The sequence below is a fragment of the Chitinophaga ginsengisoli genome (genome assembly GCF_003014595.1).
In the GTDB taxonomy this organism is placed as follows: Bacteria; Bacteroidota; Bacteroidia; order Chitinophagales; family Chitinophagaceae; genus Chitinophaga; species Chitinophaga ginsengisoli.
In genome coordinates, this window is the sequence record NZ_PYGK01000016.1 from 1 (window position 1) to 57,671 (window position 57,671).

The 57,671-nt window shown below is 45.7% G+C and carries 36 protein-coding genes (1 of these 36 running past the window's edge); 33 read left to right on the forward strand and 3 right to left on the reverse strand.

Annotated elements, in window-relative coordinates:
- The 3 genes from CLV42_RS27255 to CLV42_RS27265 form a co-directional block, all read left to right on the forward strand.
- A partial coding sequence (locus CLV42_RS27255; RefSeq protein WP_317048017.1) for an RHS repeat-associated core domain-containing protein occupies window positions 1–983 on the forward strand: 983 nt, incomplete at its 5' end.
- Window positions 958–1,326 carry a hypothetical protein gene (locus tag CLV42_RS27260; protein WP_106605110.1) on the forward strand — a complete coding sequence of 123 codons (369 nt, stop codon included), beginning with the start codon at window positions 958–960 and terminating at the stop codon, window positions 1,324–1,326. The genes CLV42_RS27255 and CLV42_RS27260, both read left to right, overlap by 26 nt.
- A 413-nt stretch (window positions 1,327–1,739) precedes the next feature.
- A complete protein-coding gene (locus tag CLV42_RS27265; RefSeq protein WP_106605111.1) occupies window positions 1,740–2,618 on the forward strand; it encodes a DMT family transporter in 879 nt (292 codons plus the stop codon).
- A 69-nt stretch (window positions 2,619–2,687) separates the two neighbouring features.
- On the opposite strand, the gene CLV42_RS27270 is transcribed toward CLV42_RS27265, so the two are convergent.
- Window positions 2,688–3,611, reverse strand: coding sequence for an alpha/beta fold hydrolase (locus CLV42_RS27270; protein ID WP_106605112.1), 924 nt, complete (start codon window positions 3,609–3,611; stop codon window positions 2,688–2,690).
- A 684-nt stretch (window positions 3,612–4,295) separates the two neighbouring features.
- On the opposite strand from CLV42_RS27270, the gene CLV42_RS27275 reads away from it, so the two are divergent.
- From CLV42_RS27275 to CLV42_RS27340, 15 genes are all read left to right on the forward strand, one after another.
- On the forward strand, window positions 4,296–7,412 hold the full coding sequence (locus CLV42_RS27275) for a SusC/RagA family TonB-linked outer membrane protein (protein ID WP_106605113.1): 3,117 nt from the start codon (window positions 4,296–4,298) through the stop codon (window positions 7,410–7,412).
- Between the two features lie 27 nt (window positions 7,413–7,439).
- A complete protein-coding gene (locus tag CLV42_RS27280; protein WP_106605114.1) occupies window positions 7,440–8,900 on the forward strand; it encodes a RagB/SusD family nutrient uptake outer membrane protein in 1,461 nt (486 codons plus the stop codon).
- Between the two features lie 30 nt (window positions 8,901–8,930).
- On the forward strand, window positions 8,931–10,769 hold the full coding sequence (locus CLV42_RS27285) for a sulfatase-like hydrolase/transferase (protein ID WP_106605115.1): 1,839 nt from the start codon (window positions 8,931–8,933) through the stop codon (window positions 10,767–10,769).
- Window positions 10,770–10,911: 142 nt separating this feature from the next.
- On the forward strand, window positions 10,912–11,073 hold the full coding sequence (locus tag CLV42_RS34025) for a hypothetical protein (RefSeq protein WP_170117676.1): 162 nt from the start codon (window positions 10,912–10,914) through the stop codon (window positions 11,071–11,073).
- A gap of 48 nt (window positions 11,074–11,121) precedes the next feature.
- Window positions 11,122–12,021, forward strand: coding sequence for a sterol desaturase family protein (locus CLV42_RS27290; protein WP_106605116.1), 900 nt, complete (start codon window positions 11,122–11,124; stop codon window positions 12,019–12,021).
- A gap of 125 nt (window positions 12,022–12,146) precedes the next feature.
- Window positions 12,147–16,082 (forward strand): hybrid sensor histidine kinase/response regulator transcription factor, encoded by a 3,936-nt coding sequence (locus tag CLV42_RS27295; protein WP_245901746.1) that lies wholly within the window; start codon window positions 12,147–12,149, stop codon window positions 16,080–16,082.
- Window positions 16,083–16,215: 133 nt separating this feature from the next.
- Window positions 16,216–19,320 (forward strand): SusC/RagA family TonB-linked outer membrane protein, encoded by a 3,105-nt coding sequence (locus tag CLV42_RS27300; protein ID WP_106605239.1) that lies wholly within the window; start codon window positions 16,216–16,218, stop codon window positions 19,318–19,320.
- A gap of 18 nt (window positions 19,321–19,338) precedes the next feature.
- Window positions 19,339–21,012 (forward strand): RagB/SusD family nutrient uptake outer membrane protein, encoded by a 1,674-nt coding sequence (locus CLV42_RS27305; protein WP_106605118.1) that lies wholly within the window; start codon window positions 19,339–19,341, stop codon window positions 21,010–21,012.
- A gap of 1 nt (window position 21,013) precedes the next feature.
- Window positions 21,014–22,492, forward strand: coding sequence for a glycoside hydrolase family 30 protein (locus tag CLV42_RS27310; protein ID WP_106605119.1), 1,479 nt, complete (start codon window positions 21,014–21,016; stop codon window positions 22,490–22,492).
- A 13-nt stretch (window positions 22,493–22,505) separates the two neighbouring features.
- Window positions 22,506–24,332, forward strand: coding sequence for a glycoside hydrolase family 35 protein (locus tag CLV42_RS27315; RefSeq protein ID WP_106605120.1), 1,827 nt, complete (start codon window positions 22,506–22,508; stop codon window positions 24,330–24,332).
- Between the two features lie 266 nt (window positions 24,333–24,598).
- Window positions 24,599–25,186 (forward strand): RNA polymerase sigma factor, encoded by a 588-nt coding sequence (locus CLV42_RS27320; RefSeq protein WP_146154493.1) that lies wholly within the window; start codon window positions 24,599–24,601, stop codon window positions 25,184–25,186.
- Window positions 25,187–25,260: 74 nt separating this feature from the next.
- Window positions 25,261–26,469 (forward strand): FecR family protein, encoded by a 1,209-nt coding sequence (locus CLV42_RS27325; RefSeq protein ID WP_106605122.1) that lies wholly within the window; start codon window positions 25,261–25,263, stop codon window positions 26,467–26,469.
- 312 nt (window positions 26,470–26,781) lie between these two features.
- Window positions 26,782–30,213: a TonB-dependent receptor gene (locus CLV42_RS27330; RefSeq protein ID WP_211303544.1), complete on the forward strand. Its 3,432-nt coding sequence runs from the start codon at window positions 26,782–26,784 to the stop codon at window positions 30,211–30,213.
- Window positions 30,214–30,245: 32 nt separating this feature from the next.
- Window positions 30,246–31,922 carry a RagB/SusD family nutrient uptake outer membrane protein gene (locus CLV42_RS27335; protein WP_106605123.1) on the forward strand — a complete coding sequence of 559 codons (1,677 nt, stop codon included), beginning with the start codon at window positions 30,246–30,248 and terminating at the stop codon, window positions 31,920–31,922.
- Between the two features lie 203 nt (window positions 31,923–32,125).
- A complete protein-coding gene (locus CLV42_RS27340; protein WP_106605241.1) occupies window positions 32,126–34,234 on the forward strand; it encodes a discoidin domain-containing protein in 2,109 nt (702 codons plus the stop codon).
- Window positions 34,235–34,369: 135 nt separating this feature from the next.
- On the opposite strand, the gene CLV42_RS27345 is transcribed toward CLV42_RS27340, so the two are convergent.
- Window positions 34,370–34,918, reverse strand: coding sequence for a hypothetical protein (locus CLV42_RS27345; RefSeq protein WP_106605124.1), 549 nt, complete (start codon window positions 34,916–34,918; stop codon window positions 34,370–34,372).
- A gap of 537 nt (window positions 34,919–35,455) precedes the next feature.
- Between CLV42_RS27345 and CLV42_RS27350 the strand changes: the two genes are divergently transcribed.
- The 10 genes from CLV42_RS27350 (at window position 35,456) to CLV42_RS27395 (ending at window position 49,472) form a co-directional block, all read left to right on the forward strand.
- Entirely contained in the window at window positions 35,456–38,521 is a 3,066-nt protein-coding gene (locus tag CLV42_RS27350; protein ID WP_146154494.1) for a HEAT repeat domain-containing protein, read from the forward strand.
- A gap of 22 nt (window positions 38,522–38,543) precedes the next feature.
- Entirely contained in the window at window positions 38,544–38,987 is a 444-nt protein-coding gene (locus tag CLV42_RS27355) for a hypothetical protein (RefSeq protein WP_106605126.1), read from the forward strand.
- Between the two features lie 213 nt (window positions 38,988–39,200).
- Window positions 39,201–39,599 (forward strand): HYC_CC_PP family protein, encoded by a 399-nt coding sequence (locus CLV42_RS27360; protein WP_146154495.1) that lies wholly within the window; start codon window positions 39,201–39,203, stop codon window positions 39,597–39,599.
- 144 nt (window positions 39,600–39,743) lie between these two features.
- A complete protein-coding gene (locus CLV42_RS34465; RefSeq protein WP_106605128.1) occupies window positions 39,744–41,033 on the forward strand; it encodes an efflux RND transporter permease subunit in 1,290 nt (429 codons plus the stop codon).
- Between the two features lies 1 nt (window position 41,034).
- Window positions 41,035–42,969, forward strand: a complete 1,935-nt coding sequence (locus CLV42_RS34470; RefSeq protein WP_106605129.1) for an efflux RND transporter permease subunit — start codon at window positions 41,035–41,037, stop codon at window positions 42,967–42,969.
- A complete protein-coding gene (locus CLV42_RS27375) occupies window positions 42,953–44,206 on the forward strand; it encodes a TolC family protein (RefSeq protein ID WP_106605130.1) in 1,254 nt (417 codons plus the stop codon). The genes CLV42_RS34470 and CLV42_RS27375 overlap by 17 nt, the downstream gene beginning before the upstream one ends.
- On the forward strand, window positions 44,184–45,500 hold the full coding sequence (locus CLV42_RS27380; RefSeq protein WP_106605131.1) for an efflux RND transporter periplasmic adaptor subunit: 1,317 nt from the start codon (window positions 44,184–44,186) through the stop codon (window positions 45,498–45,500). Before CLV42_RS27375 ends, CLV42_RS27380 begins: the two co-directional genes overlap by 23 nt.
- A 6-nt stretch (window positions 45,501–45,506) precedes the next feature.
- On the forward strand, window positions 45,507–46,715 hold the full coding sequence (locus CLV42_RS27385; protein WP_106605132.1) for an efflux RND transporter periplasmic adaptor subunit: 1,209 nt from the start codon (window positions 45,507–45,509) through the stop codon (window positions 46,713–46,715).
- 50 nt (window positions 46,716–46,765) lie between these two features.
- Complete coding sequence (locus CLV42_RS27390; RefSeq protein ID WP_106605133.1) at window positions 46,766–47,332, forward strand: DUF3347 domain-containing protein; 567 nt, start codon at window positions 46,766–46,768, stop codon at window positions 47,330–47,332.
- Window positions 47,333–47,378: 46 nt separating this feature from the next.
- On the forward strand, window positions 47,379–49,472 hold the full coding sequence (locus tag CLV42_RS27395) for a copper-translocating P-type ATPase (protein WP_106605134.1): 2,094 nt from the start codon (window positions 47,379–47,381) through the stop codon (window positions 49,470–49,472).
- A 224-nt stretch (window positions 49,473–49,696) separates the two neighbouring features.
- Here CLV42_RS27395 and CLV42_RS27400 read toward each other — a convergent pair whose 3' ends face one another.
- Window positions 49,697–50,347, reverse strand: coding sequence for a LuxR C-terminal-related transcriptional regulator (locus CLV42_RS27400; protein ID WP_106605135.1), 651 nt, complete (start codon window positions 50,345–50,347; stop codon window positions 49,697–49,699).
- Between the two features lie 646 nt (window positions 50,348–50,993).
- Between CLV42_RS27400 and CLV42_RS27405 the strand changes: the two genes are divergently transcribed.
- From CLV42_RS27405 to CLV42_RS27425, 5 genes are all read left to right on the forward strand, one after another.
- Window positions 50,994–51,890 (forward strand): prohibitin family protein, encoded by an 897-nt coding sequence (locus CLV42_RS27405; RefSeq protein WP_106605136.1) that lies wholly within the window; start codon window positions 50,994–50,996, stop codon window positions 51,888–51,890.
- Window positions 51,891–51,922: 32 nt separating this feature from the next.
- Window positions 51,923–52,477 carry a YcjF family protein gene (locus CLV42_RS27410; protein WP_106605137.1) on the forward strand — a complete coding sequence of 185 codons (555 nt, stop codon included), beginning with the start codon at window positions 51,923–51,925 and terminating at the stop codon, window positions 52,475–52,477.
- Between the two features lie 220 nt (window positions 52,478–52,697).
- A complete protein-coding gene (locus tag CLV42_RS27415) occupies window positions 52,698–53,444 on the forward strand; it encodes a thioesterase II family protein (protein WP_106605138.1) in 747 nt (248 codons plus the stop codon).
- A 26-nt stretch (window positions 53,445–53,470) separates the two neighbouring features.
- Entirely contained in the window at window positions 53,471–56,683 is a 3,213-nt protein-coding gene (locus CLV42_RS27420; protein WP_106605139.1) for a type I polyketide synthase, read from the forward strand.
- Between the two features lie 6 nt (window positions 56,684–56,689).
- Window positions 56,690–57,671, forward strand: partial view of an aminotransferase class III-fold pyridoxal phosphate-dependent enzyme gene (locus tag CLV42_RS27425; protein WP_106605140.1) — the 5' end (the start) only. It continues 3,899 nt past the right edge of the window; the window shows 982 of its 4,881 coding nt (coding positions 1–982); it begins with the start codon at window positions 56,690–56,692; its stop codon lies off the right edge, out of view.

A 57,671-nucleotide genomic window follows, 5' to 3' on the forward strand; every position in this document is an offset into this window, starting at 1 on the left:
ATGATAATGAGGTGAAGGGAGAGGGGAACCAGCAGGATTATGGGATGCGGGTGTATGATCCAAGGTTAGGGAAGTTTTTGAGTGTGGATCCGTTGACAAAATCATATCCGGAGTTGACGCCTTATCAGTTCGCGAGTAATAATCCTATATTCAACATTGATTTGGATGGTGCGGAAGGTACAGGAGGCGCCGCTAAGGTCATTGAAACAGGTGGAAAAACTGCACTCAGAGTTGCAGCTAAAAACGGAGTAATTCAAGGGGCAAAGATTGTTTCAATGCAAGCGGTGGAAAAGGCAGTTGAAAGCCCTGGATTTTGGAAAAGTTTAGGTTTCGGGTTAGGAAGAATTGGTAGTGCCGTTGGAGGGGCGATAATATGGACGTTTACTCCAGTTCCTAATGGTCCTGGTGCGAATCCAGAAGCTAGTACTTGGTGGCAGGAATATCGAAGGCTTCAAGATATGCCTAATACTGCTCCCGTAAGTGGAAAAAGCTTTATGGAGGAGGATGAGAGTGATTATATAACGCTTCATAGAGGAGTGAGTGCAGATGCGAAATATCCGGTAATGTTTGCTTTAGCAGAAATGGGTATAGCTGTTCCTATGTCGCTTATTTCTCCGATTTATAGAGGTGGGGGTTTGGACAATATGATTCCAGGGCATACAGTTCCAGAAGATCATTCAATGAGCGATAATTATTCTATCTGGACCTCTTGGACAAGTAGTGAAAGTACTGCCGCAACTTTTGCCAGGGGAACGATGGGTACATCAAATGGAGTGATTCTAACTAAGACTTTTAAGAGAAGCTTATTGACTGTTTCGTCTACAGCACATGAATATGGAGAGAGTGAATATTTGGTCCCAGGTATTGTTACGGGAGCAAAAATAGATAAGATTAAGGGGGATCCAACAACAACAACTGCCACTACTACTACTACTACTAATAATAATAATTCTAACAATGAATCCAGCAGAATCAAGAAGTGAGAGTTTAATAATCGGTTTATTAGGGTTAATTATTGAGGAGTTGAAAGGGGATAAAAAAATCCTTGAAGCTTTCAAAACATCTTTAAAATATAAGGTAATTGAGATCGACAGAGATAGAGCTTACAATGTTTATAAAATTAGGCGTGATTTAAGAGCCAGAAGCATAACGCATCTTAGAGAATTTGATTCTGTATTAGAAGCGTTATCTCATCATGAGGATGAAAAGGTACTTATTCATTCGTTCCATATGGAAGAAGGTCTTCTTTTATTTTTTTCCACAGTTGATTGCAAGAAACTGTTTGGTTATATTTCTTATAAGGATGGGGATGAAGGATTTGTTTAGTAAATAATTGATTTTTAGTTGTTATAGATTTAGTTGTTTTGTAATTTGTTGTATTGATTATCGTGAATGATAAGATAAATGAAAAATCCCCGGTTCAGATTGACCGGGGATTTTTATTTAAGTATAGCTTGCAGTTTAGATTTAGTGAGGAAAGTGTCCAGTAGCGAATAGAAACATTCTTTCTCCTTGTCAGTTAACTTTATCAACTAATAACCCACTTTTCCCTATCTTTGCCTCAACCACTTCAAAACTATGAACAGAAAGAGTTGCCTCCCCCCTCCGGGACTTTAATATTTCTTCCATAAAAAATAATCACCGATGGTATTCCCCTCGGCAGTCTGTTTATTCTTCCAATTTCAATTAACTATTAATATTAACTTGCTTGTCCTGCGAAGACAGGTAGCCGATTCTTTATGAAAAAATCATATTTATTATTACACCTGGCGGTAGTGCTTGCTGGGTTCACCGGCGTATTTGGTAAGCTCATTTCTCTCAACGAAGGGCTTTTAGTCTGGTATAGGGTATTCTTCTCTTTTATCTGGCTGTTCTTCATCTTAAAGCTGATGAAGGTAAGCACTGCTATCCCGGTCCGTGAAAAGTTCGACATTGCAAAGATTGGTATGCTGATCACCATTCACTGGGTGTTCTTTTATGGCAGTATTAAGTATTCCAACATTTCCATTGGAGTTGTTTGCTACAGCCTGACCAGTTTCTTTACAGCGATCTTTGAGCCACTGTTGAATAAAAAGAAATTCGTTCTTTCGGAGCTTTTATTAAGCCTTCTTACTTTATTGGGCATTGCCCTCATCTTCCATTTTGACGCATCTTATCAGTTGGGTATTATGCTGGGCGTAATTTCTTCGGCCTTTGCCGCATTGTATACAATTTATAACGAACGCCTGGTGAGAAATTATGATAGTAAGTTGATTAACTACTATCAAATGCTTGGGGGGACGATCGGCCTGGGGATTTTATTGCCTTTATATCTTCACTATTTTCCGGTAGAAAGTCTTATTCCCGGTTTAAAAGATACGGTGTATCTTTTACTGCTATCGTTAATCTGTACGGTGGCGCTGTATGTAATGTTTGCAGAGTCCTTAAAAAGGATACCTGCCTTCACAGTAAACCTCAGTTTCAACCTGGAGCCGATCTACGCAATCATCATGGCCTTCCTGTTTTTTGCAGAGGGGAAGCAGGTGAATGCGTCTTTTTATGTCGGACTGTTGTTCGTGGGCGCTTCAGTTGTCCTGCAAACGGTGATCTCTGTGAGAAATAAGCGTAAAATGGCTTAACCCTTCGCAGGGTATATATAAAGACAGCATAGATCACCCGGTCTATGCTGTCTTTGCTTAAAGAGAAAATTACTTCCCCAGAAATTCACTTACCTCCTGTACAAACTGGTCTGGATATTGGAAGAATGCCGCATGGCCGGCGTCCGGATAAAGTACCAGGCGATCGTTAGGAATGTGCTGTGACATATTGATAGCGTTGACCGCAGGAACAGGCATATCCTTCTGGCCCTGTATGTGCAGGACTGGTTGTGTAATAGCTTCCAGTTCTTTCAATGCATCCGGATACGGCTGCGCCCAGGCCAGCACAGCTGTCAGCTGTGCAGCACCGCTTTCATCGCTTACAGGTGCATCACGATTAACCGTACGTTTGAGCCTTCTTTCATAAGATAGCTTGCCTGCACTCTTACTCTCAGCAGATGCGGTAAACCCGAAATAAAGGAAGGCATCCAGTGGACTCAGATTAGCGGCTGAAGCCAGGATATTCGGCAGATTTGAGAGACCTTCACTGCCCTTAGGCCCTGTTCCGGTAAGCACGATCTTATTCAGCAACCCTGGTTCGGTGAGCGCGACCTGCTGGGTGATAAATCCTCCCATAGAAAATCCCATCAGATTGACCTTATTGTATCCCAGCGCTTTTATAAACGTTACAGCGCCTTTTGCCATATCTGCAATGGTAGCTGGTGTTTTGCCGGTAGAAGATCCTACACCCTGGTTGTCAAATATGACCACTTTGTATTTTTGCGCCAGCCCATTGGTGATAGCCGGGTCCCAGTCATCCATTGTGCTGCCTAAAGGAGACAGCATCACCAGTGGAATGCCTTCCTTGTCACCCAATACCCGGTAAGCATATTTCGTGTCACCTGCTGTAACGAACTGCGTAGTGGCTGTCTGGTGGTAATCAATAGTGGTTTCCGGTCCGTTACCTGGTGTATCATCTTTCTTACAGGATACAATGCTCAGTGCCAGTGCGGCGAATAAAATAAGATGTTTCATAGCAATACTTGTTTTGTAGTTTCCGGTTTAAGTTTTAAATCTGTCAGTGATTGACGGGAGCAAAACTATATACTCAGCTTCCGGAGGGCAATAAACAAGTACCTTAAGTGGACCGATTCTGTCGCGAACAGGTCATATGTAACCTCGAACGGGAAACGCTATACATTACATGAGAAAGGCTTACTCATATTAGCAATGCAGCGGCACTGTTAAATTTATTAGTACATTAATTTGGTGGACTAATAATTACTTTCTATTTTTGGATCGACAAATAGCGTACTTCCCTGTAATATATTGCCAAATGACACAGAAGGGATCAACCAAATATCAAACAATGAATAGCCGCAACAGTACGACTGATTGCTGCTGTTGTTGTTGCTGAAGTACAACAAAACGCTAATCCTGGCCATATTTTCGCCCGAACTTCCACCCAACACTCAGATCAGTGATTATATTCCTGCATAGGGGGAGTGACGTATTTATAAACTAAAAAAACATGCTGTCGAACAATGTTATGTATGATAAATAATCGGGGTGCACCTTGTTGTATGCCTGTAATTGTATAAAAAAGTTGGCCGATACTGCGGGAACAGTACCGGCCTGACTAAACAAATCTCTGGATGTACTACTCTGCGAATGATCGCGGGGCGGTATCGTATTGTCTAATCACTAATCGCAAATTTAATGAAAAAAGTTCTCTTGCTTATTTCCTGGTTGTCAGGAATAGCACCTGTAACGTTATATGCTCAATCTTCCTCCGATCCTGTAATTAATTCTACGCTCACCGGTACTGTAGTTGACAGTAAAACATCCAGCCCCGTTATTGGGGCGCTGGTCAGAATTAAAGGTACTACCAACCAGGTATTAACTGATGCGAAAGGAAATTTCCAGTTCAAAACAGGCCAGAAACTGCCATACATTATTGAAGCCGTTTTCATAGGGTACAAAAAACAGGAGATCCGTGCGGACGGCTCTCCATTGAAGATTGTTCTGCAGGAGAATGAAAGTCAGCTGAACGAAATCGTGGTGGTGGGCTATGGTACACAACGAAAAAGTGATATTACCGGTTCCGTTGCCAGTGTTTCTAAAGTATTGCTGGCGCAGCCTGCTGCAGCATTTGATAATCTCTTACAAGGTAGTGTGCCAGGTGTAGCGGTAACACAGAGCTCCGGACAGCCGGGAAGCACGGCTACTATACGTGTACGCGGCGGAAACTCCATCAGCTTTGGGAATGCGCCCTTATACGTGATAGACGGATTTATCATCTATAATAACAACGATTACGCAAATACAGGCGCCTCCAACGGTACAGGAGTAAACGCGCTATCAACTATCAACCCAAGCGATATCGCTTCCATAGAGGTGCTGAAAGATGCTTCTGCCACCGCCATCTACGGTTCCCGTGGGGCCAATGGTGTGATCATTATCACCACTAAAAGAGGTCGCCGGGGACATGACGAAGTGAGCTACAATACATATGTTGGTACCCAGCAGGTAAGAAAAAAACTAGATCTGCTGAATGCGAGGCAATGGGGAGAACTGGTAAATGATATCAATGTAAGCACAGGAAGCCCTAAAACATACGGCGATGCAGATCTTGCTGCACTGGGTGAAGGTTCTGACTGGCAAGGCGCTGCTCTCCGGAAAAAAGCGCTACAGAACCATGAATTGTCTATTTCAGGAGGCGATGAGAAGTCCAGGTACCTTATTTCCGCCAATTACTTCGACCAGGGCGGTATTATTATTAATACCGGATTTAAGCGTTATTCCGGCCGCGTGAACTATGAACGTACAGTAACGGACAGACTAAAGATCGCTACCAATATTTTCGGTAGTCAGTCGATAGAAGATAAGTTATTCGGCAACAACTATAATAGCCTTAATTTCCAGAGCACAGCCTTTGCCAACCTGCTCCAGGTGTCGCCGGTGGCGAAGATCAGGAATGAGGATGGCAGCTATAATACGAGCAGTCCTTATTCCGCTAATCCTACCAACCCAATACAGGATTTTCAGTCGACGATTAATAAAACCTACCTGAGAAGGATATTGGCCAATACTTCACTGGAATATAAACTGCTTAAAGAGCTCACCCTGAAAGTGACGGGTGGTGCAGACCTCATCAATACAAAGCAGAACTATTATTCGCCCAGCTATGCCGGCTCACCGGGAGGTAGCGCTACTGGTTATGCCACGGGAGGATATGCATCTGTGGGTAATCTGAATGCTACCACGTGGATCAATGAGAACACGCTGACCTACGATCATGCCTTTGGAGAAGCGCATTTTCTGAATGTTCTGGCAGGTTATACCATGCAGCATCAGAAGGATGAATCTGCTGTGGCCAGTGCACAGAAGTTTCCCAATGATCTGACTTCCTTCAATAACCTGAACTATGCCAGTACAGCGGTATTGTCTGTTTCCGACGGACATGAGTCTTCTCTGAATTCCTACCTGGCCAGGGTGAATTATTCTTATGAACATAAATACAATTTTACGTTGTCATTACGTGCGGATGGATCTTCCAGGCTGGGGAAAAATAATCGCTGGGGCTATTTCCCCTCTGTTGGTTTTTCCTGGAATGCAGGAAAGGAGACTTTTGCTGAGCGGTGGAATAGTACTGTCAGTGACCTGAAACTCAGATTGTCGGCCGGTAGAACGGGTAATTCTGAAGTACCGCCATATAGCTCACTTGCTGCATTGGCACCATCAAACTACTATTTCAACGGGGCATTGGTAACGGGTATTGCGCCAGTGCAGATCGCCAACCCGGATCTGAAGTGGGAAACGACCACACAGTATAATGCCGGTGTCGACTTCGGCTTGATTAGCAAACGGGTGAATGTGTCACTTGACGCCTACTACAAGAAGACGACAGACCTGCTGCTGAATGTACCATTCCCGCTGTATACAGGTTACTCCAGCGTGTTGCAGAATGTGGGCAGTGTACTGAATAAAGGACTGGAACTGAGCATCACTTCAGACAACATTAAAGGAAAGGATTTTAACTGGAAATCGACCCTGGTGCTGGCCGCCAACAGGAATAAGATCCTGAGCCTGGGTGATGGTACGGACTATTATTTCCCACTGGCGCCTACAGGATACGTTTCACCTGTGATCGTAAAAGTAGGATCGCCGGTAGGTACCTTCTGGGGATATAATACCAACGGACTGATCACAAAAGAAGATGTTCAGAAAGGTATTCCTGTATTGACAGGGGTGTCGCAACAGGTAGGAGATACGAAGTATGTTGATACTAATGGAGATGGGGTGATCACGACCGCCGATAAGCATAGTCTGGGCAATGCGCAGCCTAAACTGACCTTTGGGTTTACCAATACCCTGAACTATAAGGCCTTCGATCTGTCCTTTGTTTTCCAGGGCAGTTACGGTAATAAGATATTCAACTTCCTTCAGCAGAAACTGGAAATACCTACACTGTCGCTGAATGCTTCTGCTGTATTGCTCGATAGGTACAGTGACACTAATCCCAACGGCAAGGTAGCCCGGGCAACCAACGCACCGGTAGCACAGGTGACGGACCGCTATGTAGAAAACGGCTCTTTTGTAAAGCTGAAGAATCTATCACTGGGCTATAGTCTCCCGGTAGGAGTACTGGAGAGGATCCATGCAAAGCAGTTGCGGATCTATGTAACGGCGCAGAATATCCTGACATGGACAAAGTATTCCGGTCTGGACCCCGAAGTGAACTTTTACGATAACGACAACACGAAACAGGGGATCGACTACGGTGCTTATCCGAGCTCAAAAAGTTTCCTCGCCGGCTTAAGTGTTACTTTCTGATACATCTCGCTTTTAATATTTAATACAATGACAAGATTATATTCGATACTATTGATTGCCGGAGTGCTTGTAACGTCCTGCAATAAATTAGATGAATCGCCTTCCTCTCTTATCACCGCTTCACAATTTTACAAAACACAGGCAGACGCCGTTGCGGGAGTATCTGCAGTGTATAGTGCATTGAATACAGATGCCGCAGGAGACTTTCCTATGTATGGCAGGAACCTGAACCTGTTAACAGGGAATGCCAGCGACGACCAGGTGTTTAGTCCGTCGAATACCAACACAGACGTCCGGGCATTAGGTACTGCCACTTATGTGGCCGCCAATGACAGGGTGAAGAAGAACTGGCAGCAGCATTATTTCGCTATCAGCCGGGCGAACATTGCGATCGATAATATCCCGGCTGTAAATTTTGATACTGCTACCAGGGCACGTCTTGTAAGAGAAGCTAAGTTCCTGCGGGGATTGCTGTATTTCAATATCGTGCGTTTCTGGGGCGGCGCGCCGCTGATCCTGCATGATCCCTCATCTATTGATGTAAATGCACAAAAGGTAAAACGGGCGCCAAAAGACAGTGTGTATGCACAGGTCATTGCAGATCTGACGGATGCCACACTATTACCCAAAACATATACAGGTGGAAATATCGGGCGTGCTACCAGCGGTGCTGCCCACGCACTGCTGGCGAAGGTATATGTAACGCGCAGAGAATGGAACAAAGCCCTGGCACAGATCAATGAAGTGATCAATGGTGGATATGGATATGCCCTGTTTGATAAATTCCTGGATGTTTTTCAGCAGGCAACAAAGAATGGGAAGGAGCATATATTCTCCGTACAGTTCGGGACGAATCTCGGCGCCAAGAACAGTACCCAGTCACTGAGCAGTGGTAATTTCTCTTCTTTTAACACTGCTGTTTATCCGGGAGATATTCCGGCCGACAGCACATTATTCCAGCTATTTGCCGCAACAGATACCCGCAGGGACGTTACATTCCTGACCCGCATCTACAATGCAGCGACAGGGAACTATGTCACCTTCAGTCCTGCCCGTTTTGCCAAGTTCATAGACTATTCGCTGACACCACTGACCAACCAGGCGCAGAGTGGTATTAACTTTCCCGTGATCAGGTATGCGGACATACTGTTACTGAAAGCAGAGGTACTGAATGAGCTCAATAGCGGTCCCACTGCAGATGCCTATGCCGCTATCAACGCCGTGAGGAGTCGTGCTGGTGTTGCAGAGCTGACGACAGGATTAAACCAGGCAGATTTCCGGGATTCCGTCTTCCTGGAAAGAAGAAAGGAGTTTATACAGGAGGGAATGCGCTGGTTTGATCTCTCAAGAAGAGGAGGCAGTTATCTCTATGATGCGTTGAAGAAGCTGCCGGCAAAAACAGGTGCAGCAGTAAAAGATACCCTGTTCCCTATTCCTCAGTCAGAGATTGATATTAATGGAGAGCTGACAAATAATCCAGGCTGGTAATCACATCATCATAAAACTTAATTACACAACATGAAATTTCTTGTTCTAAGTGCATTTACATTAATGACAGGCTTCGCGTTACGGGCGCAGCAACCTTACCAGGGTACAGTAGGCCGTACGCTGGCAGAATCGAAAGAGTGGTGGCCTGCATCCGTGAAACCTCCGGCAGGTTCTCCTAACGTTATATGGATATTGCTGGATGATGTGGGCTTTGGTGCCACCAGTACTTTCGGTGGTGTGATCAGCACACCTACATTTGACAGCCTGGCTAACAATGGCCTGCGCTACACTAACTTTCATACTGCTGCCATCTGCGCGCCTACGAGAGCTGCATTGATGACAGGACGGAATCATCATGCCGTACATATGGGCGGATTTGCGCATTACTTTTCCTCTGCCGGTTTCCCCGGATATGATGGTCGTATACCTTCCAGCTCAGGAACTATTGCTGAGATCCTGAAAGAGAACGGATACAACACCTTTGCAGTAGGTAAATACGGGCTCACACCGGATGAAGATACTTCTGATGCAGGTCCTTTCAACCGCTGGCCTTCCGGTAAAGGCTTTGAGCATTTCTTCGGTTTCCTGGGCTCTGCTACTGACCAGTACAAACCGGCACTGGTGGAAGATAATGTGAACATCAAACCTGATGGCAGACACCTCAGTGAGCAGATCACAGATAAGGCGATCAGCTACATAGCCCGGCAGAAAGCTGCCGCACCTGATAAGCCATTCTTCCTGTATTACGCGCCGGCAGCCACACATGCTCCCCACCAGGTGGCTACAGAATGGAGCGACCGATATAAGGGGCAGTTTGATGATGGCTGGGATGCATTCAGGGAAAAAGTTTTCGCCAATCAGAAGAAGCAGGGCATCATTCCTGCCAATGCGAAGTTGCCGGAAAGAAACCCGTATATACAGGCCTGGAATGAGTTAAAACCAGACCAGAAAAAGCTGTACGCACGCTTTATGGAAGTCTATGCCGGTTACCTCACTTATACCGATTACCAGGTAAGCCGTGTGATCAATTACCTGAGATCCATTCAGCAGCTGGATAATACGCTGATCTTCGTCGTAATTGGCGACAATGGGGCCAGTAAAGAAGGCACGCTGGAAGGTGTAGTAACAAATGGACATTCCCCCAGAAGAAATAAAACCTTGCCACGCGATTCTGCCCGTTTATTCAATGAGGAACATATCGCCCTGATAGGTACGCCGGAATCTGACGCCAACTATCCTTTAGGATGGGCGCAAGCGGCCAACACACCGTTTAAATACTGGAAACAGGATGCCAATTCAGAAGGAGGGACCCGTAATCCGCTGATCGTATATTATCCGAAAGGGATCAAAGCCAAAGGTGAAATTCGCACACAGTACGGGTATGTAACAGACCTGCTGCCAACAACACTGGAGTTTCTGCATATTCCTTTCCCTCAACAGATCAGGGGTATTCAACAGGATAGTCTGCACGGTACGTCTTTGGTGTATTCCTTTACCGATGCCAACGCACCTTCCCGGCATACGGAACAATACTATTACATCTTTGGCTCAAGGGCTATTTATAAAAACGGATGGAAAGCAGGTGCCGCACATCACCCCAATTATGAAGATCTGAATGGTTTTTCAGATGCAGGTAATGCTCCTGCAAAAGATTTTGATAAGGATGTTTGGGAGTTGTACAACCTGAATGAAGACTTCAATGAGCGGGTAAACCTGGCGGATAAATATCCGGAGAAACTGGCGGAGTTGAAACGCCTCTTCGAACAGGATGCGAAGAAGTACAATATCTATCCGTACATCGATTGGGATGATGTGTTCAGGGCGAGGCTGATCAACTCAAAAAAATTACTCACCGCTGCACCTAAATGATTACCCGTATGATAGTACAGGATATTTTACTACTGATCAGAAAGATCATTGTAGGCATCATCATTTTTTTGATACCATTATTTATTATTGCTGGCATCCTGTGGCTGATCCAGCATTGGCTCTTAACATGAAAATAATCATCATGAAAACAGATAAGATCACGCAACAGAAAATTATCAGGGATGCGCTGATAAGCATCGTGCTGTATGCATTGCCTGTATTGCTGATGCTGTTGTCGTTCAGGATAAGCGGTGAAAGACCATGGAAACAACATCCGCAGGCAGCTGTAAAAACAACGAGATAACATTTTACATACCAGCACCGGTTTAACCGGTGCTTAAAACTTTATCTAATGTTACATTATATAGAACTCATCTTCACCAACCTGAATGGGTGGGGCCTGCCAGTGATCATGCTGATCATCGGCATTGTAGAATTCTCCTTTGGGCTTTACGAGAACCATTGGACCAATAATGAGCGGATACTGGACATTGTATGTTTCGTAGTGCCCAGGATCGTCGTGCGCCCGCTTATTGCTTATCTGGGCGTACTGTTACTGCCCACGCTGCTCCCCAATGCAAAAAATATATTTGTCTGGGTACCTTTCTGGTGGGGATTTGCCATTATCGCCGTAGCGGACGATCTGACACAATACTGGTATCATCGGCTGCATCATCAGTTGCCCTGGTTATGGCGCTTCCACCGTACGCATCATTCTGCGCCTTATATGGGGATGGCAATGGCCAGCAGGCAGAATATCATTTATACCATCTTCTTTTCGCAGATCTACCTGACCACAACGCTGGTGTATCTTGGACTGGGGTACCCGGTCTTATTTGTGACAGGCATCAAGGCATTGATCACAACGGGGGCGCACTCCAGTATTAAGTGGGATAGACCTTTTTATACCATCCGCTGGCTGAAGCCTGTTGGTTGGGTGCTGGAAAGGGTGATCTCTACGCCGGCTACCCATCATGCACATCATGCCGACAGTAGTGATGATGGTATAGGAAATTATAAGGGGAATTTCGGGAATATGTTCTTTCTCTGGGATATCATATTCGGGACAGGGATCATTACCAGGCAGTATCCCAGCGGATACGGTATCAAACATTACAGACAGGAGGAATGGTATGCCCAGTTCCTCTGGCCTTTATTTAAATCCAGACGAAAGGGCAGTGAGCTATCGGCAGGAGGGCCAATGGTGGGAGATAGCGTAGCGGCTGTACCTGCTGCTGTTGCTGAAGTATAAAAGTATGAGGCGAAATAGGAGAGCGCTCCCGGATATTACCATCCGGGAGCGTTTAAAATAAAATAAAAATGCTATTTTGACCGCAAATTAGCGCTTACAGAATGCGGTGGACAATGTTGATATGGATGACCATTTCCATAAATGGTCTCTTTGCTGCTGAGCAACCCTTGCGGTATTTAAGTATAGAAAATGGGCTTTCAAATAATGCAGTCGTAAATGTTTACCAGGATTATAAGGGCTTCATGTGGTTCGGGACCTACGATGGGTTGAACCGGTACGATGGGTACAAATTCAGGATTTACAGGAATAGGATAGGCGACAGTACATCTCTTATTGATAATGGTATTTATACGATTGATGGCGATACGGATCATCGCTTGTGGATAGGAGGGCGAAAAGGTGTCAGCATATTTGACCCGGTAAACGAACATTTTTCCGTGGCCAGGAATGCTGCAAACGGTAAACCCATCGAGGGGAATATCCACGTTATCAAAGCGGGTATTGAAGGTATGGTGCTCGTAGGGTCTGAGAGCAGGGGACTCCTGCTGTTTACCAGACATACCGCTGCCGGACGCCAGATCCCTGTGGACAATAACCTGAATTACGAAGTAACAGCTATTGACTTTAACGCGGATAAAACATCGGCCTATATTTTCGTCCAGGGCATCGGATTATGTAAATATGATTGCGACAAATCTGTTGTCACAGTTATCAATAGAGAACTGAGCCAGGCCAACTGCCTGAAAGTAGATAAAGATGGGGGGCTCTGGATTGGGACAGATAAAGGACTTTTCAGATATAATGGCACCTACTCCGACAATTACCTGAAAGAGAAAAGCAAGATCGTTAACCTTTGTGCGGATAAGCAAGGCATATTATGGGCTGCTTCTGACGGTCATGGGATTTTTGTGGTAAAGGACGGGAAAGCGATACACAGCGACTATACACTAAGCAGTAATGCTGTTTATTCCATTTGTGAGGACAGGGAGGGCCGTAAATGGATCGGTACCCTGCGCGGAGGCATTAATATTATAGATAACCGCCGTAATTTATTTGAACAGCATGCCTTTAAGGGAAGCACAGTAGACAATTTCATTCTTTCCTTCTGTGAGGGAAATGGAAAAAATATATGGATAGGCACAGATGGCGGCGGATTAAAATACTGGAACCGGGAGAATAATACCGTCAAAAACTACAATTACGATCCAGGAAACAAACTGGCTATCAGCAGCAATTTTATTACCGGTATGCTTGAGGACTCCCACAGTGATCTATGGATCGCTACCTGGTTTGGAGGCATCGACAAGTATAATAAAAGCCGGGATGCGTTTGATCACTATACCTGTTTTAATCCTTTTACCAAAGCTGCTGAAAATAACGTCTGGGCAATCTATGAAGATGCGCAGAAACGACTCTGGGCCAGTACAACGAATAATGGTACATTATACATCTTTAACCGTCAGACGGATGCTTTTGAACTTTTTGATAAGTCGCTGGTAAATATCCAGTGCCTGGCGGAAGATCGTAAGGGAAATATGTGGGGCGGGAGCTATTCCTCACTGATAAAGATTGACCGCGATCACAGGCAGCACCAAACATTCCCCATTGGTTATACTGTCCGGGCCATCCATGAAGACCGTAGGGGGAATATGTGGATAGGCACTGAGGGCGGAGGATTGCTACTCTTTGATACAAACACCGGTAAGTTCAGGCGCTTTTCGGAAGCAGAGGGATTACCGGGTAATACCGTACTCCGTTTATTGGAGGACGACAAAGGCAATCTCTGGTTAAGTACTTTTAACGGGCTGGCAAAGTTTGACCCGGTACAGTATACCTGCCGCAACTTCTCAAATACAGACGGCTTACAGAGTAACCAGTTTTCTTATAATGCGGCTTTAAGGCTGAGATCAGGGGAATTCCTTTTCGGGGGCATTAAGGGATTTAATATTTTCCATCCCGACAGTATTTATGAGCGGAGTAACTTTTCTCCCGCTTTCCTGACGGCCATCCGCCTGAATAATGTGCCCATTGGGCAAACCACAGCATACATTTCGAAAAGATCCCTGGAGAACATTGAGGAAATAACCGTTCCCTACGATAAGGCTGCTGTTTCTCTGGACTTTGTAGCGCTGGAATATACCTCTCCTGATAAGATCGGATATAGTTACCTGCTCGAAGGCTGGGACAAGGGTTGGAATGATGCCAGGGAATCCCGTACAGCCAACTATACCCACCTTCCCGAGGGAAACTATAGCTTCATGATCAAAGTGACGAATGCCGACGGAAAATGGGGGGAAGAAAAGCAATTATTAAGGATTGTCGTGCTGCCTCCCTGGTACCGGACGCCCTGGGCCTATGGTATCTATATAGCGCTGGTTCTGGGGCTCATTTACCTTTATATACAATATAACTCCCGTCAGGAAAGATTGAGATATGAGATCCGGCTGGCACACCTGGAAAGTGAAAAGGAGAAGGAGATCAATGAAAAGAAATTGTCCTTCTTTACGAATATTTCCCATGAATTCCGCACCCCGCTTACCCTGATCATCAATCCGCTGAAAGAGCTGAAAGACAATGAGAAGCTGGGAGTGGTATACAGGAATGCCAGGCGTTTACTAAGTCTGGTGGATCAGTTATTACTTTTCCGGAAGGCTGATAATGAGGAACTTAAGGTGACCAGGTTCGATATTACCTTATTATGCGAGGAGGTATTCCTCTGTTTTACCCAGCAGGCCGAATCAAGACATATCAGGTACCAGTTTCTGACAGATAGTAATGGCTCCCTGGAGATATATGCTAATTATGAGCAGATAGAGATAGCCCTTTTCAATTTGCTGTCAAACGCATTTAAGTTTACACCGGATGGGGGGGAGATCAGTTTTCGTATGCAGGTCACAGCAGGTGGCGTTGATATTATGCTGAGCGACTCGGGGACCGGTATTCCGGAGAGTATGGGCGATAAGATATTTGATAAGTTCCAGCACGGGGATAGTCACAGCTCGGGATTCGGCATAGGCCTTTACCTGGTGAAGAAATTCATTGAAAATCACAAGGGTAAGGTTTCCTATACCAGCAAGGTAAATGAAGGGACCACATTTTGCGTCCATCTGAAAACAGGGACGGCGCATTTTGACGCCATGTTGCTGAAGGAGGAGCCGGTGAAGAAATCAGCCCTTTTGGATGAACTGATAGACGATGTGTACCGGAAACCGGAAACGGAAAAGCCGGTATCCCCTGGAGAGATGATCACAGAAAAGAGGACCGTCCTGCTGATCGACGACAATGCGGAGATCAGGGAGTACCTGCGCCGGCTTTTCGAGGACAAATACATTGTGTATGAAGCGGAAAACGGCACCGAGGGATTTGCTGCAGTAGAAAAGTATATGCCCGACCTGGTGATCAGTGATGTGCATATGGAGGGAATGAACGGGGTTGAGTTATGCAGGAAGATCAAGGAGACAGATATTATCAGCCATATCCCAGTTATCCTGCTCACATCCGCCTCTTCTTCCGAGGCGAAAATGGAAGGGATCGAAGGCGGCGCGGATGATTATATCACTAAGCCGTTTGACAGTGCCCTGTTACTGGTAAAGGTCCAGACGATTATCAGGAACCGTAATCTGCTACAGCAATATTTCCAGGAAAATATTACACTACGAACCAGTTATGTGAAGGTGCCTGCCGAATACCAGGACTTTCTGAAAAGATGTATAGAAATAGTAGAAGCCAATCTCGGGAATGAAGATTTCTCCATTAAGACCTTCACGCAGGCGATAGGCATGAGCCATTCCAGCCTTTATAAGAAGGTGAAATCCATCTCAGGACAGACGATCAATGCCTTTATCCGCTCCATCCGGCTCAGGAAAGCGGCCGTTTTAATGTTGAAGGAGAATTATACCGTCAACCAGGCTGCCTTTCAGGTGGGTATCGCCGATATTAAATATTTCAGGGAGCAGTTTCACAAACTATTTGGGATGAATCCTTCGGCTTATGTAAAGAAGTACCGGCATTCTTTCAACCAGGATCTGAATGTGGTAAAATCTGACAATTCTGCCGTCTGAAATATGAAAATACCCCCTTTTTTAAGCGATTTACCCCCTCTGCGGGTCGTTTTTATCCACCTAATTTAGTCACATAATTACCACGTAATCATAGTGCTACCAACTATCAATCAATTTTAAAGGAATGTACGTTATGAAAAAATGTTTATCGACGGTAGTGAAATTAGTGTCACTACGACAGTTGCTGATGGTCCTTCTCCTCTCCCTGTCCCTGATACCTGAATTAAGGGCGCAAAAGCTAAATATTACAGGGAAAGTGTCTGAAGGCGCGGGCGGGGTTCCCGGTGTAAGTGTTCGTATAAAAGGAACCAACCAGGGAACGCTGACAAATGACCAGGGTAAATTTACCCTTCCTGCCAATGTAGGGGATACCTTAATCTTTAATCACGTTTCATACGTAAGCCAGGCAGTTGCGGTTACTAGTTCCGCCCCGGTAAATGTATCGCTCACCGCCGTGAGCCAGAATGTAAATGAAGTGGTGGTAGTAGGTTATGGTACCCAGAAAAAAGCGACCCTGACCGGGTCTATTTCTGTGGTAAAAGGGGCTGATATCGTAAAAAGCCCTCAGCCGAACGTATCTAACGCGCTGGCTGGCCGTTTCTCCGGTGTTATTGCCAATAACAGATCAGGTGAGCCCGGTTATGATGGTTCATCTATCAGTATCCGTGGACAGGCAACCACCGGTAACAATGATGTACTCGTCGTGGTAGATGGGGTGCCCGGACAGGTCGGTGGTCTGGAAAGGCTGGATCCTAATGACATAGAAAGCATCAGTGTACTGAAAGATGCATCTGCAGCGGTATATGGTAGCCGTGCGGCAAACGGGGTGATCCTGGTAACTACCAAAAGAGGTAAAACAGGAAAACCTGTGATCTCCTACAGCTTTAACCAGGGTTTCTCTTCTCCGACCCGCCTGCCTAAAATGGCTGATGCGGCAACGTATGCTGCCATAAGGAACGAGATCCAGTATTATGCACTACCTGCAAATGGTATGAACCAGGTGTATACTGCTGATCAGATTCAGAAGTTCAGAGATGGTTCTGATCCGCTGCATTATCCAAATACTGACTGGCAGAAAGAAACGCTGAAGAATACAGCGCTGCAGAGCCAGCATAGCCTGTCAGTAAACGGGGGTGGTGAAAATGTAAGATATTATGTGTCTCTGGGTATGATCAAACAGGACGGTATCTATAAACATGGTGTAACAGATTACAATCAGTATAACTTCAGGTCAAACATCGATGCGGATGTTACCAAAAGATTGAAAGTAAGCCTGTACTTGTCAGGCCGCGAAGAAGACCGTATGTATCCGGTAACAGGTGCGGGAGATATCTTCCGTTCTATTTACCGTGCTTATCCTACAGTAGCAGCGCGTTATCCGAATGGTTTACCGACTTCCGGTATTGAGAACAACAACCCGATATTGCAGGCGACCGATATTGGTGGTACCAACAGGAACCCAACACAGGTGTTCAATGGTATCCTGAAAGGTAGCTATGCCATTCCGGGCGTAGACGGTCTGTCACTGGACGGATTCATGTCTGTCGACAAATCATGGAGCTTCGGCAAATCCTTCGCAAAACCTTATGCAGTATATGACTTTGTGGAAGCAACAAATACCTATAAGAAAACTGTAATAGGTGGTTCCAATCAGATGGCTACCCTGTCTGAAGGACAACTGAACAAGGCGCTGATCACTTCCAATATCAAACTGAACTATGCACGCAGGTTCGGAAAACATGATGTAAGCGCGTTTGTTGCATACGAACAGAGTAAAACATCCCTGGATAGTCTTGGTGCTTACAGGATGAATTTCCCGACCACACTGACTCCTGAATTGTCTCAGGGTGGAGCTGCTGCAACAGATAAGGATAACTCCGGTAAGAGTTACAACTTTACCAGGAAAAGTTATTTCGGCCGACTGGCTTATAACTATGCTGAAAAATACCTCCTGGAAGCACAGGCGCGTATTGACGGTTCTTCTACTTTCCCGAAGGGAGAACGCTATGGTTTCTTCCCTTCCGTATCTGCCGGCTGGCGCGTGTCACAGGAAGAATGGTTTAAGTCTTCAGTGGGCTTTATCAACGACCTGAAACTGCGTGCTTCCTATGGTACATTGGGTAATGATAACGTGGGACTGTTCCAGTATTTCGACAACTATTCCCTGAGTAATCAGTATGTGCTCGGTTCTGTGATCCACTCCGGTATCGATCTGACCAAACTCGGTAACCCGAACATTACCTGGGAAGTAGCAAAGAAACTGGACGTGGGTTTCAATGCACAGGTCCTGAAACACCTGTCAGTGGAATTCATCTATTTCCAGCAAAAACGTAGTGACATTCTCACACCAAGGAATGCCTCTATCCCACAGATATCTGGTATCGTAAATCCATACGGTGCTGATCCGCTGGTGCCTTCTGAGAATATCGGAAAGGTGAACAGCAATGGTATTGAAGCTACCCTGGGATATGACAACCGCACCGCTAGTGGTATTGGTTATCATATCAGCACGAACTTTACCTATGCAAAGAATAAAGTGATCTTCATCGATGAAGCTGGGGGAACATTGGATTACCAACGGAAGACCGGCCGAGCACTGAATACGGAGCTGCTGTATAACACAGTAGGTATTTTCAGATCACAGGCTGACCTGGATAAATATCCACACGTGAAAGGTGCACAGCTGGGTGACCTGATCTATGAAGATTATAACAAGGATGGTCAGATCACTGCAGATGACCAGACAAGAATGCCATACAGCAATATTCCTCAGATCACTTACGGTGCTGTATTGGGCGCTGATTATAAAGGTTTTGATGTGTCCGTGGTATTTGCAGGACAGGCACGTGTAAGCCAGTATGTATTACCTGAAGCAGGTACTATTGGTAACTACTACAGCAGCTGGGCCGATAACCGCTGGAGCCCGTCAAACCCTAACGGAAGTTATCCTAAAGTAGATGAGAGAGCTTCTTCTTCTATCAACGGTGGTCTGTATAAGAACTCCTTCTGGTTGAATAATGCGTCTTTCCTCCGTCTGAAGAACGTTGAACTTGGCTACAATGTGAATGCTGGTATTCTATCCCGTATGAATATCGCCGGTCTGAGAATATACGCCAGCGCCTTCAACCTGTTCACTTTCACAAAAGTGAAAGACTATGACCCGGAAGGTTTTAGTGGCAGCGGACAGTTCTATCCGCAGCAGCGTATTGTGAATGTGGGTGCGAATGTTAAGTTTTAATCGTAAAAAATTCCATCAATGAAAACTAGTAAGAAAATATTATACACGATGCTTCTTGCCGGAGGAATATTCACCTCCTGTAAAAAGAACTACCTGGATATTGTACCTTCTGATAAGATTGCTGATGTGGCAGTATTGGGTGACTCCTCTTTGTTTGAGAACTATGTCATTAACCGTTACATGGGCGTAAGACTGCAGGATAAAGAAGCTGAGGGAACACCTCCAGGATTTGGACGCGGTTTTGAATACGCAATGTGGAGCTCCCTGACAGACGAATCCATATACAATAACGATGATAATACCTGGCTGATACAAAGAGGCCTGCTGGCGCCTGAAAATACCGGTATTGCCGGTACTATCTGGGGCCGCAGCTACCGCAGCATCCGTGAATGTAACTATGGCCTGAACAATATTATGCAGGTGGGAATGAGTGAGCAGTTAAGAGCGAAACTGAGAGGTGAACTGCATTTTATCAGGGCTTTCCGTTACCATGATCTTATCAGGAACTACGGCGGCGTTATTTTAATGGGCGATAAAGTGTATAATCTCGGCGATAACATGACCGATCCCGCCCTTTATACCAAGGCTTCTCTGAAAGAATGTATGGATTATGCGGTGGCTGAACTGGATTCTGCTGCGCAGTACCTGCCTGCAGTAAATGACAATAACTGGGCTGCGGGCCGTGCTACCAAAGGTGCAGCGCTGGCATTAAAAGCACGCTTGCTGTTGTATGCTGCCAGCCCATTGTATAATGTAGGTAGTTGGGCTGCTGCCGCTGCTGCTGCTAAAGCAGTAATGGATATGAACCAGTACTCAATTGCATCGGATTATGCCAAATTGTTCCTGACACCTGGTAGCAACGAGATTATCTTCGCGAGACAATATGCGATAGGTGCACGTCACGTTTGCCTGGAAATATCAAACGGTCCAAACGGTTATAATGGCTGGGGTGGAAATATACCGTTGCAGAACCTGGTGGATGCCTATGAAATGAAGAATGGTAAGCCGATCACAGATGCCGCTTCCGGATATGACGCTACCAATCCTTATGCAAACCGGGATGCCCGTTTTTATGCTACCGTGCTTTATAATGGTGCTGTTTACAGGAAAGATACTGTTAAGGTGTATACTCCCGGTGGAAAAGACAGTAAAGACGGTCCTTCCAACTGGAACACTTCTAAAACCGGTTATTACCTGCGTAAATTCATGGATGACAACAATCCTATAGACAACCCATGGAACGTAGCCGGCTTACAGCCGTGGATCTATCTCCGCTATGCGGAAGTGCTGCTGAACTATGCAGAAGCACAGAACGAAGCAGTAGGTCCTGATGGAACAGTGTACGCTGCGGTAAATCAGGTAAGACAACGTGCAAGCGTTAACCAGCCTGCACTGGTAGCAGGACTTTCTAAAGACCAGATGAGAGATGCGATCAGAAGAGAAAGACAGGTGGAACTGGCTTTTGAAGAACATCGTTTTTATGATGTACGTCGCTGGAAGATCGCTATGGAAACAGAAAACGTTCCGGCTTATGGTATAACCGTGGAGCTGGATAGCAATAAAAAGCCTGTATATACAAAGAAGGTAGCATTGAGCAACCGTTCCTTCGCTGAAAAGAACTACTGGCTGCCTATTCCAAGAACAGAGATCCAGGCTTCAAATAACAAGCTGGAACAAACAAGCGGATATTAGTATGAAAGTGATCATTGTATCGGCACTACTGCTTTATACATGTATGCAAACCGCGGCGGGACAGACCGCCGCGGTGCATATAAGCATCGATCCCGAAGTGACTTATCAGACGATTGAGAATTTTGGCGCTTCAGATGCCTGGTCCACACAATTCGTGGGACAATGGCCGGCAGAGAAGAAGAACAGAATGGCAGACTGGCTGTTTAGCGCGGACACGACTGCCGCCGGGCAACCTAAGGGTATCGGATTGTCTCTATGGCGCTATAATATAGGCGCAGGTAGTGCTGAACAGGGCGAAAAAAGCGGTATCACAGATGAATGGCACAGGGCTAACAGTTGGCAGGCGCAATCCGGACAGCTTTGGTTCCTGCAGGCAGCGAAAGAGAGAAAGGTGAAACAGTTCCTGGCATTTCTGAACAGTCCGCCCGTTCATTTGACTCTCAATGGCAGAGCGTTTGCCGACAAAGGGAATTCTAATATAAGTCCTGATAAATACGATGCTTTTGCTGCTTATATAGCGGATGCGATTGAGAATATCCATAAGACCACCGGCACCCGTTTTGACTTCATCAGCCCTGTGAACGAACCACAATGGGACTGGAGCGACAACAAGCAGGAGGGATGCCCTTACAACAATGATCAGATCAGCGCACTGACGCGAAGTTTAAGTAAAACACTTACAGCACGTAAGCTGTCCACAAAAATAGTGATCGGGGAAGCTGGTCAGCTGAACTACCTGTTTGACGGAAAAGATAAGCCGGCAAAAGGACAACAGATCACTGCATTCTTTGACAGCAGCTCTCCGGATTATCTGGGGAACCTGCCGAATGTATATCACAATATTTTAGGGCATAGCTATTTTACTACTTCTCCCCGTAACACAGCAGTGCAGGTAAGAGAGGAAGTAGCTAAACATGTGCAAAAAGTGAATGGCCTGGGATTCTGGCAATCAGAATACTGCATACTCGGTAATAACGCAGGGGAGATCAACGGCGAGAAAAGAGATTATGGCATGGACGCAGCATTGTACCTGGCCCGTGTCATCCATGACGACCTGACCATTGCGAATGCAGCGGCCTGGCAATACTGGCTGGCAATATCTCCGTATGATTATAAGGATGGCTTGATTTATATAGACAAGAACAAACAGGACGGTCAGTTCCGCGACAGTAAAATGCTGTGGACATTGGGTAACTACAGCCGTTTTGTAAGACCCGGCGCAAAAAGGATCAGGGCCGATATACAGGGAGACAGTACATTGCTGGTCTCCGCCTACAAAAATACAGATCACACCATCAGTGTAGTGATCGTCAACAGCGCGAACGATAACAAACATATTTCACTGGACCGTAAGAAGGGACAGTTCCGGAGGCTACGTTCCTATGTAACTTCCGAGGCAGATAACCTGCACCCTCTTGCTGCAAACAACAGTCTCACTATACCCGCCCGGGCTGTAGTTACGGTGACAAGTATTAATTAATAAAAGATCAAGGATGAAAAGGACTGGCCTAATTGCTTTGCTGATAGCACTGTTCAGCATGAATGCAGGTGCGCAGCAAACAGGGAAACATACGTTCGAGCTGGGGGATACGGCATTCCTGCTGGACGGTAAACCCTTGCAGATGATATCAGGTGAAATGCATTATCCCCGGGTGCCAAGGGAATGCTGGAGGGAAAGAATGAAAATGGCGAAAGCTATGGGCTTAAATACCATTGGGACCTATGTATTCTGGAACGTACATGAACCGGAAAAAGGAAAGTATGATTTTTCCGGTAACAATGATATTGCTGCTTTTGTGAAAATAGCACAGGAAGAAGGATTATGGGTAGTATTGAGACCTAGCCCCTACGTATGCGCAGAATGGGAATTTGGCGGATATCCGTATTGGTTACAGCAGATAAAAGGATTGACCGTACGCAGTAAAGAGCCGCAGTACCTCGAAGCTTACAGGAATTATATTAAGGCCGTAGGTAAACAACTATCGCCATTACTGGTGAACCATGGTGGTAACATCCTGATGGTGCAGATAGAGAATGAATATGGTTCTTATTCGAACGATAAAGACTATCTCGACATTAACCGCAAGATGTTTATAGAAGCAGGATTTGACGGGCTGCTTTATACCTGTGATCCTGAACCGGCAATTAAAGACGGGCACCTGCCAGGCCTTATGCCGGCAATCAACGGTGTAGACGATCCGGCGAAAGTGAAAAGACTGATCAATGAAAATCATAACGGCAAAGGTCCTTATTATATAGCAGAATGGTATCCTGCCTGGTTCGACTGGTGGGGAACAAAACATCATACAGTTCCCCATGAGCAATACCTGGGGAAACTGGACAGCGTATTGTCTGCAGGTATATCTATCAATATGTATATGTTTCATGGGGGAACCACCAGGGACTTCATGAATGGTGCCAATGCAAACGACCATTCGCCATATGAACCACAGATCAGCAGCTATGACTATGATGCACCGCTGGATGAAGCTGGCAATGCTACCGAAAAGTTCAGACAGTTCCGTAATGTCATCGCCAGACATTTACCAGCCGGAACCGTACTTCCGGAAATACCTGCAGCAAGACCCGTGATTGCAATTCAGGATATTCAGTTTACACACTCAACGCCATTGTTTAACTTTTTACCGGCGCCTGTCAGCAGCGTGAAACCGCTAACCTTTGAAGATCTCGGACAGGCGTATGGATGGGTGTTATATAGTACCACGCTGAATGGGAATCAGAAAGCATGGTTAAAGCTGAAGGAATTGAGAGATTATTGTATCGTAATGTTAAATGGTAAGAGAGTGGGGGTGCTGGACAGAAGGTCCGGGCTGGATAGTATACAGTTGCAGTTACCCGCAGGAAAGGTGAAGCTGGACCTGCTGGTGGAAAACCTGGGTCGTATCAACTTTGGTCCTTATCTGCTGACCAATAAAAAAGGTATAACAGAACAAGTGATATGGGCAGGTAAAGAAGTAAGGAATTGGAAGATGTATAAACTGCCATTTAGTAAGCTGCCAGTAGTGAAAACGCAAAAGAGCAATACAGGAGCAAACGTACCAGCTTTGAAAGAGGGCACATTTGCATTAAATACACTGGGAGATACTTACCTGGATATGAGCAACTGGGGTAAAGGTGCTGTATGGATCAACGGACACAACCTGGGTAGGTACTGGGAAGTGGGTCCTCAGCAGACAATATATGTTCCGGCAGAATGGCTGCGTAAAGGCACAAACAATATTGCCATTATGGAATTGATAAAACCGGAAATAAATAAATTATCTGGTATCACACATCCTGTACTGGACGTACTGAAATAAATTGAATGGGGGACAAATACGAAATGCAATGATCAGAAGAAATAATGAGGATATAGTATAGAACAGTGAACCAATGATTTCAGTGCTGAATGTGATACTAATTTTTTAATTTATTGTACTTTTATGTCTATACGATGAGGCTTCCTGGTGAAGCCTCTCGTTTTTTACAGAAGAGAGGGAATTGAAGACAGCTTGATAGGACAGTAGGAGATTTGCGAGTTAAATTTATTTTGCTATGTTTGGGCAGATAAAGGCTACGTTCAGATTTGACTACTTCCCACTATACCGACCATGCATTACTTCTCCGGATGGCGGCCGGAGAGGAAGAGGCATTTAACCAGCTTTTTAACAGCTATTGGGATAAGGTATATTCCACAGCTTTAGTACTGACGAAGTCAAACCAGATAGCTGAGGACATTGCCCAGGAAGTATTTCTCCGTATGTGGCAAAACCGTCATAAAACAGATATTATTGATAACCTGGAAGGCTTCTTATTTATTACGGCCCGCAACCTGATCTATAATAAGCTCAGCCGCCTGAAACTGGAGACGGCTTATACCAATTACCTGCAGCACCACTTTGCACCACCAGAACCGGATACGGACACACAGACTGAATTCCGGCAGTTACAGTCGATCCTGGAAGAAGGGATGCGGCAACTCCCCCCGCAACAGCAGAAAGCATTCCGGTTAAGCCGGGAAAACGGTCTTAATCATGAGGAAATCAGCCGTCAGATGGGCGTAAGCCGCGCCACTGTCAAAGATTATATTGTAAGGGCCATCGCCTTTTTAAGGAAATACCTCCAGGAACACGCCCTGGGATTACTAGTCGTGTTATTTTCCCGCATTAAATAATTTTTTTTCTTTCCGGCACTTCCTTCTGTCACTTTCGACTGTCTTTAACAGTGGAAGGGTTAATTATTTATCGCATGACACAAGACGATTTAAGAGAACTGATTGAGAAATATCTGACGGAAGACCTGTCACAGCAGGAGTTTCAGCTGTTATGGTCGGCGTTGGAAGAGCCCGGGAATAAAGAAATATGGATGGAAATGGTCCAAAGCGTATGGGAGAATCCCATGTACCACGGCCTTTCCGACGATCATATTAAAGAAAAAGCACTGGACAGGCTGCGGCCGTTATTGACAGAGGAGGTCATTTCCCCCATGATTCCAAACTCAAAACCCCCTGTTGTGAGATGGCTGGCGCGTGGAGGCGCCTGGTGGGCCGCAGCGGTCTTTGTGGTAATGTGTTGCGCGGGTGCTTATCTACTCTTCCTGCGTCCGGCAAGGCGGCAGCCACTGGACAATACCGGTGGTATTGCTGCTAAAAATGATATCGCTCCTGGTAGTAATAAGGCGCTCTTAACCCTGAGTGATGGCTCAACGGTGGCATTGGATAGCACAGGTAATCAGCTGATCCGACAGGGAGCAACCACCATCCGGCAGTATAACGGACAGCTACAGTATAAAGCGCAGGGAGCAGCATCCGGAATAGCGTACAATACGCTTACCACGCCGCGGGGAGGACAGTTTAAGATCGTATTGCCTGATGGTACCAAAGTCTGGCTGAATGCGGCATCTTCTATCAGGTATCCCATCGCTTTTACACAAAACGAAAGGAGGGTGAAGATAAGCGGCGAAGTCTATTTTGAAGTGGCCGGCAACGCGACAAAACCATTCATGGTCGATGTAAACGGCTCCACAGAAGTACAAGTATTGGGTACCCATTTTAATATTAATGCTTATAAGGATGAAGCAGCTATCAATACGACCCTGCTGGAAGGCAAAGTGAGTGTAAATGTGAACCAGCAGCCAGGTGTTATATTAAAACCGGGTCAACAGGCCAGTTTGAGCACAAACGGGACCTTACAGTTGTTTAAGGATGTAGATACAGCGCAGGTCGTTGCCTGGAAAGAGGGTTGGTTCCAGTTCCACCTGGCCAACCTGCCGGCAGTAATGCGCCAGGTGGAACGCTGGTATGATGTAGAAATCAATTACAAAGGGGATATTACCGATGTGGTATTTGAAGGAAGGATACAAAGAGAACTCACGTTAGCACAAATGCTTAAAATTCTGGAAAAGTATCATGTGCGTTTCCACGTTGAAGGAAAAACAATCACAGTATTACCTGGTTGAACGATCCGTTAAACGTATTCATCGTTGCCGTTACCCACTCATTTGAAACAGGCAAGGAGGCTGAACCAGACTGTCTATGTCATTGCAGCAATATTGTTTAACAACACTAAAAATGTAACTATCGACAAGAAACAACTGACCAAAATCAATGTCCGCTTGTAAAAGCCGGAACCCGATCGCCATCGGGCCCGGCAAAGGGCAAAAACTGTTCTGTAAACCAATTTTATCACCCAATTCCAAGTTATGAATTTAACAGCTCTATGCCAAAATAGTGTTGGCGTGCCGGGACTATTCACTAAATTTTTCAGAATCATGAAATTAACCACATTCTTGCTACTGGCAGGTTTCATGTGTGTAAGCGCTAAGGGGATTTCACAAAAGATCACCATTTCAGCCAGGAATGTGCCGCTCATAAAGATCTTTAAGACAATTGAGCAACAGTCAGGGTATGGTGTTTTCTACGATGTACGCATTTTAAAAGATACCAGACCAGTATCCATCGATATGAAAGATGCGCCTGTAGAAAAGGTGCTGCAGGAGGCGCTGAAGGACCAGCCTTTTGATTATTCTATAGAGGATAAGACGATCATCATCAGCCGTAAACTACCTCCGCAACAATCCTTTCCAGCGCTCGCAGCTCCGCCAGATACGGTTATTGCCAGTCTTACAGGGGTAGTGACGGATACAGCCGGCAACCCATTGCCAGGGGCCACGATAATGGTAAAAGGTACTAAACAGGGGGCCGTCACCAATAACGATGGCGAATTTAACATCAGGTCTGTCAACAGGAACGCGGTACTTATTGTCAATTTCGTGGGTTACAGGTCGCGCGAGATTCCCGCAGACGGTCGTTCCAGGCTGAGTGTGCGCCTGGAAACTGATTTGCAGGCACTGAGTGATGTGGTGGTTGTCGGATATGGTTCTCAGAAAAAGGAAAACCTGACGGGGGCTATCGCTACTGTAGGAGCCAAAGAACTGGAAAGCCGTCCCCTGGTCAATCTTGCACAGGGCCTTCAGGGCCTGGTGCCGAACCTGAACATCAACCTGAATAATGGTAAACCAGGTACTGGCGCCAACTTCAATATCCGAGGCATTACTTCCATCAATTCCGGTAACGGGAACCTGGGCGGTCCGCTGGTAATGGTAGATGGTGTGCAGATGGACCCTAACCTGATCAACCCGGGAGATGTGGAGACAGTTACCGTACTGAAAGATGCTGCTTCTGCTGCCATTTATGGCAGCCGGGGTGCGTATGGCGTCATACTGATCACAACAAAAAGCGGGAAAAAGAACAGCGCGCTGAGCCTGAACTATTCCGGTGCTTATACGCTGACCCGACCTACCCGTTTGCCGAAATATCTCAACTCGGTTGACTATATCGCTATGCACAGAGAGGCTGACAGGAATGGCCAGCTCTCCGGTGGCTCTACTGCGTCTTTTCCTTTCACGGAAACGGATTCCATTATGGCGGCAAAGTATTTCGCAGATCCTGCAAACAATCCATCCGGATATCCTGATCCAGGCAATCCTTCCAAATACCGCTATGTGGGTAATACAGACTGGGTAAATGTACTATACCCCGACTGGACAGGACAACAACAGCATAATCTTTCCGTTTCCGGTGGTTCAGAGAAAAGCTCATTCATTGGGTCAATGGGATACTTTGATCAGAATGGATTACTGAAAGGTAGTAACGAAGATTATCAGCGTATCAATCCAAGTCTGAGGATTACTACAGAGGCTACTCCATGGTTGAACCTGAGCCTGAAAACAGCCCTGAACCATGTTTCCAGCGATGCGCCTAATGCACCTACTAACGGTAATTCCAACAGCTATATCCAGGGCGATTCCAGGCCCAATATGCCTGTTTTCAATCCGGGAGGTAAAGACTATGCCGGACAGGGTAGCTGGACGAATCCCGTTGCTGTAATGGCTCAGAATGGCCGTGATAAGCTAAGCGCCAATGACCTTTGGCTCACCGGTGGCGCTGTGCTGACACCCGTGAAGAATGTAACGCTGAATGCCGACTATACATATAACAGCTATTCCGGTTTTCAGCAGAAAGTACAAAAGCAGTTCCCGGAATATGGTGTCAATCACGTCTTCCTGAACTATTACCCATGGACATATCCGGACGCTACAACAGAGATCAGTTATAATAACAACTACAATGCACTGAACCTGTTTGCCAACTACGAGAATACGTTCAACAAGCAGCATTATTTTAAACTGATCGTTGGCTACAACCAGGAAAAAAGACATATCAAAACAGTTAATGTCAGAGCGCAGAACCTGATAGATCCTGGTACTCCGTCTGTAGGGCTAAATGACGATCCTAAACCAGGTGTCGGCAGCGATGAATTTGAATGGGCATTGAACGGACTGCTATATAGAATGAACTATATCTTCAAAAACAAATACCTGCTGGAAGTAGACGGCCGCTATGATGGTACTTCCTCCTTCCCACGAGGAAGAAGATTTGTATGGTCGCCTTCAGTTTCTGCAGGCTGGCGCATTTCTGAAGAAAGCTTCTTCATGCCGGCGAAATCAGTGATCAATGACCTGAAACTAAGGGCTTCTTACGGACAGCTTCCCAACCAGCTGTTTAACCCGGCAAGTCCCTCAGATGCCAGCGTGTACCCCTATATAGCGTTATCGCCCACAGGTAAGTCCAACTACATCTTTGGTTCACAGCAGAGTATTTACGTAGGTACACCCGGTTTGGTGAGTCAGACTTTTACCTGGGAAAAGGTAACCACCAAAGACATTGGTCTGGATTATTCATTGCTAAATGAAAGGTTAAACGGCACTTTCGACTGGTATATCAGGGAAACAAAAGATATGCTGGTAGGCGGTCAGCCTTTACCGGCCGTATTGGGTGTAACGCCTCCTTTAAAGAACGCAGCCAACCTGCGTACGAAAGGTTGGGAGCTAAGTCTGACCTGGAGAGATAAGATCGGTAAAGACTTTAAATACTCGGTAAGAGTAGGCTTGTCTGATTATACGTCCACTATCACCAAATATGATCTCAACCCCAATAAATTGATCAATAATTTATATGTAGGCCAGAAATTCGGCGAAATATGGGGTTTTGAAACAGACGGATATTTTAAGACGGATGAGGAAGCAAGAGCAGCTGATCAATCCCAGTTAAATACCGTAACACAACTTGCGGGCGACATAAAGTATAAGGACCTGAATAAGGATGGCAAAATAAGTTATGGCGACAATACTGTTGCCAATCCCGGAGATCAGAAAGTGATCGGTAACCGTACGCCCCGTTACCAATACGGCGTAACCCTGTCAGCACAGTATAAACATTTTGACATGACCATATTTGCACAAGGAGTAGCAAAACGTGATGTCATGCCAAATGATAATGCATTCTTCGGCTTTTATTCTGAGTGGAGTGTACCATTTGAATATATGAAAGATCATTGGACGCCAGAGAATACCAATGCTTATTTCCCCCGATTAAGGTTTGGTGGTGGTAGTAACTTCCAGACACAAACCAAATACCTGCAGAGTGCTGCGTATTGTCGCTTAAAGAGCCTCTCTATCGGGTATACGATTCCTGAGGAGGCTATTAAGGCAACTAAAATAAGGAACCTGCGGGTGTATGTAACCGGGCAGAACTTATTTGAAATTACAAGCCTGTTCAAAGCTTACGATCCCGAAATAATCGGGTTTGGAACTTATCCCCTGAGTCGCTCGGTTTCATTTGGTGTACAGATAGGTTTATAATACAGGTATCTCTAAGGATTAAATGCTTCATTATGAAAAACAAACGCTTCATTAACTATATTATCACCGTTGCCGTTCTGTTGCTGGCAGCCTGTAACAAACAGCTCGATCTTTATCCGAAGGATGCATTGAGCGAACCCACTTTCTTTAAGAACGCCAATGATCTTAAACTGTATTGCAACCAGTTTTATCAGAACCTGCCCGTTCAGAATTCTTTCTGGTCAGAAAAGAATTCTGACAACCAGGTGCCGCTGGACGCAGATGATTTTCTGTATGGATCATACGTAGTGCCTGTCAGCGGAGGGGGATGGGATTGGTCTCAGATAAGAGGCTGCAACTATTTCCTGCAACGTTATCAGCGTGCGAACGCCGATGATGCAACGAAGAATAAATATGTTGCGGAGATCCGTTTTTTCAGGGCCCTGTTTTATTGGCAAAAGGTGAAAACCTTTGGTAATGTGCCCTGGCTGAACACTGATCTGACAGATACCTCCACCGCCTTGTTGTATGGGGCCAGAATGCCGCATAAACAGGTGATGGATTCCGTACTGGCCGATCTGAATTTTGCCGTGGCCAATCTCCCTGATCTCAATACGGTGGATGCCGGGCGGTTACATAAATATGCTGCCTGGTCCCTGATGTCGCGTATATGTTTATGGGAAGGTACTTTCAGGAAATACCATGGCCTCGGCGATGAATCTGTTTATCTGAATGCAGCAGTAACGGCCTCTGAGGCGGTGATGAACTCAGGTAACTATGACATTTATTCAACAGGTAATCCGGCAACAGATTACTACAACCTATTCATCCAGGAAGACCTAAGTAAAAACAGAGAGGCTATCCTGCCAGCCATTTACATCCAGAATGTGTTGACCCAAAACCTGACAAGGGAACTTGGCGAAAGCTCTACAGGCTTCAGCAAGAATTTTGTTCGCTCTTTCCTTTGTAAAGATGGCCAACCCACTGCATTGAGTCCTTTGTACAAAGGAGACGATTCACTGGAAGCAGAAGCCACCAATAGGGATCCCCGCTTCAGGCAGCTGATTGCTACAAGAGGGTTTGTATTGCTGAATAATGCGGATGGCACCAAAAATGTATTTACGCTGCCGCAGATAGGTACTGCTACTGCACCGACAGGTTATATGATCATCAAAGCGCTGTCGCCTGATCCCGCACAATGGAACGCCGGACAGTCCACATTGGATCTCTTTATTTTCAGATACGCAGAAGTATTGCTGAATGAAGCCGAAGCGAAAGCAGAGCTGGGACAGTGTACGCAAACGGTATTGGATAACACGATCAATAAAATACGTGACAGGGTAGGCATGGCACATATGGATATTGCCAGCCTGGTGAAAGACCCTACATCTGACTTTCCTGGCCTGCCGGTACTAATAGATGAGATCCGCCGGGAAAGAAGGATTGAACTGGCCGCAGATGGTTTCCGTTTTGATGATATTATGCGCTGGAAAGCGGGTGAGCTTATTCAGAATCCTGAAACGATCCTGGGAATGAAACTGACACCTGCTGTAAGAGCGCAATATCCGGCCAGCCAGGTAAGTGGTGTACAGGTGGACAACAACAATTATATAAGGTTGTATACAAGCATCACCTCCCGTGTGTGGAAAGATAAAATGTATCTGTATCCTATTCCTACACAGGAGTTGACGCTGAATAAAAACTTATTGCCACAAAACCCCGGCTGGTAATAAATTATACCAGTTCCTGCGGGCGGGAAAGGTAAGGAGGTACCGTTCCGCCCGCAGGTGCCTTTTTAAGAAACAGGTCTATGGAAAAGAATGGCACGCAGGGAAAAATGGGAGATGTACCCTGACGGGCTCACTTATCGTGAGCCTGACCCTGTACAACAAGGTCTCAATCATTCATGCAAAATAAAATGAACCGTTATCAAATGAGAAAAGTCCTGTTATTACTGGCGTTGTTTGGTGCACAGAGATATGTGTGGGGACAATCCGCTCCCAAACCCTATGGAGCACTACCTACAGACGCCCAGCTGAAGTGGCACGAAATGGAAATGTACTGCCTGATCCATTTCGGTGTCAATACCTACCTCGATCACGAATGGGGATATGGTGATGAAGATCCGGGATTGGTCAATCCTACACAGTTTGATGCAAAACAGATCGTGGGCGCTGCCAAGGCCGGCGGTTTTAAAGGTATTGTCGTAGTGGCCAAACACCACGATGGATTATGTCTCTGGCCTACCCAAACAACGCCTCATAACATCTCCAAAAGCAAGTGGAAAAATGGTAAAGGAGATATCATCAAAGAATATCAGCTGGCCTGCGAACAGCTTGGCCTGAAGCTGGGACTCTATTGTTCGCCCTGGGACAGGAATAATCCTGAATACGGCAAACCCGCCTACCTGGAGATCTATCGTAACCAGTTGAGAGAATTATATAGCCATTACGGTCCATTGTTCACCTCCTGGCATGATGGTGCCAATGGCGGCAGTGGCTATTATGGCGGCGCAAACGAAACGAGGGGCATTGACCGTACTACCTACTACGATTGGGATGGTACCTGGGCCATTACCAGGAAAATGCAGCCAGGTGCGGTGTTGTTTGGAGATGTAGGACCAGATGTGCGTTGGGTTGGTAATGAGGAAGGACATGCCGGTAAAACCTGCTGGGCCACCTATACTCCCGTGGCGCCGGACCCGGGTAGAAAGCCGGCCAATGGTTATGCAGAAACAGACCTGGCAACAGAAGGCACACGCAATGGAATGCATTGGATGCCGGCGGAATGTGATGTGCCCTTACGACCAGGATGGTTCTACCACGCATCCCAGAACCCGCAGGTGAAAACACCGTCAGAACTATTGGACCTGTACTATGAAAGTGTAGGCCGTGGCGCCGGACTGGATCTGGGATTATCTCCTGATCAGCGGGGCTTGTTGAATGCTGCTGACGTAGCTTCCCTGAAAGGGTTTGGCCAATTGCTTCGGCAAACCTTTGCAGTGAACCTGGCAAAAGGTGCGCAATTAAAAGCCAGCAACGTTCGCGGGAATAACAAGGCCAGCTTTGGTCCGCAGTTCCTGCTGGACAACGACCGCTATTCCTACTGGGCTACAGATGATAGTGTGACAACTCCTACATTGGAGCTCAACCTGGGTGCACAGAAAACATTCAATGTGATCCGTCTCCGTGAGAATATTAAACTGGGCCAGCGCATAGATGCAGTTGCGATAGATATTCCTGAAAAGGATGGCTGGAAAGAAATTGCCACTGCTACCAGTATCGGATCCAACAGGTTGATACGCCTGGAAAAAAATATCACAGCGGATAAAGTAAGGTTACGCATAACAGGTGCGCCGGTGTGTATTGCTTTGAGTGATTTCGGTCTTTATAAAGAACCTGTACATATCAAAGCGCCCCTTATCAATAGAGATAAGTCTGGCATGGTCACTATCTCATCAGATGCATCCACGCATCCTGTTTATTATACACTGGATGGTACTGAGCCTTCTGCTAAGGCTCTTCTGTACAAAGGCCCGTTTTTATTTGCTGATGGAGGCACCATCAAAGCGAGGAGCATGGATAAACAGCTAGCAGGAGATATCAGCACCAGGATATTTGGTATTGGTAAAAAAGGCTGGAAGGTAGTAGAGGCGCCGGAAGGCAGCCATGCTGATAATGTGATTGATGAAGACGAAACCTCCAACTGGAGTACCCTTACCCCGGAATTATCCGGTAAGCTGCCTGTTGAGGTAACCATAGATATGGGTGCGGAAAGAGCTATCAAAGCTTTCACCTACCTGCCCAGGCAGGATAAAAAGAATGAAGGATTGATTGGCCATTATGCTTTCTACATCAGTAATAATGGTAAGGACTGGGAAAAGGCCAGGGAGGGCGACTTCCATAATATCGAAGCCAACCCTGTTCAGCAGCTGGTGTTACTGCCCAAAACACTGAAAGCACGTTACTTCAGGTTCTCTGCCTTGCACATTAACACCGGAAAAGGCGTCTCTGTAGCTGAATTAGGTATCATTTCAAGATGACGCCTGTTTGTCAAAGCGAAAAATGTTAATGTTAAGATGTCTGCCGTACCCGACAAACAAAGCGGTAGCGGGAAGGAGAGTACACATAGCAGTAAACAGGTGGGATAAATGTTAATTATCCCACCTGTTTTTATCTTATGCCGCTATCGCTTTCATATATGTATGATAAGAAGCGGTGAGATTTTTAAATATGTTAGGAACTAAGCCAATTATCTCACCTATGGCTCTGTAAGAATCTGCCAATATTTTTTGATCAAGATTATTCTCGATTTCAAACTGTAGTCTTCTTACTTTGTTGGTGATGGCTTGCCTTTGTTTTCTCAATTTTTTCAAGTACTCTCTTCTTTGTTTTACATTTTCTGGTAATTTTCCATCCACATCGTTCCACTCTTTGTACGTGCGCGCAAATGTCTCAATTTCCAGATAAAGCGGTCCTCCACTGAGAAACCCTCCCTTAGGAACATTAGTAGAGGCATTAATAAAATACTCCAGGGATCTTCTGACAACTTTGCAAATGTCTTCGTTAAGACCATCATTTTCCAGGTCAATAAGATCGTTTAGCAAGCTAGTCAATATGCTTGTACGAAAATGATTATAAGTCCAAAGATTGGAGCCATGGGTATTGTCCACAGAACGGGACTCTTTAGATACCGCTAATTGTTTGATTCTCGATTTTTTTGACATTGGGCTGAGGGATTAGAGGTTAGAAAAATTGTCTAATGAAAAAAAATAATGCTCAGTTGGGTAGTCAGTAGTCAGGAATAAAATATTGCTTGTCTAAAAATAGACTTTAGTTCTTATTTACGAGTTAATAGATTGTTAATGATTTATACTTCCTGATTGATCAGATACATACACTATTGACAGTTTGTAATAGTCAATATCCCCGAAAAACTGATTTTCAGTTTTTGTTGGACACCGGATTGTTGTACCTCCCCGCTGTGAATGGCCGCAGCTTTTACAAGAAGCTTTGAATATTGTGGAATAAATGAGATTAATACGCAGTGAAAATTAGAATTATAAATACCAACTAGTTTGTATTGTTATTTACGGCTAAATCATTCATTTTTGTTGCAAGCTGCAGCAGAGACTTTCACCTCATTTATATTTTGAGTTCTTAGCAGCCTTTATCTTAAACATTGAGTTTTTGCACACTTAAATCTATATGCTTTTGGGTAGGTAATGAGTGACTGCACATTTTTTCATTTTATACTCATAACGATGAAAATGCCCCAATCCCTGACTTCCTGCTTTGTCGTTGCCTTGTTCTTTATAGGCTTAAATAGCACATCAGCTCAATCCTCCCTGCAAAAATGGATAAAGCAAATGAATGAGGCTGATTCCTCCCAGTTGCTCACAGATATGTATAATTTTCCTCAGACAGAAATCAGTTCTGTGGGAGATATAAAAGAAATGCTCCCATTATTAAGTCATCCTAACGCGTTTCTCCGCGCAGGAATGCTGATACAGCTGGGAGAAAGCCGACTCTTGCCTGATATCGTAATTCCTAAGGTACTCCCGCTAATTCAAGATAAAGACAGAATGGTGAGAGAACAAGCCATTATAACCTTGTCAAAGTATGATAGTTTGGCCACGGGACCTTTGGTTGAGCTATTAAGCAATGACCGTGTAATTGATTTTTCCATGCGGGTAGGAAGACATGGGCAATCCCGTGTGCTCCTGTCTGATCTTGCTATGATTGGACTGATCACCTGTAAAAAATTAGATCTTAAGCGACTTTTTGAAGAGGGACCGACCTCACGGGTTAAATATGTCCTTAAGCAGAATAAATATGTGCCAGTATCAGATATTTTGCCCTATTTGAATCCATCTAACAAACACTGTGAACTTGCGTTGTTTGCGCTAAAATACTTGGGGACAGCCGGAGACGAAGCCATACCTAAAGTTGAACGCTTAGCCTTATCGAAGGACTCGTATATACGGGAAGAGGCGCTCACAACGCTGCCTCATTTAGGTACGCAGGCATTACCAGTTATTACCAGTATTTTAAAGGAAAAGAAAAATTCGGTAAAAGAAATGGAGATACTGATTTCCGAACTTCGATATTTTGGAATAGACTATCTGCCCCTATTGTCTGACTATATTTTAAGTAGTAGTAATAATATCAGCTTGCGTATACGGGCCGTGGAAGTGATCTCCGATATCGGACATTTTACCATCCCTGTTGCAAAAAGTTTGATCAGCCTACTGCTTAACAGAAATGCAGAATTAGCAGAAGCTGCGGCTAAAGCCTTATATACTTTTTCGGACGACGACCTTGTAAACTATGGTCCAACACTGGCTCCTTTGCTTATTCCGGGGCTGTCAAGTTCTAATAAGGAGATACAGAGTGATGTGGCCCGTGTGCTCAGTAACATGAAGGATTTGGGAATATATGGAGACACAGCTGTTATAACGATGCTAAAGGCTTTTGATCATCCGCGGTTTCAAAAAAGTTCCCCACGAGGTGATTTTGATAGTGATAGACAGCCGCCGGAACAATTTATACATGCCATTGGAAAAATAAAAATGTCACAACACTCCATTGTGCTCCCTCTTTTTTCAAAGATGCTGTCCGATAATAAATATGAAGATCTTCAACCTGCAATAGTTGAAACATTAGGTGAACTGGGAAACATTGCTTCCCCATTAGTCTCTCTTATGTTAAAGAGCTCCGTTGATCGTAAGAAGGTCTTTGCTTCCTTAGCCCATATAAAGCCTGTAGGCGTAGATAATCTCATTACCATAGCGTCAGACAGACTTGTTAAGGACAGCATCAGAGTTTTGGCATTAGATGCTCTCCAGAATATCGAAAGCAGCGATTCGAGAATCCATACTGTCCTCAAAACAATGCTCTCTGCTAATAATAATTCAACAATTTTCCAAATTGCAATAGCTAAAACAATCCTGCTACTAGGCTTCCAGGACGACATGGCAGAGCAACAACTGCGGCATTCATTTACCTGTAAAAATATTGATGGGCATTCCGACTTTTTTTACTCCGATAAAAAAGTAAATGTTAGTGTACTGCATCGGCTTTATGCTACAGCAGACAGATGTTTTAGGCTTAGACTACTTTCAATGTTATGGGAGGCGGGTGCCAATCCGCTGGTGGATGAAATAATGATGGAAGCACTTAACGATGAAAATGAAAACATCAGAGAAGAAGCAGGTGAATTATTACTGAAATCTGATCAAAAACATCTACTGGGCTTGATAATGGACAGGCAATTATTGGTTCGCTTAGCAAGGCTCATAAAGGGAGAATTAAATACAAAGCGTGATTTTGCTAAATGGAAAACTACAGAAACCGGAGGGTATAGCGTCACTCAGCCCATTCTTCCTGCTTTTGGCTTATTGAGAATGGTTGGCCCTCAAGCCAAACCATTATTACCTCTATTGGCCCCCCTTTTGAACCACTCAAATCCTGATCTTAGACTGGAAGCCATTGAAACCATCGGAACCATTGGTATAGACACTCTGGGAATCTCCACGACTCTAAACCAACTACTTACAGAAAATGACCGTCGCATACAGATTGAAGCAGCGAATGCTCTAGCTATGCTTCAACCTGAGCAGCAGTTTTCTAATCCTGCATTTTTAGCTGTTTCCATTAGTATAGGCGTGAACAAATACTTTTTCACACTCTACAACGACATTGCTGATGCATTTAGACCCTCTGATCTGGTATCCGGACCTGGACGAATCATACTGCCACCATTCCCCTGGCCTCCTCCTAAATACGCGCATAAGGCGAAATTCGGGGTAGAGATTCCACTACAGCTTATCGGCACTCCATCTACTACACTTTCGGCCGTTCACCTTAAATTAGTAAAGGCTCTAACCAGCACTGACCCCTATTTTGAACAGGGCCTTTTTGGGGTGCCTGGCGGCTTTGCTTTGCTTGCCAAAATGGAAAGAATCAACGAAGACGGTGTACCGATGCCAGGAAGGTTCAGATGGGTAATGGGGAAAATCCCGCCCAGATCTTTGACTGATTACATAGGCCAGCTTTTCTTCGAAAATGTCGGTTATTTTAGAATCATTGCCTTTGTCTTTACAGAAGAAAGCAATTTTGGTTCCAGCGATAAGCAATTACCAGATATTGTCAACGGTGGTCATGAATTGCCTGCGGAATTGGTAGACAAGAAATTGGAAAATGTGAATGGCTATGTACTGGTCTATTCCTTCAAACGCGTCAATGGCGGTAGCCTCAAGAACAATGAGCAGGGAAGTGCGTTGAATCACCTGATTGCCTCTGGCGTCTATAATAATATGTCCCATTAATTGCTAAAATAAAACGTACTAAATGAAAGAAAATACTTCTCTGGAAATAGCCAGGAACAGATTGGCTAAAATATGGTTTATCGGAAGTGGCGTGCCATTCCTGATTCTCGTTGTTCAGTCGATCCTTGGAAAATATGCAGACAAAGTGAAAGAGGCCTTCACTTGGTTTATTCCGACAGTATTTCCGACGCTGACATTGATGATTAGTGTAATAGGCGCCGCAGCTCTTATACCAAAGGAAAACAGGGTTATCAGGACCAGTTTTTTAAAGTTGACCGTTGGTGTCTCAATTGCATATCTCGTCATTCTTTCCCTGGTTTTGTTTTTACAGCCATTCGGCAACTTTGAAGATCCCATTGAACTGTTTTCTATGTCCAATTTCTTCATCACACCTATTCAGGGTGTGGTAGTGGCTGCATTAGGGTTCTTGTTTACGTCTGATCAACCCCGTGACAAGCCGGAATGAGTCATCGTGTCCCTGCACCTGCTGTATGCTGTTAACGGCAGCCTTGTTACTGAGATCAGACTGCAAGAGGCATTTTGCTAAAACCAATGGTATATTTTGATTTATGGATAGGTCCCCCCTCATTTCCATAATATCCCGTTTTTTAATAATAATATAAATCCTTCCCTAAATTATATAACAAATTCTCCGATATTACCCCTACTTTTGTCTCAGATGAAAAAGCTATTCACACTCATACTAGCTATTCTTTACATGGGCTCCTCTACCGGCGCTACCTTCCACATGCACTACTGCATGGGAAAGCTGGTAGAAGTGAAACTATGGCATAAAGAAGCCCAGAAATGCAGTAAGTGTGGCGCTGAACCCAAGTCAGCATGCGCTAAAAAATGTTGTAAGGACGAACATAAAACAGTGAAACTGGAGAAAGACCAGAGAACTGCCGAAAATATCCTTCCTTTTATACAGTTACCTGCTATTTTCATTCCTGTTACTTATTGCGAAAGTCCGGAAGTATACACGCTCTCCCTACAGGAAGAGTTCCCGGTAACCAATGCTCCGCCACGAAGTAGCAAGGTACATACACATATATTGAACTGCACATTCCGCATCTGATAACCCCCTCAGGCGTACAACTCTTATCTCCTTATCTGTACGCTTATTATTCCCACATATCATTTATCTGATGTCAGGCAGTAAGCCTGGATTAATTGTCTGCATATGCCCTTATCCTGCGCATATGCGTTGAAACGCACCTGTATGGTACATAGAATAATAGAATGGTCCTTACGCAACCGGTTCATCGTGTTGTTAATGGCTGCAGGCTTATTTGCCTGGGGAATCTTTGCGGTAAGGAAGAATCCCATAGATGCCATCCCTGATCTCTCAGAAAACCAGGTGATTGTATTTACTGAATGGATGGGCCGTGGTCCGCAATTGATAGAGGACCAGATCACCTATCCGCTGGTAACAAACCTGCAGGGATTGCCGCGCATTAAATACGTACGTGGTACATCCATGTTCGGCATGAGTTTCATCTACGTGATATTCAACGATGATGTCGATATCTACTGGGCAAGGGAACGGGTGCTGGAAAGACTAAGCACTGTTACCCGCTCTTTACCCACAGGTGTTACGCCCCAGCTGGGACCTGACGGTACCGGCGTCGGACATATACTATGGTATACCCTCGATGCTCCTGATATGGACCTGGGAGAACAACGCGCCCTGCAGGACTGGTATGTAAAATTCGCCTTACAGAATGTAGAAGGCGTTAGTGAAATCGCCTCCTTCGGCGGATTTCAGAAGCAGTACCAGATTACAGTAGATCCTAACAAACTGTTGTACTACCGCTTGTCGGTGGCAGAGGTGATCAATGCCGTACGAACGAACAATAATGAATCTGGTGGCCGTAAGTTTGAGTTAAGCGATATCGGTTATATTATTAAAACATCCGGCTACTTAAAATCCGTCGCTGAAATAGAGAATATTCCTGTTAAAACCCAGAATAGCATTCCCATCAGGATAGCGGACGTTGCCACGGTGCAGATGACCGGTGAAACACGTCTCGGCATATTCGATCAGAATGGCCAGGGAGAACGTGTAGGTGGTATTGTGGTAATGCGCTATGGTGAAAATGCAGACGCTGTTATCGACAAGGTAAAAGCGAAGATGAAAGAAGTGTCCAAAGGGTTTCCTCAGGGTGTGAAGTTCGACATCATATATGATAGGGGCGCGCTGATCAAGGAATCAGTAGATTCCATCAAACGTACCCTGATCGAGGAAATGATTGTCGTATCAGTGGTGGTGATCATCTTCCTTTTCCACTGGCGCAGCGCACTAAGCATCATTATACAGATTCCTATCACATTGGCTGCCAGTTTCATTCTGCTGAATGCCTTCGGTATTTCTTCAAATATCATGTCGCTGACAGGTATTGCGCTGGCTATCGGTGTGATAGTCGACAATGGGATCATTATGAGTGAGAATGCTTACAAACACCTGTCAGAAAGATATGCCGTGTGGCAGGAACAACAAAAAAGTAAATAACATGAGTTGGTTGAGCAATAAATTTAAAAGATCACCGGAATGGATCACGGAGGAAGAGCGCTTAAAAGTGATAGAACAATCCAGCAAGCAGGTATCCCGTGGGGTATTCTTTGCGACGATCATCATTATCACTTCTTTTCTGCCCGTCTTTATGCTGACAGGGCAGGAAGGTAAACTCTTCCATCCACTAGCATATACAAAGACGTTTATTATGATCGTGGATGCCCTCCTTGTCATCACACTGGCGCCGGTACTCATCTCTTTTTTCATGAAGGGAAAGTTCAGGCCGGATCATGATAACCCGGTCAACAGGTTATTGGAACGGGTATATGAGCCCATTATCAATATAGTATTAAAATGGCGTAAGACAACAATTGCCGTCAATGTCATCGCGCTGGTGATCACCATTCCCTTACTGAAAAGCCTGGGCAGCGAATTTATGCCTCCACTTGATGAACAGAGCATCCTCTTCATGCCGGTAACGCTACCTGATATTTCCAATGCAGAAGCGAAACGCATTTTACAGGTACAGGATAAGATCATCAAGTCTGTACCTGAAGTAGATAAGGTACTGGGGAAAGCAGGACGCGCCAGCACTGCTACGGATAATTCTCCCATCAGTATGATAGAAACCATTATCATGCTGAAGCCTAAATCACAATGGCGCAAAGGCAAGACGAAGAAAGACATCATCAATGAACTGGATGCCAAACTACAGATACCAGGTGTGGTGAATGGCTGGACACAGCCTATCATTAACCGTATCAACATGCTGGCTACCGGTATCCGCACAGACGTAGGCGTAAAAATATACGGTCAGCAGCTTGACTCTATCGCACTTGTATCAGAGCGGGTAAAGCAAGCCCTGGAAGGAACGCCCGGCATCATGGACCTCTATGTAGAACCTGTCACTGGCGGAAAATACCTCAGCATTGATGTACGCAGAGCTGACCTGGCCCGTTATGGCCTGAGCGTAGACGATGTAAATCAGACTGTGGAAACAGCCCTGGGGGGCGCTCCTGTGGGGAACACGATAGAAGGCCGTCAACGTTTCTCTATCAGTGTACGGCTGGCACAGGATTACCGGAACAGTGTGGAACGTATCAAGCGTATTCCCATGATGTCTCCTGCTATGGGCGAAGTGCCTTTATCGGCTGTTGCGGACGTGAAATTTACCGATGGTCCTCCCATGATCTCTTCCGAAAATGCCATGTTGCGTGGTGCTGTGTTGTTCAATGTGCGTGGCCGTGACCTGGGCAGTACTGTGAAGGAAGCCATTCATAAAATGAGCCAGGCGAAAGGTGTATTACCTGCCGGTTATTACCTGGAATGGAGCGGACAATACGAGAACCTAATCCGTGGTCAGCAAACCCTGATGTGGATTGCACCTATCGTACTGCTGATCATTTTCTTCTCCCTCTATTTTGCTTTCAGATCTATCAGGGAGGCTTTCCTGAGCCTGATCACCGTGCCTTTTGCACTGATCGGTGGCGCTTATATGATCTATTTCTGGGGAGTAAATCTCTCGGTAGCAGTGGCCGTAGGGTTTATTGCATTGTTTGGTATAGCAGTGGAAACCGGTATTGTAATGGTGATCTATCTCAATGATGCCATGCAGCAACTCATAAAGGAGAAAGGCAATTCCTCACAAACCATCACGAAAGAAGATCTCCGAAAACATGTGATATACGGTGCCGCCAAACGGTTACGGCCTAAACTGATGACAGTATGCGTGTCGTTGTTTGGTCTTGTGCCGGTATTGTGGGCAACCGGCGTAGGTACGGATGTAATGAAACCAATCGTGCTGCCAATGATCGGTGGGGTGCTCACTTCTTCCACACATATACTGCTGGTAACGCCGCTGATCTTTTTAATGACGAAAGAATATGAATTACGCAAGTACGGAAAATTAGAGATCCATGAAGTACATCACTAAATATATCATGTATATGCTGTTACTGCTTCCCGCCGCTGTGTCTGCACAACAGGCGCCGGTGCTGACGCTGGACAGCATTATACAAAGGGTTGACAGGAATAATGTATTGCTGCAATCCTACGGACTGAAAGCCGAAAGCTACAAGTACAGCGCCGACGCAGCCACCGCCTGGATGGCGCCTATGGTAGGAGTGGGCACATTCATGACACCCTATCCCGGCCAGAAAGTAATGGACGAAAGGGATAAAGGAAACCTGATGCTGCAATTGGAACAGGATATTCCCAATCCGGCGAAACTCAATGCCAAAAAACGTTACATCGCTTCACAGGGTGATATTGAACTGGCTACAAGAGACATCACCCTGAACGATTTCAAGGCAAGAGCAAAGCTGCTTTATTACAACTGGTTAGTGGCCCGGCAACGCATTACAGTACTGGAGGAAACAGAGAAGATCATGCAGACAATGAAGAAGATAGAAGAAGTGAGGTTCCCCTACAATCAATCGCAGTTAAGCGGTGTATACCGTGCTAACGCAAAGATTGAAGATAACCGGAACATGATCCGTATGCAGGAAGGTACCATTGCCAAAGCAAGGTCCTGGCTCAATAGTCTCATGAATGCACCAGGCAATGAGTCCTTTGAAATAGATACTACCTACGAGCCGCGCTTTATGCCGGCGGCCTCTTATGATACCAGTAGCCTGTCTGCCGTAAGAAAAGATATCGTCAGGATGGATGCCAATATCCACTCCATGCAACTGAATATTGAAAGCATGAAGCGGGAAAGGAAACCCGACTTCAGGATACGTTTTGATCATATGTCCCCCCTCGGAGATATGATGCCAAAGGCTTACAGCGCTATGGGCATGGTGAGCATACCTATTGTTCCCTGGGCTTCAAAGATGTACAAGTCAGGCATAAAATCCATGCAATACAATGTACAGGCGATGGAGAAAGAACGATCAGCAATGCTGCAGGAAACACAGGGCATGTTGTACGGCATGCAGTACGAGATACAGACGATGCAGAAACGTATTGCTACCATGGAAGAAAAGGTGATCCCTGCCTTACAGCAGACGCTCGATGCCAATTTCCTGAACTACCAGGAGAATAAGCTGGCGTTGAGTAATGTGATCGACTCCTGGGAGGCGCTTGCTATGATGCAGACCAACGTACTGGACGAAAAATTAAAACTCTACGAAATGATTGTCGATTATGAGAAACAGCTATATCGTTAGTATCATACTGGGAATATCTTTCATCCTGTCAGGCCTGACGGCCTGTAAAAACGGGACCGATAAAGCGATGCACGCAGGTCATGCGCAGCACCAGTTGTATACCTGTCCTATGCATCCGCAGGTGGTGAAAGATCAACCAGGGCAATGTCCGATATGCGGAATGGACCTGGTGCTGAAAGACGCTAACAAAGAGTTAGTGGTCGACAGCAATATCGCCGGACTGACCAAACCGGTGAATGAACACGTCATTGCCAGCATCCCTGCCATCACGGCTGAAAGTGGTACCCGTATTTATTCGTCTGAAGTGAACGGTGTGATCACTTATGATACCCGTCATCAGACAAGTATCGCCAGCAAAGTTGGCGGACGGGTAGAACGGTTATTGATTAAATACAACTATCAGCCAGTAAGGAGGGGGCAATTGATCATGGAGATCTATTCTCCCGATCTGGCTGCGGCACAGAGAGAATTATTATTTGTAGCCAGGAATAGTCCTGAAATGCTTTCCGCTGCCAAACAACGTTTACAGTTGCTTGGTATGCAACCCGCACAGATAGCACAGGTGTTGCAATCAGGCAATGTATTATATCGTGTGCCTGTATACAGTAACAGTGATGGATATATCCTGGAAAAGTCTGCGCAGTCACAGGCTGTTGCTCCTTCGGCTATCGCAGCTCCTGCTGCCTCCTCGGGTGAGGGTATGGGTGGTATGTCAGGCGGTGGAACGACACCGGCGGCAACCAGTACTGCGCCCGCAGCTTCGCCTGTATTACTTCGTGAAGGGCAATATGTAAACGCAGGACAGTCTTTATTCACCATCTATCAGGCAAGCGGTTTAGTGGCGGAGTTTGCCTTCACACCACAGGTGGCTGCCAAGATTAAAAAGGGCCAGAAATTGTTGTTTTATCCCGTTAATAACAAGACGGCCATGCAGCCCGGCAATATTGGCCTGATAGAACCTGTATTCCGTAACGGTCAGAACTTCACCCTGGCCAGGATATACCTGCAGGACAGCCATTTCCAGGTAGGAGAATTGATGACTGCAAATATTCCAGTGATCTATACCGGTGGCTTCTGGTTGCCTAAGAAGGCGGTATGGCAATTGGGGAACAAGTCTGTTGTCTTTAAAAAGGAGCATAACACCTATGTACCCGTTGAGATAGTAGCAACAGCAACAACCGGTGATATGATACAGGTGAGTACAGATATCAGCGACTGGAGAATAGCGGCGAATGCATCTTACCTGGTAGACAGTGAAAGCTTCATCGAACTAAATAAGAACGTGCAACAATAGCGATATATGGAAAGAAAGAATTTCATCAAAACAGTGATAGTTGCTGCAGTCGCACCAGCCTTGCTGCTGGCCGCCTGTAAGGAAGCTGCTCAGAAGAAGCCGGCTGTAGTGCAGCAGCAGACTTATACCTGTCCCATGCATCCACAGATAATACGGAACAAACCAGGTACCTGCCCCATTTGTGGTATGGACCTGGTGCCTTTTGATAAAAGTAACAAAACTGCTTCCCTGACATTGGGAGAAAGTCAGATACAGCTGGCCAATATCACTACCATGACAGTAGGAAGTGCTGCCTTGTCTGACTATAAGCAGCTAAACGGCCGGCTGGTAACCGATCCTGAACAGACAGCGGTGATCTCCAGCAGGGTGCCTGGACGTATAGAAACGCTCTTCATAAAGGAGACCGGTGTGAAAGTAAATAAAGGGCAGCCCTTATATCGCATTTACTCAGAACAATTGGCGTCCCTGCAACAGGAATACCTGCTGGCAGCTGCACAGGTAAAACATTTTCCCGATGATGCCCGCTTTCAGCAGATAGAAAAGGCTGCCAGGCAAAAGCTGGTATTGTATGATCAGTCAGACAGGCAGATCAGTCAGCTGGTACAATCCGGTAAGACGGATCCTTACGTGACTTATGCGGCTACCATAAGCGGAATAGTGTCTGAGTTGTCGGTATCCGAAGGCCAATATGTAGCAGAGGGAAGCGCCATCATGCGACTGGAAGGATATAATCAGCTGTGGGTAGAAGCGGATGTCTATCCTGCAGAGGCGTCTGCTGTGGCCGTTGGGCAGTCTGTAAAGGTGGTGGTTTCCGGTTGGGAAAATGATCCTCAGACGATGACGGTTGCATTTATCAACCCGGTTTTACAGAGTGGCAGTCAGCTGATGCAGATCCGTGGAACCGTACCGAACCCGGATAACCGCTGGCAACCCGGATTACAGGCGAATATTTTCCTCCCGCTAAAAAGCAGTGAAGACGTATTAAGCCTGCCTGTGGATGCCGTGATCAGAGATGGTAAAGGCGCACATGTCTGGATTGAAACAGCCCGCGGAAAATTTGAACCGCGTAGAGTGACAACCGGTATGGAGAACTTTGATAAGGTAGCCATCAGCAGCGGATTGGAAAGCGGTGACAAAGTAGTCATCACCGGCGCTTACCTCTTGTATTCGGAGTTTGTGCTGAAGAAAGGAGCAGACCCTTTGGCCGGTTTATAGTAAACGATAATTAAATAATGATATTAATCCATTCAATAAAAACAACACTAATGAAACAATTAATCAGAGCAGCATTCCCTGTATTGGCAGTTATTTTATTTGTAGCATGCAATAATAATCCTGCAACTGCAAAAGGCGAAAACACAACAGATACCATACCCCATGGAGGCCATGATCATAGTCACATGAGCGAAAGTAGTGCACCTGCTGCTGTACAGCTGAAAGATGATAAGCTGAACGCAGTATACCAGCATTATATACATCTCACCACAGCTCTTATCAATGGCGATGAAGCCGAAGCGAAAATTGCCAGCAATGCTATTGAAGCAGGTGCTGCAACTGTTGACGGTGGTAAAACGCTGGGAGCATCTGCCGCTAAGATAACTGCCGCGAAAAATATCGATGCACAAAGAACAGCATACGCTGCTCTCAGTAGTGATTTTATTTCACTGGTGAAGAAATCCGGGTTAAATAGTGGCACGCTATACGTTGACTATTGTCCGATGGCAATGGAAAGTAAAGGTGCTTATTGGATAAGCTCCAATGAAGCTATAAAGAACCCTTATTTCGGAGAAAAGATGATGACTTGCGGGGAAGTAAAGGAAACGCTGAAGTAATATAATAGCAGGTATTGTAATCCAGTCACTTTAAAAAATCTATCGTATGGAACACAAGCATGAACATCATGATCACCAACATGAGCCGCAGCAGGAAACACCGGTTCATCAGCATGATCATCACAGTAATGAACATATGTCCAAGCCCGCGCATGGACATGAGCATCACAAGGAACATGACGGCACGGACGGACATGACGAGCATGCGGGACACCATACGATGGATTTTCTTAAACGATTCTGGTTATGTATCGTGTTAACTGTTCCTGTGCTGTTACTGTCGCACATGATCCAGCTATGGCTCGGCATTGAAATATCCTTTCCCGGGGATAACTACCTGTTGCTGGCTTTGAGCAGTTTTATTTATTTCTACGGTGGATGGCCGTTCCTGGTAGGAATGGTACGGGAACTGAAATGGAAAGATCCTGGTATGATGACGCTGGTAGCAGTAGCTATCAGCACGGCTTATCTCTATAGTGTGGCGGTAGTATTTGGTCTCCGCGGGATGGACTTCTTCTGGGAACTGGCCACGCTGATCGATATCATGTTGCTGGGACACTGGCTGGAAATGAAATCGCAGATGGCTGCTTCCAGGGCGCTGGAGTCGCTGGTAGAGCTGCTTCCTGCCATTGTACACGTAGAGCGTAACGGACAGGTGTCAGATATCCCACTGAAAGAGCTGCAGCAGGATGATATCATCCTCATTAAACCCGGAGAAAAGATCCCTGCGGATGGACTGATCCTCGATGGTAGCTCCAACGTGAATGAGAGTATGCTCACAGGTGAGAGTGTGCCTGTTAGAAAAGCCAAAGACGATAAAGTGATCGGCGGAGCGGTGAACGGAGATGGTGCCTTAAAGGTACAGGTCACTGGTACCGGTGGCGACAGCTATCTGAATAAAGTGATCAATATGGTGCAGTCGGCACAAGGTGCTAAATCCAATACCCAGAACCTGGCTAACAAAGTAGCGAAATGGCTGACCATTATATCCATCAGCGTAGGTATCCTCACTTTCATTATATGGTTAGCAAAGGGTAATGAGCTGTCTTTTGCATTAGAGCGGATGGTAACCGTAATGGTGACTTCCTGTCCGCATGCACTGGGTGTGGCTATTCCATTGGTGGTAGCCATCTCTACTTCACTGTCGGCCATGCATGGGTTACTGATCCGTAATCGCACCGCCTTTGAGAACGCCCGCAAACTGACTACGATCATCTTTGACAAAACAGGGACCTTAACGAAAGGTTCCCATGAAGTACAAAAGATCATCCCTTTAAACGATCAGTTTTCTGCGGATGATATCCTGCGTTACGCCGCTGCTGTACAACAGAATTCAGAGCACCATATTGCACATGGCGTCATGAAAAAACTAAAAGAGCGTAAACTGGAATTATGGGCATCCACTGATTTCATCTACATGCAGGGAATGGGCGTTAGCGGTACCGTAAACGGCAAAAAGGTAATCGCGGCAGGTCCTAACTATTTCAGGCAGGAAAACAGGCAAATGCCGGCTGTTCCTGCGGAAATTGATCAATCCACCGATACGGTGAACGTCATATTGGTTGACGATGCTCCTGCCGGTATCATTACACTGGCCGACAGCATCCGTGAAACCGCGGCCGAAGCTATTGCTGATCTGAAGGCAATGGGCATCCGCTCCTTCCTGCTAACGGGCGACAATGAACAGGTCGCTGCTGCCGTGGCCGGTAAACTACAGATGGATGGTTATCTTGCCAATGTATTGCCTCATGAAAAGCAAAGCAAGGTGAAGGAGTTCCAGGACAAAGGAGAGATCGTTGCCATGACCGGAGATGGGGTAAACGATGCCCCAGCGCTGGCACAGGCCGATGTCGGTATTGCCATCGGTTCCGGTACCGACGTAGCGGCTGAGACCGCAGACATTATCCTGGTCAATTCCGATCCTAAAGACGTGGTGCAGATGATTTCCTTTGGAAGGGCTACCTACCGTAAAATGGTCCAGAACCTGGTATGGGCAGTCGGTTACAACGTTGTTGCCATTCCCCTGGCAGCGGGGATCCTTTATCCCGCATTTATGCTTAGCCCGGCCATGGGTGCCGTACTGATGAGCCTGAGCACCGTTGTTGTTGCCATTAACGCAAAACTGCTGAAAGTAAAATGATTCCTTGTTTAATTGAATATAGGTTTGATATGACCGGGATCGGGATATAGTAGAGATTCGTTAGAGATTCGCTTGAGATAGGCTTATCCTCCCTTAATCCTCCCTTTTAAAGGGAAGATTAAGGGAGGATAAGCCTATCTCAAGCGAATCTCTAACGAATACCAATCGAATCATGTCTTAATTTAGATGAGGTATTGGTACACTGTTGGCATACCTCCCCGGAGTTAATGAAAATACATCTTAAACAATTCCGTCTTTGTCTTAATATCCAGCTTAAGAAAAATATTCTTCATATGATACTGGATCGTATTTAAACTCAGATGCAGGGATTTAGCCACCTCTTTGTAAGACATGCCCTCCAGCACCATATCTATAATCTCCTGTTCCTTCTTCGTCAGCTGATCTCTCTTAACCGGTTTATCTGTCCTGTTACGGAAAAGCATATACCGGAAGATGTGCTGGCTCATGGCCGGCTGTCCATATTCAAGCATATGGATCATTTTATGTTCCAGGCTGTCAAAGTTTTCGGTCTTCATCAGGTAGCCGTCAGCTCCCTGATCAAATGCCAGCTGGATAATGCGTTTATTTTCTTCTTTGGTCAGTAGAACTACCAGCATTTCGGGCTTCAGTTCCTTAAACTCTTTTATTTCTTCCATACCGTCAGCATCTGCTGCCTGTGTGCTGAGTAAAAGCATATCGGGATTAAGGGTGGGGTGATTGTATAATATCCGGAATGCATTAGAGGTGCTGTTAGTGTTAAGGCAGGCGGAAAAATGGCTGTTTTGGGAGATGTGTAAAATAAGGTCGTCACTGAATTGTACATCTTCTTCAATGATACCGATCTGGTATTTTCGATTCAGATTAATTGATAACATTGGTTTTTTGGATTTTGGTTCATTGGGAAATGGATAAACGTATTCGGTCTGTTCTGCGGTGAAGACAATAGAAACAATAGAACATTCACATTAAAAATAGGGAGCTAGCTAGTGTGCCCTGACCTGTCTCAGAAATCATGCATATAAAATTATAGACTTTCGCTCAATTGAGGTGTATTCAAATCGGATTGGTTGTAAAATAAGCACTGTTCTATAATAAGATATTCATAGACTACACTTTTATGTGGTAAATAATAGCGATAATAGCACGAATTTCATTTAAACGAATATCAGTAAAATTTAGATAAAACAAAGAATGAAATATCACTAGTTCTGTATAAGCCACATTTCTGCTGTTGAGTATGATAGCACCTTATTCACTTAGAGAACAATCGGACTGGTTGTCTTCATTGTTTGGGAACGTTTAAAAAATGTCCTGAAGCATCACGGTGGAGGCCGTGATGGCCATTTTCCTATATGTGTGTATGTTATGTGCCGGGAATAAAACCATAAAGCGTATTGATAATATGATAAAACCCATTAATGACAATAAATGAAAACATCTATTAGGTCCCTTCACTTACCGTCAGTCATTTACATGTATATCATTGGCTAACCAGTTAAATAGTCTTGCAGAGGGCAGGTTATGAAAAAAATTTTTACCCGGACCGAGAGGAACGAAATCTTAAGAAGAGTGGCTATCGTAACACTGGTGCTTCTTTTTTTTCTTGTGTTTTTTCATAAGCGGATCTTCATAGTGATCAAATCGGGTGAAGCAGGCGTTTTATATACCATGGCGAATGGTACCGATATAAAGAGGACATATGGCGAAGGCCTGCATATCATTAGTCCATTTAACACAATGGCGGTATACAATGTCAGAACACAAAAGCTCAATTTCAGTCAGTCTATAATCAGCAAGAATGGTCTTAAGATCGATTTACACTACGCCGTTTTGTTCAAGCCGGACCGGAATTTCCTTCCCTTGCTGCACCAGCAGGTGGGAGTAGATTATAAGACCACGCTGATTGCCCCCTGTGTACAGGCCAAGATCAGGAAGGATCTAGCCTCACTTACGCCGGAGGATATCTATATGACGGAAAGAAGTGTAATAGAGAAAAATGAAATAGATAGTCTGCGGAAGATCCTGGTCAATAATAAAGTCCTCATAGAGGGGTATTTCATTTCAAGCGTGGTGTTGCCAGATTCGGTGAACAAGGCGATTACCGCCGTATATGCGAGACAGCAGCAGAGCGAGGAATATAATTACAGGCTGATAGTAGAGCGGAAGGAAAGGCAGCGTAAGATCATCGAGGCCCAGGGTATAAGGGATTTCAGTACGATCCTGAACGTGTCTCCCGCACAGTGGAGAGCACTTGATGTGACACAGAAACTGGCCATGTCGCCGAACTCGAAGATGATCATTATGGGTAATAATGCAAGCGGCCTGCCTATTATCATGGGCGACCAGTTTACAACCGTTCCCAGCGCCACTTCAGTGAATAACCAGGCGCAGAATCAAAGAAGAAGGACACAACAATAAAGTTATTTTTCATCAAGTAAAATAAAATTAACATGGCAGAAAATCAACAAGTTGAAGTTGCCGCCGCTGAGAAAGCAGATGCGAAGGCAATTATCAAAAAGCATGTACTTATTTCAATGGGCGTAGGTGCAGTACCTATCCCGATGGTGGATGTAGCGGCCGTTACCGGTGTACAGCTTTCTATGATCAGCAAGCTGGCGAAGGTACATGGTGTACAGTTTGCAGAAGACCTGGGTAAATCTATGCTGGCATCACTGGTAGGAGGTGTGGGCAGTAAAGCACTGGTGACAGGCTTCCTCGGTAGTGCTATCAAAGCTATTCCTGTGGTAGGGTCTGCTATCGGCGCGGTTACATTCCCTGCATTTGCCGGCGCTACTACTTACGCAGTAGGAAGGGTGTTTGATAAACATTTTGCTGAAGGCGGTACCATGCTCGATTTTAAGCCTGCAGCTGTAAAAGATTATTTTTCAGAAGAACTGGATAAAGGAAAAGAAGTAGTCGACAACATCACCAAAACAGTCAAGAAACCTTTCACAAGAGGTAAATCCGGCAAGGATACTGAGCTGGAAACAGACACCAATAACTAAGCGGATTATGTTCAGTATCTTATTTAGCCCCTTATTTATCGGCTGGATAATTCTTTCGGTGGTCTGCGGAATAGTCGGCGCCCGTACGCGTACAGGCTTCTGGGGCTCCTTCTGTCTGGCCATCATTCTTACCCCAATAGTAGTACTCTTACTGCTCTACCTTTTTCAGCCGATAAATAAGGGCAAATAAATTTCACATACCATAAACAACATTGAAGCGATGCGTATTAGCAGCGTACAGCTTTTTATTTTCCCCCATGCGGGTGGAAGCGAGGTCTCCTATGTTCCTATAGAGAAAGAACTGTTGCCGGAAACAGTGGCATCTACCATTTGTTATGCCGGGAGAGGCAGAAGGATACATGAGCCCTTTCAGCAAGACATGGCCACTATGGCGATGGATTGTATGAGCATAGTGCAGCAGAGAAGAAAGAAGGATATGCCGCTGATATTCCTCGGCCATAGCCTGGGGGCGCTTATTGCCTTCGAAACGATGAACTGTATGCGACGTTATGATATGGAGTTGCCGGAACTGGTGTTTCTTTCCGGCAGAAAAGGGCCTGCTATTAAAGAAAAGAGCAACAGGTCTTTATTGTCTGATCTGGAGCTGCTGGCCTGTCTTGCAAATATGGGTGGTATTCCCGAACCTTTCCTGGATCATCCCGATTTCCGCTCTTTCTATCTTCCGATCATCCGGAATGATCTTCGTCTGAACGACACCTATTGCTATCATCAGCAGGAACCCTTTGATATGCCCTTTGTAGTGATGAATGGTGTGGAAGATGAGAATGTAGGCACTGAACCTGCACTTTCCTGGAAGGAACATACCAGTGCTGCCTGTTACGAGGAGTGGCTGGAAGGTAACCATTTCTATTTTTCGGATGCTGCAGCTTTCAGCCGGACATTATCCAGGTACATTAGTATGCACTTTCCGCATTTGCATCTGCCTCGCTTTAAAGAGTTTATTTAGCCCATCCATCAACCAAATTAACTAGTGTGAAAACAGCAGCCGAGTCAACATCCCATGATGCATTAAGCAGCCTTCAGAAGTCGTTCCTGATCATCCGGAACCTGGAAAGAAAACTGCAGGAAGAGAAGAACCGGGACCCCTTAACAGAAGAAATAGCAGTGGTTGGTATGGCATGCCACCTGCCCGGTGGCATACGCTCAGCGCAGGACTTCTGGGATGCATTGCTGACAGGGGAAGATCTGATAGCTGATAACGGACTGACAGCCCGCTGGCAGGATATGGACCAGTCTCCGGATGCTGTGCATCGTGCGATGCCGCATGCCGGCCTGCTGGACGACATCACATTGTTTGATAACGAATATTTTCACATCTCTCCCGCAGAAGCACGATACATTGATCCGCAACAGCGACAATTGCTGATGATGGTGGCCAATGCCCTGGCTGATGCAGGTATCACTCCTGCGTCGCTCAAAGGTTCTGATACCGGCGTATTTACCGGCATCAGTGCGTTTGATTACAGCCTGCATATCATGCAGCAGGACGATAAATATCGCGTAGATCCTTATCTCGGAAGTGGCAATTCGCTCAGTGGCGCCAGTGGCCGTATCTCTTACTGCTACGGTTTCCATGGTCCCTGTCTGAGCATTGATACCGCCTGTTCCTCTTCTCTGGTAGCTTTACATCAGGGTGCAGAGAGTCTCAGGAGGAATGAATGCAGGGTCGCTATTGTGAGTGGCGCCAACCTGGTATTATCGCCTTATCTGCAGGCGAGTCTTACAGACGCCGGTATGTTATCGCCTGATGGCCGTTGTAAGGCCTTTGATGATAGCGCGAACGGTTATGTGCGTTCTGAGGGTTGCCTGACTGTCATCTTAAAAAGATTATCTGATGCAGTAGCTGATGGCGACCGTATCTATGCATGTATAAAGGGTTCTGCCGTAGCCCAGGATGGTGCCAGTGGCGGATTGACTGTACCTGACCCTGTGAGCCAGGCGAAGGTCATCCGTAATGCGTTACGTGCTGCAGACATGCAACCGGAGGAGATCAGTTTTATTGAAGGCCACGGCACTGGTACCTCATTGGGCGATCCTGTGGAGGCAGAAGGGCTGAGACAGGTATTCGGTAGCCGTAGCGACAAGCTATTGCTGGGATCCGTGAAGAGTAATGTAGGCCACCTGGAAGCTGCCGCCGGACTGGCGGGCTTCATGAAAGCATGCCTGAGTATTTACCACCAGCAATTACCCCCTCATTTACATTTTCAGCAACCTAATCATCATATTGACTGGGAGCATATGCCTTTTCGTATCAATAAGGACATACACCGGTTCGGTAATAGCCATACACGTATAAGCGGCGGCGTTAGCTCATTTGGATTTACAGGCACGATCGCCCACTGTATAGTGGCCGCCTGCGAAACAACGCCGGCAGGCAGAGAGAAGCAATTGCCCGCACCTCATTTCCAGCTGAAGTCACACTGGCTTGGGAAACTACCAGGGAAATCTGCAGCCGCCTGTTTTAATATACAGTGGAAACCGCTGGGGGCGCTGGAACAAAAAGAAAACTTGCCACAATACATATATATTGACACTGGTGCAGGAACCGCTGCCAATATGGAGCAGATCCTTAAAAGTAAAAACGGATGTGCATTGACGACTGACCGTTTGTCTACATTGGATAGCATCATTCCTGCTCCCCATCAGTATCCGCTTTGCCTCGTATATGATATCAGTGCTTTGGAGGAAACAGATGCCACAGGCATGAAGCGTATTTATCAGCAATTACTGGCCTTTCTGCAAACAGTGCAGCGGCCTGCGCATACACCAGCATCAATACTATTTGTTACCCGTCATGCATTGAATGCGCCGGGCAGTGATCATGTCGTTGCATTGCAACACAGTCTGACTGCCTTCATCAGATCAGTTTTCCTGGAGATGCGGGGTCCTGCCATGCTTGTTCTCGACATAGACCAGGGGTTGCCTGATCAGGCCTTCATTAATAATTATGTGCAACAATCCTATTACAGGGAAATAGCCAGCAGGAATGGACAGCTATGGTATCCCGCGCTCGCGGTAACCGGACTTTCACCGGCAACAGAAATTACCTGCGATCCGGAGGGTATTTACCTGATCACAGGAGGCAAGGGTTCTTTAGGGATGCATCTGGCAGAGTGGATGGTACATAAAGGCGCCGGTACGGTAATCCTCACCGGAAGAAGCCCGGATGGCTTTACCAGCAACGACCGTATTGTATACCGGCAGCTGGATGTAACAGATGAAAATGCGATGCGCAATTTCGCTGACTGGCTGCGCAGGGAAAAGAAAATACTGAAAGGTATTGTGCATGCAGCAGGCACCAACAGTCGGTGTCTGCAAAGCAAAATGTCTGTTGATGATATCATGTATGTAGCCGGACCTAAGATTACCGGGCTACAGCATATCACTACTTATCTGCCCATGGAAGGGCTGGATTTCCTGTTGACTTATTCTTCCATTGCCGCCGTATGGGGTTCGGGTATGTTGTCTCATTACGCGGCCGCGAATGCTTATATGGATGCATTTGTGTTAGAACTCAGGAAACAGGGTGTTCCGGCGAAAACGATCAACTGGGGGCCCTGGAAAGACAGTAACATGATGCTGGACACAGCAAACAGTACTGACCTGCTGAAGGAATCGGGCGTGCCTCCTTTTAACGCGGGAGCAGTAAGAAGGGTATATGCCTCTCTGCTGGTGCCGGATGCACCGCAGCTGGTATATGTATGCCTGGACAATGCCCGCTTTATTACGATGATGGAAATGCAAGGCACGATAGCTTTCTGGGAGAACCTGCGGCCGGCAGAAGATACTGTGGAAGCACCGGTGACAGGTAAAACAGACCTGTCATTGATCGTAGATGATGTGGAGAGAGAAGACCTGATAAAACAGGAACTACTCAGGTTGGTGAAACAGGTATTGGCCATCGGTGATGGAGAGCAGGTAGACACTACAAGAAGTTTTAGTGATATGGGCATGGACTCTATCCTGCTGGTGAAATATATACAGTGTATCAATTCGCAGCTGGGACTGAATGTCACCACCAATATGCTGTTTAATTATCCGACCATCAGTGGCCTGGCTGTTTATGTAAACAGCCGCTTTAAAAGGACCACAGTAGTACCTGCCAAAAGAATGACCAGCAGTCTCTATGAGATGAGCGACGAAGAAGTATTAAAAATGGTTAGTGAAGAAATGCAAAAATATTAATCGCCTATGGAAAATATAGAGCTGGTAAAAAAGTTATATGAAAGACTGAAGATAGCAGAAGAACGTATAGTTGCGATGGAAAAAAAGGAGGACATGCCTGTTGCCATTGTTGGCATGTCCTGCCGTTTTCCTGGTGCAGAGAATATATCGGCATTCTGGGATAATCTGTGTAATGGAAAAGATGCGGTGACAGAGGTGCCTGCCGAACGTTGGAATGCGGCACGTTTTTATGATAAGAACCCTGATGCACCGGGCAAGTCCTATTGTACTAAAGGTGCTTTTATTGATGATGTAAAAGGTTTTGATGCCGCCTTCTTCCGGATCAATCCTGCTGAAGCAAGACAGATGTCACCTCAGCAGCGGATACTGCTTGAAACTACCTGGCAGGCATTGGAAGCAGCCAATATTCCACCGGGGAGTCTGAACGGCACAGACACTTCGGTGTTTCTGAGTATATCTGATGACCAGTACCGGCATCTGGCAGCAGGAGGAAATGTGAATGGTATCTCACATTTCTCTGTGACCGGTAATGCTATCTCTACCGCCGGTGGCAGGATTGCTTATCAGCTGGGACTAACCGGCACCAATATGGTGATAGATACGGCCTGTTCTTCTTCATTGGTAGCCGTGGACCTGGCTATCCGCGAACTGCGTGCGGGTAAAACTAACGTAGCCATCGCAGGGGGAGTAAACCTGTTCCTGACCCCTTTCGGACATATATCCCTTTCTAAAACGAGAGCGCTGGCTGAAGATGGCCGTTGTAAAGCATTTGATGCTTCTGCAGACGGGTATGGCCGTGGCGAAGGGTGTGGCATTGTGGTGCTGAAAAGATATGATGATGCGGTGAAGGAGGGTGATCATATTATCGCTGTCATCAAAGGTGCTGGAGTGAACCAGGATGGCGCCAGCAACGGTATGACGGCTCCTAATGGTCTTGCGCAGGAACGGCTGTTAAAAGCTGTATTGCGTGATGCGAAGGTGAACCCTC

Excerpts from the sequence above, each read along its gene's own strand:
- CLV42_RS27275 (WP_106605113.1), top strand. The coding sequence starts at position 4,296 with ATGAAAAAAGTTCTCTTGCTTATTTCCTGGTTGTCAGGAATAGCACCT.
- CLV42_RS27350 (WP_146154494.1), top strand. The coding sequence starts at position 35,456 with ATGAAAATGCCCCAATCCCTGACTTCCTGCTTTGTCGTTGCCTTGTTC.
- CLV42_RS34025 (WP_170117676.1), top strand. The coding sequence starts at position 10,912 with ATGAAAACAGATAAGATCACGCAACAGAAAATTATCAGGGATGCGCTG.
- CLV42_RS27385 (WP_106605132.1), top strand. The coding sequence starts at position 45,507 with ATGGAAAGAAAGAATTTCATCAAAACAGTGATAGTTGCTGCAGTCGCA.
- CLV42_RS27270 (WP_106605112.1), bottom strand. The coding sequence starts at position 3,611 with ATGAAACATCTTATTTTATTCGCCGCACTGGCACTGAGCATTGTATCC.
- CLV42_RS27410 (WP_106605137.1), top strand. The coding sequence starts at position 51,923 with ATGGCAGAAAATCAACAAGTTGAAGTTGCCGCCGCTGAGAAAGCAGAT.
- CLV42_RS27300 (WP_106605239.1), top strand. The coding sequence starts at position 16,216 with ATGAAAAAATGTTTATCGACGGTAGTGAAATTAGTGTCACTACGACAG.
- CLV42_RS27285 (WP_106605115.1), top strand. The coding sequence starts at position 8,931 with ATGAAATTTCTTGTTCTAAGTGCATTTACATTAATGACAGGCTTCGCG.
- CLV42_RS27260 (WP_106605110.1), top strand. The coding sequence starts at position 958 with ATGAATCCAGCAGAATCAAGAAGTGAGAGTTTAATAATCGGTTTATTA.
- CLV42_RS27335 (WP_106605123.1), top strand. The coding sequence starts at position 30,246 with ATGAAAAACAAACGCTTCATTAACTATATTATCACCGTTGCCGTTCTG.
- CLV42_RS27330 (WP_211303544.1), top strand. The coding sequence starts at position 26,782 with ATGAAATTAACCACATTCTTGCTACTGGCAGGTTTCATGTGTGTAAGC.
- CLV42_RS27310 (WP_106605119.1), top strand. The coding sequence starts at position 21,014 with ATGAAAGTGATCATTGTATCGGCACTACTGCTTTATACATGTATGCAA.
- CLV42_RS27400 (WP_106605135.1), bottom strand. The coding sequence starts at position 50,347 with ATGTTATCAATTAATCTGAATCGAAAATACCAGATCGGTATCATTGAA.
- CLV42_RS27315 (WP_106605120.1), top strand. The coding sequence starts at position 22,506 with ATGAAAAGGACTGGCCTAATTGCTTTGCTGATAGCACTGTTCAGCATG.
- CLV42_RS27325 (WP_106605122.1), top strand. The coding sequence starts at position 25,261 with ATGACACAAGACGATTTAAGAGAACTGATTGAGAAATATCTGACGGAA.
- CLV42_RS27405 (WP_106605136.1), top strand. The coding sequence starts at position 50,994 with ATGAAAAAAATTTTTACCCGGACCGAGAGGAACGAAATCTTAAGAAGA.
- CLV42_RS27305 (WP_106605118.1), top strand. The coding sequence starts at position 19,339 with ATGAAAACTAGTAAGAAAATATTATACACGATGCTTCTTGCCGGAGGA.
- CLV42_RS27345 (WP_106605124.1), bottom strand. The coding sequence starts at position 34,918 with ATGTCAAAAAAATCGAGAATCAAACAATTAGCGGTATCTAAAGAGTCC.
- CLV42_RS27415 (WP_106605138.1), top strand. The coding sequence starts at position 52,698 with ATGCGTATTAGCAGCGTACAGCTTTTTATTTTCCCCCATGCGGGTGGA.
- CLV42_RS27340 (WP_106605241.1), top strand. The coding sequence starts at position 32,126 with ATGAGAAAAGTCCTGTTATTACTGGCGTTGTTTGGTGCACAGAGATAT.
- CLV42_RS27375 (WP_106605130.1), top strand. The coding sequence starts at position 42,953 with ATGAAGTACATCACTAAATATATCATGTATATGCTGTTACTGCTTCCC.
- CLV42_RS27355 (WP_106605126.1), top strand. The coding sequence starts at position 38,544 with ATGAAAGAAAATACTTCTCTGGAAATAGCCAGGAACAGATTGGCTAAA.
- CLV42_RS27380 (WP_106605131.1), top strand. The coding sequence starts at position 44,184 with ATGAGAAACAGCTATATCGTTAGTATCATACTGGGAATATCTTTCATC.
- CLV42_RS27290 (WP_106605116.1), top strand. The coding sequence starts at position 11,122 with ATGTTACATTATATAGAACTCATCTTCACCAACCTGAATGGGTGGGGC.
- CLV42_RS27295 (WP_245901746.1), top strand. The coding sequence starts at position 12,147 with ATGACCATTTCCATAAATGGTCTCTTTGCTGCTGAGCAACCCTTGCGG.
- CLV42_RS27360 (WP_146154495.1), top strand. The coding sequence starts at position 39,201 with ATGAAAAAGCTATTCACACTCATACTAGCTATTCTTTACATGGGCTCC.
- CLV42_RS34470 (WP_106605129.1), top strand. The coding sequence starts at position 41,035 with ATGAGTTGGTTGAGCAATAAATTTAAAAGATCACCGGAATGGATCACG.
- CLV42_RS27395 (WP_106605134.1), top strand. The coding sequence starts at position 47,379 with ATGGAACACAAGCATGAACATCATGATCACCAACATGAGCCGCAGCAG.
- CLV42_RS27280 (WP_106605114.1), top strand. The coding sequence starts at position 7,440 with ATGACAAGATTATATTCGATACTATTGATTGCCGGAGTGCTTGTAACG.
- CLV42_RS27265 (WP_106605111.1), top strand. The coding sequence starts at position 1,740 with ATGAAAAAATCATATTTATTATTACACCTGGCGGTAGTGCTTGCTGGG.
- CLV42_RS34465 (WP_106605128.1), top strand. The coding sequence starts at position 39,744 with ATGGTACATAGAATAATAGAATGGTCCTTACGCAACCGGTTCATCGTG.
- CLV42_RS27390 (WP_106605133.1), top strand. The coding sequence starts at position 46,766 with ATGAAACAATTAATCAGAGCAGCATTCCCTGTATTGGCAGTTATTTTA.